Raw genomic sequence first — 57,466 nt, forward strand, 5'->3', positions numbered from 1 at the left:
GCCCGCCTCGCGCGCCGCGGAAGCCAGGCCAGGCGGCGGCTCCGCCGCAGCGCCGCCGGCGGCGGAGCGGCCTGCATCCGGCTCCGGCTGATGGAAGCGCAGCTGCTCCTGGCGGTACAACGGGCCGGAACGCTCGGAGCGGCCGGACTCCGGGCCTGGAATATGCCGTCTGCCGCCGAGCGCTTCCTTGACCGTCTCCTCCAGGAACGCCTTGAGCTCCGGCTCCTTGCTGAAGCGCACCTCCATCTTGGATGGATGCACGTTGACGTCGACGAGACCGGGATGCATCCCGATCTCAAGGACTGCGATCGGGAACCGGTTGATCGGCAGCAGCGTATGGTAGGCGATCAGGAGAGCCTGCTGCACGGTGAAGCTGCGGATATAACGTCCGTTGACGACGGTCGTGATCGCGCTCCGGCTCGCCCTCGTCATCTCCGGCTTGGAGATGTAGCCGTTCAGCTCGTAGTCGGGATGAGTTCCCCGCAGCGGCAGCATCGCCTTGGCCGTAGCGGTGCCGTATACCGCCGCGATTACCTGCAGCCGATCCCCGTTGCCGAGCGTCCGCAGCAGATTGCCGCCGTTGTGGGTCAGCGAGAAGGCGATCCCGGGATGCGCGAGCGCGATGCGGTAAATATAGTCCGATATATGTCCAAGCTCCGTCTGGATGCTCTTCATGTACTTGAGCCTGGCGGGCGTGTTGAAGAACAGATCGCGCACGAGCATATCGGTGCCTTGGGCGGCTCCGGCATGCTCGTCGGCGGTCATCCGGCCGCCTTCCATCACGATGCGCCGGCCGAGTCCGCTGTCGCTTCCGGCCGACGTACAGTCGACCTTGGCGACAGCCGCGATGCTCGGCAGCGCCTCGCCGCGGAAGCCGAGGCTCGCGATGCGGAACAAATCCCGGCTGTCCAGCAGCTTGCTCGTGGCATGCCGCTGGAACGCCGTCTCCATGTCCTCCGCTTCGATGCCGCCGCCATCGTCCTGGACACGGATCAGGCTGAGTCCTCCCTCTTCGATCGTGATGTCGATGGAGGTTGCTCCGGCATCGACCGCGTTCTCCACCAGCTCCTTCACGACCGACGCGGGCCGCTCGACGACTTCGCCCGCGGCGATCTGGTTCGCCAAATGCTCGTCCATCACTTGAATTCTGGCCATGGCCGGTCTCCTTTCCTGTGCCGCTGTTCTAGCCCAGCTTGGCTTTCATGTCGCTCAGCCACTGGATCGCCTGAAGCGGAGTCATGTTCAGCAGATCCAGCCTGCGAAGGCTGTCTGCAAAAGCATCGGCCGCCTCCTCGTGCTTGCCCGCCTTGCGCTTGGGCAGCGAATCCGGATGCGCGGCCTCCTCGCCGAAGATGGACAGCTGGACCGGATCTGCGTCGGCGATGCCGGCTGCCGCTTCGGCCCGGTAGGCTTCGGCGCCCTCCATCGCTTGCTCCGCCTTGTCTGTTCCTCCTGGATGACTCTTCGCCGCTCCAGCCGAGCCCGACGGAGCCGTCACAGAATCGGCTTGCCGGTCTGGTGCCGCCCTATTGCCCTCGCCCTGATCGCCCTTCTTCGGCGTACCCGGCGAATGGTGGCTCTCCGCTGACTCGAGAAGCTCATAGGCGCGTCCGATGATGCTCTCGGGCAGTCCGGCGAGACGGGCGCAGTAGATGCCGTAGCTGGTGCTGGCCGCTCCGGGCACGAGGCGGCGCAGGAAGGTGACGTCGCCGCCGCTTTCCTTGACCGCCATGGAGGCGTTGCTCAGATGCTCCAGAGACTCTTCCAGATGGGACAGCTCGTGGAAATGCGTCGATACGAGCGCCTTGCAGCCCGTCCTGTCGTGCAGGTACTCGATGACGGCCTGCGCGATCGACATTCCTTCCGCGGTCGAGGTTCCCCGTCCCAGCTCGTCGATGATGACGAGGCTGCGCTCCGTGGCCTTGTCGGTCATCTGCTGGATGTCGCGCATCTCCACCATGAATGTGCTCTGGCCGCCGACGAGGTCGTCGGCCGCTCCGATGCGGGTGAAGATCCGGTCGACCAGGGGCAGCCTGGCCGAGCGCGCCGGCACGAAGCAGCCGATCTGGGCCATGACGCAGATCAGAGCCGTCTGGCGCATGTAGGTGCTTTTGCCGGCCATGTTCGGTCCCGTTATAAGCAGGACGCGGGCGCCGTCCTGCGACAGGTCGGCTCCGTTGGCCATGAAGCTGACGTCCTCCATGACCGCCTCCACGACGGGATGGCGGCCGCCTTCAATAACCAGGTCGTACCCATCCGATACTGCGGGCCGGACATAGCGGCGCTCGGCGCTGACCGCGGCGAGCGACTGCAGCACATCGGCGCAGGCGATCGTTTCCGCGAGCCGCTGCAGCCGGTGCAGCTGAGCCGATACGGCGTCGCGGAGCTGCAGAAAGAGGCTGTACTCGAGATCCGTCATTTTCTCCTCGGCCTCGAGAATGAGCCTCTCCTTCTCCTTGAGCTCCGGCGTGACGTAGCGCTCGGCATTCGCCAGCGTCTGCTTTCTCTCGTAGCGCCCTTCCGGCAGCGCGGAAATATTGGCCTTGGACACTTCAAGGAAATAGCCGAACACTTTGTTATAGCCGATTTTCAGCGTCTTGATGCCCGTCGCCTCGCGCTCCCTGCGCTCCAGCTCGGCCAGCCACTTCTTGCCCCCCGTGCTGGCTTCGCGCAGCTGGTCGAGATAGGCGTCGTATCCGGCGCGGATCAGTCCGCCTTCGCGCACGGACACCGGAGGCTCGTCCACGAGCACGGTGTCGATCATCTCTCTCAGGTCGGCGCATTCGTCCACGCCGCCCGCGAGCTGCCGGAGCGTGTCCGACGGGGAAGCGGCAAGCAGCTCCAGCACAGCCGGCACGCGCTCCAGGGAAGCTCTCAGAGCCGCCAGATCGCGGCCGCCCGCCGTGCCGTAGGCGACCCGTCCGACAAGCCTTTCCAGATCATAGATTCCATCCAGCTCGCCGCGCAGATCCTCGCGCAGGATGAGATTTCCATGCAGCGCCTCCACCGCCTCCAGCCGTTCCTCGACCGCAGCAGCCGACAGCAGCGGCTTGTCGATCCACCGGCGCAGCAGCCTGCCGCCCATCGAGGTTTTCGTCCGGTCGAGCAGCCAGAGCAGCGATCCTTTGCGGCTGCGTCCCTGCACCGTCTCGATCAGCTCCAGGTTGCGGCGGGTGAACGGATCCAGAATCAGATACTGGTTCGGCTCGTAGCTGCGGATGCTGCGGACGTGGCCGAGCGACCTCTTCTGGGTTTCCACCAGATAGCCGGCGAGAGCGGCGACGGCGCGCAGCCTCGAAGAAGCAAGCCCGTCAAGCGCTCCGTCCGGAAACAGCGCCGCCAGCTCCGGTGCAGCCATAGGCTCGCGAGCGGTGTACAGAACCGGCCTCGCGCCTGCAGTCAGCTTTTGCTTCAGGCTGTCCAGCACGGAAGCGTCCCCGACGATTTCGGCCGGCACGTAGACGTTGATCTCGTCCTGGAGCAGCTCGAGCCCACCCGTGAACGAGGTGGCGTACAGCTCTCCCGTCGTCAAGTCGCAGGCTGCCAGCGCGAACTGGCCGCTCTCCTGAGCGACGGACACAATATAGTTGTTGGCTTTGTCGGCCAGCGATTTTGTCTCCATGACCGTTCCCGGCGTCACGACGCGGACGATCTCCCTGCGCACGACGCCCTTTGCCGCGGCCGGATCCTCCACCTGCTCGCAGATGGCGACCTTGTAGCCCTTCTCGATCAGGCGAGCTATGTACCCCTCTGCCGAATGATACGGAACCCCGCACATCGGTATCCGCTCCTCGCCGCCGCCTGCGCGGCCGGTCAGCGTTATTTCCAGTTCCCTCGAGGCCAGAACGGCATCGTCGAAGAACAGCTCGTAGAAATCTCCAAGACGGAAAAATAGGAAAGCGTCTTTCGCTTCCTGCTTGATGGACATGTACTGCTCCATCATCGGCGTAAGTGCAGCCATTGGGCCCTCCCGGTCAAACTCCAGTATTTTCTCTTCCCGCCGCAGCGGCCTTATGAACACAATCATCTCATTATAGCAGTTCAAGAATTGCCGTACAAAAGGAGAACGCCGGAAAAGGCCGGGCGCTGGCGCGCTTAGGCCGACAATTGAGACAAAGAGGATGCCTGTTCGTCCTCCTTGCCCCGTTTTGAATCCGAAAAACTTCCATAATAAGGGGTAAATATGTTCCTCCCCGCTTCAAGCGACGCGGACACAAGCTCGGCCCGATAAGGAAAGCACCTTTGCTCTTGGACAATGCCGACAGGCTGGCTGGATTCAAGCAGCGTCCTCTCATGTCGGCGAGGATGGTTCGGGGACTGGGATTCCCCAGCGGATTCGAATATCCCTGCTTTCATCCCAGCTCGCTCCGTTGCCGGCGGCATCCAGGAACGGCTCCAGCCAGGCCTGATGCTTGGAATACGAGGAAACCTTCTCCAGCGCCGTCCGAAGTCCCGGAAGGCATTCCCGGAGCGTCTCCTTGTCTCCTTCGTAATACGCCTTCACGTACCGCCCATCCATGGAAGGCAAAAAATCCAGGCGGCAGCCGTCCTCGGCCGCCAGCATGCTGACGGCCAGAGCGTAGCGCGCGGCGGCCGGCGAGACGAGCCAGCTCGGCAGCGTGCGGTATTCAAATCCTCCATGCGGCTGCGCCCGGCTGTCTCCAAGCGTGCCGTACCGCGGCCGCCGGGCTCGCCCGCGCGGATCTTCCGCCAGAGCCATCGGAAAGGCGGCATAGCTGTCCAGCACGCGGAGGAGGCGCGATGTCAGCGGCAGCCCGCTGAGATGGACATGGCCTCCCAGCGGAAGGCCGGGCAGCGGCATCGCTCCAGCAAGCAAGCGCATGCCGGGCTTCGATGCCCCCCGCCTCGAAGCCCGCAGCAGCAAGAGGCGAATGTTCTCGGCCAGACCTTGCGCCGTTGCCGACGGCTCCGGCCGCAGCTCTCCGACCGGCTGCCTGATCTGGCGCCCGGTCAGCAGCACGTCGCTTCCGACGGCGCTGCTCAGGCCGCCGAGATGGGAGGCGGAGTGGATCCTTCCGTCCGGCCTCATGATGACGAACTCCGGATCGGCGCCGATCCGGATGCCCGGTCCATCCTGCTGCGCTGAAGCGTCCAGCAAACCCTGGATTCGGCAGCACATGGGGCTCCACAAGCCCGCTGCCGCTTCCGGCACGGCATCCGCCTCCGCAAGCTTTCCTTCGCCGGCAAGCAGAAAGCGCCGGCAGCCGGGCAGACGAATGCCGGCGATGGACGCCCGGCCGCCGTCTGCCGCGCGGACAAGCACCTCGGCAGCATCAAGTCCGAGCTCGTATGCCGCTCTCAGCGCCGCGCGCACGGAACGCCGCATGGCCGGATCCTCGGCATAACGCCATATGCCTGCGGGACCGGCATTGGCGGCTGCATCGGTGCCGGGAATAGAGCCCGGCAAACCGCCGCTGCCCGTCGGCCCTGACGGTTGCAAGCTGGCGCCGCCATCCTCTATGCCGCCAGCCAGGCTCCCGGCGAGCATCCCCTTGCGCCAGAATTCGGAACGGACCCGATGCGCAAGCAAAGGCTCTCCCTCTCCGACCGCAACCCGGTACAGCCTGCCGGTCTCCGCAGCTCCTCCCGCATGCAGGCCCGACGCCTCCAATTCCCTTTGCAGCCGCTCCGGCCCCATGGCCGCTACGCGGGCGGCATTGGCATTGAGCAGCCATGGCAGGCAGGCCGCTTCGCCCGCTCCCGGCCCGTCGCCGCGCAAGAGCGCGATCCAACGCTCCGGAAGCCGCGAGCTTCCCCAGACAAAAACGGCATCCTGCCGGCCCGGTCCGGCTTCGCCGTTATGGCATAAAGGAATGCCTAGACGCGTGGACAACGCGGCGGCATCGTCTTCCTGGCCGTCGCACCATAGCCACACCTTGCCAGCCATGGCATCGCCTCCCCGAGTGATTTGCCGCAGCCTCATCAGTCTTGACGCTGCAATTCGCCTTGCAGGAACGAAGCAAGAAGAAATTATGCTCTTTCCCTACAAAAAAAGAGGGCTTTCGCCCTCGAATTCCTTCGTATGCCTGCATACCCTGAAGTAAGAACCTTGAGGCCCGGCTTTTACAGCTCGTCGTCGAGAAGATCGGGATCCAAGTCGTCGAAGCCGCTGTCCCCGTCGTCAAAACCATATTTGCCGTCTTTGCCGTCAAAGTCGTCGCAGCCGCCCGGAACGACTGCCACGCATACTTTGGTCTCGGCAATCATCTCGACCGCGAATTCGCGCTCGACCCGCACGACTACGGAAGAGCCGTTCGAAGAGATGTTCGCTTCGATGCAATTTGGCTCTTGCGTCGATTCAGCCGAAACTTCCTCCGTGACTGCCCGGTGCTTCGGGTCCACGTAGGAGAGCGGGATGTTTTCGACATAAGAGACCGTTTCCTTCGCTACGTCGGTTTGAGAGTTTTTGTTGTACGAATACCAGATGTTGATGTCGTAAGATCCGACGACCTCAATGCCGTCCCCCGACCGAACCGCTTCATACTGGTGGTTGATGACCCAAGCGCCCAATATGCTGGTGGGGCGGTGAGGGGGCGTGACGGTATGCGATACCGTCGAGAACTTGCGACCTTTACCGCAGACAGCTTTCGTGATGATTTCTCTAGTCTGAAGCTGTTTATCTGCAATCGTCATTTCTTAACCTCCTCCATACAATCATTCCTTACAAGTGTATGCAGGACATTCGTCTAGGGTGACTCCTTCTTTTCCGGGCGCCGCAACGAATTTTCCCTGATTCATTGTATGGGGCAGGCATGGAGAAGATGACACTGCGCGGCAAATTATTCCCGGGACGTCCCGCTGATGGGGCTGTCGCCGGCATTGCGGCGCTTTTTGTGCCGGCTTGCGGTATCCAGGAAGCGTTCAAGCTCCAGGCACAGCTGAAGCAATGCCGAGCGGGCTTCGAATTCGTCCCGCGTGCGGGGAAGCTCCATCGTCCGGTAGTGTCGCCGCAGCTCGGCCAGCGCGAGCCGGGTCCGGTCTTCATAATAATCCGACGAGATGTCGCCTTCGATCTTCTCGAGCAGATCGGCCAGCAGTTCGCCTTGGGGCAGTCGCCCGTATACATACGATAGAAGCTGCAGCATGGAGGCGAGGCTTTCCAGCTGCAGCCTCCTCATGGCAAAATAAACGGTCCAGTAAAAGTCCGGCTCCCATGGCCGGTTATGCTGTTCCCGCTGCGCCCTTTGCTCTCCCTCGGCGACGTCCGCCTCCAGCTCCAGCAGCTGCGAGCCGCTCCAGACACGGCCGGGATCGCGAAGGACCGCCGCCATTTCGGCGAATATTTCCCCGAACTTCCTCTCTGCGGAGGTCCGGAGCTTCTGCAGCCGCTTCGTCTCCCCGGGCATGTAGACATGGTTGAACAGCGCCGACCATCCGAGACCGACGAGCAGCAGCAGCAATTCGTTCAGCAGCAGGCCGGCCGTAACCTCTCCGGCGCCGTATACGTGGAAGACAAGCACGCTGCCCGGCACGATGCCGTCCCGAAGGCGGAGCCTCGACAGCAAGGGGAAGACGAGCAGGACATAGATGGCCGCCGTCCAGATCCGGTATCCGATCAGCTCGAACAGAGCCGAAGAAACCAGCAGCGCGATCATGCCTGCGGCCAGCCTTTCGAACAGGCTGCGGAAGCCTTTGCGCCGGGTCGTCTCGACTCCGAGTATGGCGAGCACCCCTGCGAACAGCGGTTCCGTCAAGTCCAGCAGCTGGGCGGTCCAGATGGCAGCCGCGACGGCAGCAGCCGTTTTCGCCACTCTAAGCCCGATTCCTTTCACGACCATTTCTCCCTGCCTTTCCGATTCCGTTTGACGCGCAAGCCGGCTTCTGCGGCTTGCGCGCGGCGATTCTGGGCATCCGCACCCGCGCTGATTCCCGCGAGATGCGGGCAAGAGGATGGCCAGCCGCATTCCTCGCTTCGGCGAGCGGCAAGTCCGCCTGTCCTCCTGCAGCCCATGAAAAAAAAACGCTTCGGCCAGCCGGGCCTCCGCCCGGATGCCGCCGAAGCGCCACGCCTGTCGTATCATCCTAGACCTTCCTGCCCGGCACGTCAATTGCGGGAGCGCATCCGGACCCGCCACTTTGGCTCCGGTCCGGATGCCAGCCCTCGATGCAGCTGCCGGGACGGATTCCCCTCTGCGCCTTCTGCCCGCGAGAGGGTTGCATCGTGCTCCCCGCTCCGTATTCCAAGGCTGCTTCGGGTCCAGACTTACGAAGGCTCTCTCCCGCCGGATATGAGCTTCTTCTCCAGCAGCGCGACTCCTTGGTACATCATGGTCGCCGCAGCCGCGATCACGACGAGCGTCGATAGGACGAGCGTGAAATTGAACACCTGGAAGCCGTAGATGATCAGGTAGCCCAGCCCTTCCTTGGCGACCAGGAACTCGCCGACGATGACGCCGACCCATGCCAAGCCGACATTGACCTTCAGCGTCGAGATGATGATCGGGAACGATGCAGGCAGGATGACGAGCCGGAACAGCTGCAGCCGCGTCCCTCCGAGCAGCCGCACGACCTTGACGAGGCCGGGCTCGATATCACGGAACCGGTTGTAGATGCCGATCGTCGTCACGATGACCGTCATCGACAGCGTCACGGACAGAATCGACAGGAAGCCCTGGCCCATGGCCACGATGAAGATCGGCCCGAGGGCGACTTTCGGAAGGCTGTTGAATACGACCAGATAGGGATCGAATACTTTCGATGCGAACGGGAACCACCATAACAGCGCGGCAAGCGCTGTCCCGATCAGCGTCCCGAGGACGAATCCCGCCGCCGTCTCCGCCACAGTGACGCCGACATGCGGCCACAGCGTGCCGTCCGCGCTCGAGGAGGCCAGCTGGGCGGCGATCTTGGACGGGTAGCTGAACAGGAGCGGGTCGATCCATTTCAAGCGTCCCGCCGCTTCCCATAGAAGGACGAATGCAGCCAGCAGAAGCAGCTGCACCGACAACACGGCAGCTCCGATGCCCCGCTCGCGGCGGCGGTAGGCGGCATGGAGCGCATTCAGCCATCCTTCCCGGTCCGCTCCGGCATGCGATCCGCCATTGTCTCCTGAAGAAACCGCCTCGTACTCTCCGCCTGCCGGATGACAGGCTTTATCATCACTCACGCGACCCACCTTCTCTTTCTCCGGCGTTCAGTTCTTCCCACAGCGCATCGAACAGCGCCTGAAAGGAAGGATGCTTGCGCGCCTCCGTCGGCGCCAGCCTCCTGATGGCCTCCGGCACGGCGATTTCCTTGCGGATCCGGCCCGGATTGCGGCCGAGCACGATCACCCGGTCGCTCATCGCCGCCGCTTCGGCCAAATCATGGGTGACGAGCACCGCTGTCTTGCCCAGCTTGCGCAGCGTCGCCTGCACGAGATCCTCAAGCTGCATCTTGATATGCATATCCAGAGCCGAAAACGGCTCGTCGAGCAGCAGCACATCGGGCTCCGGCGCCAGCGTCCTCGCCAGCGCCACCCGCTGCCTCATGCCGCCGGACAGCTCTCCCGGATACTTGCCCCCCGTTCCGGCAAGGCCGACTTCCTCGAGCAGCATTTCGACCCGATTCCGTTCCGCAGCCGCGCGCCTGCCTGCGATGTCCAGGCCGAGCCCGGCATTGTCCCGGATCGTGCGCCATGGCAGGAGGCAGTCCTGCTGAAGCATGTAGCCGACCTTGGCGGACGGCTCCGTTACCGGTCTGCCGCCGAGCAGCACCTGGCCCGCTGCCGGCGGAAACAAGCCCGCAAGCAGGCTGAGAACGGTCGTCTTGCCGCAGCCGCTCGGACCGACCAGGCTGATGAATTCTCCGTGTCCGACAGCCAGCTCCATCCGGTCGACAGCCAGGGAAGCTCCTTTCCTGCCTACATAGACATGCGAGACTCCCCTCAGCTCCAGCATCGGTGATTTGTCGTCCATGTCCTTGTCCTCCTTTCCAAGCGTCGCCCCGAAACGTAGCATGCAGGCCGGACGTGTCCGCCGGCCTGCCGTTCAATCGCCGGACAGCTACTTGCCGGCCTTTTCCGCAAACGAATTGTCTACCAGCTTGTCGTGATCGGGACGATCCTTGAGCTCGCCGGCGGTTGTCATGACGTCGAGCAGGTTGTTCCATTCCTCTTTGTCGATGACAGGATTATCCGCATAGGATCCTTGCTGCTTGTAGCGGTCGATGGAGCTTACGATGATGGCTTTGTCCGTGCTCGGGAAATAAGTGCCGACGGCATCGGCGATTTCCTGGGCGCTGTGTTCCTTTACCCAGGCTTGCGCCTTCTGGATCGCGTTCGTGAACTTCTGCACCGCATCCTCGTTTTTCTTGATGTAGCTTTGCTTGCTCATGAAGACGGTATAAGGCAGATGGCCTCCCTCTACGCCGAACGAAGCGACGACTTTGCCCTTGCCTTCCTTCTCCATCATCGAAGCCTGAGGCTCGAACAGCTGCACATAATCGCCGGTTCCGGACGCATATGCCGCGGTGATGTTGGCAAAGTCGATGTTCTGGATCAGCTTGAGGTCTTTCTGCGGATCGATGCCTTTTTTCTTGAGTGTGAATTCACCCGCCATCTGCGGCATGCCGCCTTTGCGCTGGCCGAGGAAGGTCGATCCCTTGAGGTTGTTCCAGTCGAAGGCGGCACCTGTGCGGGACATGAGGAACGTTCCGTCGGTCTGCGTCACCTGGGCAAAGTTGATGACGGGATCGTCGGAGCCCTGCTGATAGACATAGATGGACGTTTCGGAGCCGACGAGAGCGACGTCGATGGCGCCGGACAGCAATGCGGTCATCGTCTTGTCCCCGCCCGCGGTCGTCTGCAGCTCGACATCAAGCCCTTCGTCCTTGAAAAACCCTTTGGACAAGGCGACATACTCCGGAGCGTAGAAGAGCGAGCGCGTCACTTCGCCGATACGGATCTTCACCGGACCGTCGCTCTTGCTGCCGCAGCCGGACAGCGATGCCGTCAGAAGCAGCGAAGCAGCCAGCAGCAGGCCTGCGATAGATTGTTTTTTCATATGGATGTTTCCTCCCACGTGGACTTTTGTGTGCTACAGCCTATGCTTGCGGCAGCCAGGTGGTGAATGGCGGGAGATGATGGCAGGCGTTCGCCGGCAAGCGGAGCGGCATCTCCCAAGAGCGCTGTCCGGATCCGAGCCATCAAGGGGCATGACAAAAAAAGCCCCTCCTCCGCCATGTGAATGGCAGGTGGAGAGGCTTGGTTCCGGCTGGTTCCGGCTGGTTCCGGCTTGGTTCCGGCTTGGTTCCGGCTTGGTTCCAGCTCGGGCGGCCCATCGTATCGGAGCTTGGAATCTGCATGGCATCGTTGCCTCAAGGCCGCTGCAGCTCGGCGCCGCTCGACCTTTACAGCTTGTAGATATCCGTGTATTTGGCCCGCAGATACTTCACGAGGTAGCTCGGGTCCAGCGGCTTGCCCGTCGCTCCGAGAATGATTTCCTTCGGCGTCTTGAGCTTGCCGTATTTGTGGACGCGGTCTGTCAGCCAGGATTTGATCGGCGCCAGCTCGCCGCGCGCGACCAGCTCCCACAGCTCCGGAAGCTGGGCTTCCATCGTGTCGGCCATCTGCGCCGCGTACATGTTGCCGAGGGAATAGGACGGGAAGTAGCCGAACAGCCCGGCGCTCCAATGCACGTCCTGCATGACGCCCTGCGCGTCGTTCGGCGGCGTGATGCCGAGGTATTCCCGGTATTTGTCGTTCCAGATCGCCGGGAGGTCGGATGCTTTCGCTCCTTCGTTGAAGATCATCTTCTCGATCTCGTAACGGATGATGATATGCAGGTTGTAGGTCAGCTCGTCAGCCTCGATGCGGATGAGGGAAGGCTGGACGGTGTTCTGCGAACGGTAGAATTCCTCCGGACTGATGTTCAGCTGGCCGGGGAAGCGGCTCTGGAGGTCGCCGAAATACCGGTGCCAGAACGGGCGGCTGCGGCCGATCGTGTTCTCCCAGAAGCGCGACTGCGACTCGTGGATGCCCATCGACGTTCCGCCGAACAGGGAAGTTCCGGCAAGCTCCGGAGAGACGTTCTGCTCATACAGCGCATGGCCGCCCTCATGGATCGTGCCGAACAAAGCGCTCGTCACGTCATCGGCCAAAAAACGCGTCGTGATCCGCACATCGCCGAGATTGATTCCCGTAGCGAACGGATGCGCGGTCTCGTCCAGACGTCCGGCTTCGAAGTCGTAGCCCATCTGGCCGAGCATGAACAGGCTGAAGTCCTTCTGCGCGCCTTTGTCGAACAGCTGGTTCAGAAACTCGCGGGAAGGCTTGTTCGCCGATTCCGCGATGGCCGAAGACAGCGGGACGAGCTCGTCGCGCAGCGAGCTGAAGATCGAGTCCAGCTCGGCGACAGTCATGTCCGGCTCGTAATCGTCGATCAGCGTATCATACCGCGTAGCCTTCGGCCCCCATAGATCGATGAACTGGTTCGTATAGCCGATGACCTTGTCCAGGAACGGCTCGAACGAAGCGAAGTCGTTGTTGCCGCGGGCGACTTCCCAGGCGGATTCCGACTGCGAGATCAGAACGACGGCTTCCTCGTACAGCTTGGCCGGAATCTTGACGCTGCGGTCGTACTGGCGCCGGACTTCATGGACCAGCTTGAGGTCGATCTCGCCCAGGCTGTCCTGCGCTCCCTTCTGTTCGAGAGCCTGCAGCAGCTCTCCCATCTCGGAAGAGGTGGAGAGCTTGAACGCTTCGCCGGCCAGCTGGCCGAGCACCTCGGAGCGGGCGTCCATTCCTTTGCGGGGGGCGCCGGTGCGCAGATCCCAGGCGAGAATAGCCTGGGCTTCATGGTAATTCCGGATTTTCCGGTCCAGCGCGCGGAAATCGGCCAAAGTCTTTTCGTATGTAGATGTCGTCACAGGTCGTCACCCTTTCGTCTATACGTCCTATACTTGATCATAGCGGGGACAGACCTTATAATCAACGGTGATCAAACGGGGCCGCCGGCTGCACGGAAGCCTCGGACAAAGGAGTGGCGGAAGATGCGCATCACATTCAAGACAGCCGCCGTCGAGGCGCTGAAGCCTTATCTCGAAGACGGAAAGGGCATCCTTAAGCTTGTCTACGATACGGAGGGCTGCGGCTGCGTCGTCAACGGCGTGTCCGCCCTTCATATCGTCGGCCAAGCGAGTCCCGGCGACGTCATCGGCGAAGGCGACCCGTTTCCTTTCCTCTACGAGGAAAGATACGAGGTGTTTTTCGAGCCCGAGCTGAAGCTGGACTACAACCCGGCTCGACAAGCCTTCATCCTGGCGAGCGACAGCCAGATCTACAGCCATGACCTGCGGTTCTTCCCGCAAGGAACGGCCACCTTCTAAAACCAACTGCGCGAAAGAGAGGTCGGGAGCATCATGAACAATCTCCAGGAAATGCTTGCCTATAACGAAAAATTCGTCGAGGACAAGAAGTACGAGGAATATTTGACCGACAAATTCCCCGACAAGCGCATGGTCATCCTGACATGCATGGATGCGCGGCTGTCGGAGCTGCTGCCAAGGGCGCTCAATCTCCGCAACGGCGACGCCAAGATCCTCAAGAACGCCGGCGCCATCATCACGCAGCCATTCGGCAACATCATGCGCAGCATCCTGGTCGCGCTCTATGAGCTGAACGCGGATGAAGTGTTCATCATCGGCCATTACAACTGCGGCATGACGGGCATCAACCCGGACAGCATGATCGGCAAAATGGTGGATCGGGGAGTGCCTTCCCAGACGATCCGCACGCTGAAGCACTCCGGCGTCGATTTCACCCGCTGGCTGACCGGCTTCGACAATGTGCGCTCGAGCGTCGAGAAAAGCGTGAGCATCGTCCGCAACCACCCTCTGCTCCCTCCGGGCACGCCCGTGCACGGCATGATCATCCATCCTCAGACAGGCAAGCTTGATCTTGTGACGGAAGGGTACGAATTTTTGAACCATGCGGATCCTGCCGCAGAATAACCCGCAGACCAACAAAGGCTTATCCGAATCGGGCCGCAGCCCGATTCGGATAAGCCTTTTAGTTTCACAGCGAGGCGGTCAGCCTCCGCCTCGCGCCGCTTCTCTCTTGAGTCGGAGCGACTGCTCCCGCGCTTGTACGACTTCGCTGCGGTCGCGCGTCAGATGGCGGTGGATCAGCTCATCGCCCGCCACGATGTCGCCGCACCAATCCAGTCCTTCCGCAGCGCAGCGCTCCTTGCAGGCAGCCGCGAGCTCGAGGTCCCGGATCGGCAGCATCCAGCCGGAGTAAGGAATTCCCTCGCCCCGCTCCAGCAGCGAGGCGGCTTCGTCCAACTGTCTGCGGAGCAAGCCGCCGTCAAGGCCCGCCTGCTCCAGCAGCGGCAGCGACAGCCTTTCCCAGGCGGAGCGCAGCATTTTGCGGGCTCCTTCCCGGTTGCCCCGCCGCAGATGGTATTGGCCGACGGCAATCTGAATCAGCCCGTGCCAGAGCTGGGCTTGCTCATCCTCGGGATGCTCCTTCCAGTATTCCTCCAGAATTTCGTGGCATTCGAAGTAATCCCTTGTCCCGTGGAACTCTGCGAGATATCGGATATAGGCCTCGGGGTATTTGTGGGAGATCAACATCATGCTTGCCAGCCTTCCTACTATAAGTTCAGACCTGCCCGGCGGCAGATTGTGAAATAAAACTCAACTGCATCTACATAAAAATGAAACCTGACTATCATCATAGACGTATACACAATCAAACGCAATGGAGGTTCATGCCGAGAACCCGGCGTTCATACCATCACTTACCACTCGGAGGGGGACTTTCACGACATGAAAAAAGGATTTATTCTGATGCTGGCCTTTACGGTTCTGTTCGCCTTCACGGCGGCGGGAACGGTTGACGCCAAGCGCGGCGGCATGAAATCTCCGCGCCAGAGCTTTACGCAGACTCCAAAAAAATCGACCGAGAACGTACAGCGGGCGGACAACAATAAAACCCCGGCTGCAGGCGCGGCAGCCGGCACGACGGCGAACCGCGGCTTCTTCAGCGGCGGCAGCATGATGAAAGGCCTCATGATCGGCGGCCTGGCAGGACTGATGTTCGGCAGCATGTTCTCCGGCATGGGCTTCATGGGCGACTTCTTCGGCCTGATCATCAACCTGCTCGCGATCTACATCCTGTTCATGGTCATCCGGTCCATCGTCGTCCACTTCCGCAACAAGCGCAAGGCCGCGACCGACGATCGCCGCGGGCCTTACTGATCGCCGATGCGGATCCTGACGGACGAGATCATCAACGCCGTATGCCTCAGCGAATCCAGCCGGCGCGGGCTCCAGCCCTCGCAGGTCGAGGTGCAGCTCGGCTGGGACGAGGAATACGGCTTCTCCGCCGAAGTATTTATCGGCGACCGATCGCATTACCTCGTCGAGGCCAACCTCAAGGAAGCGATCGAGCAGTACATGTTCAAGGAGTACGGCATGCGCGTCTATCGTTCCCAGATTACGCTGGACGCCGACGAAGAGTTCTGGGCGGATATCGCCGAATAGAGCTCCAAGCCGAAAAGCTTCCCCTTCATCTCGAATGAGATGGTCAGGGGAAGCTTTTTTTCGTGTTCCGACGGAACTATCTGCTGCGGAAAGCGAGCGTCGCGTTGATGCCGCCGAAGCCGTAGGAATTGGAAAGCGCCGCATCCAGCCTTTTGTCCCGTCCATGCCGGTAGACGAGATCGAGATCGGTTTCCTCGTCGGGTTCCGTCAGGTTGGCCGTCGGCGGCAGCCATCCATGATGCAGCGACAGGCATGTAATGGCGGCTTCGATCGCTCCCGACGCTCCGAGCGGATGGCCGTACAGCCCTTTCGTGCCGCTGACCGCCACCGGACGGCTGCCGAATACGCTGCGGATGACTTTCGATTCGGTCACATCGTTGAGCAGCGTTGAAGAACCGTGGGCGTTGATGTAGCCCACCTCTTCCTGCAGCATGTCCGCATCGCTCAGCGCCAGCCTCATCGCCCGCTGGGCTTGCGTGCCGCAAGGGAGCGGAACGCTCATGTGGTGGGCGTCGTTCGTCACGCCGAAGCCGCTGATCTCCGCCAGGATGCGGGCTCCCCGGGCGCGGGCATGGCCTTCCTCCTCGATGACGAGCACGGCCGCCCCTTCCCCCATGACGAATCCGTCCCGCGTGCGGTCGAACGGACGGCTGGCCCTTCCCGGCTCGTCGTTGCGCGTCGACATCGCGCGCAGCAGGTCGAAGGCTCCGAACGACAGCGGAGAGAGCGGGGACTCCGCGCCCCCCGCGAGCATGACGTCGGCTTCGCCGCGGCGGATCGCCTGGAGCGCCCTGCCTATCGCCACAGCGCCCGAGGCGCAGCTCATCGCGTTGGTCTCGTTCGGGCCGTTGAAGCCGAATTCCATCGCCATGTTGCAGGAGGAAGCCCCTCCGAAGACGGAGAAGCCGAGCGTCGGCGATACGCTCCGGTAGCCCCCGGCCATGTACTGGCTGCACTGCTCCTCGGCGTAGGAGATGCCTCCCAGCGCGCTTCCCATGAAGATGCCCGTCCGCTCCGGATCCAGCGCTCCGGCATCGATGCCCGCATGCCGCAGCGCCATCCGGCCGGATGCGATCGACAGCTGCGAGTACCGGTCCGTGCGATGCGCCCGTTTGCGATCCATATAGTCTTCGGGCCGAAAGTCCTTGATCTGGGCTGCGATCCGGCTTTTCAAGCCTTCCGGAACGAAGCGGTCGATCGGCCCGACGGCGCTTTCTCCCCGACGCACCCCTTCCCAAAGAGCTTCGGCTCCAGTGCCGATCGGCGTCACGCATCCGATTCCCGTTATGACTGCCCTGCGATCACTCATGAACGATGCCCCATTCCGGCGGCTTCCGCCGCGAATTTGATTCCTGCCAAAGTCCGGTCCGCGATGACTTGCACGAAGGCCGGCCCTATGATTCCTCTCGCAGCCAGGCCGCCTACCGGCGGACGATCCCATTCATGCACGATGGACGCCCTCGTGCCTTCCCCGCTCGGTTCCAGCTTCCATTCCACGTCCATTCCCTTCGTCACCCCTTCGATATGCCGGTACAATACCCGGCGCTCGGCTTCCCTCGATTCCATCCTGCTCACCCACCATACCGGCCAGCGCAGCCTGCCGAAATGCCTCCATGCGGCCATCTCCACGATGCCGTACTCAGGAGCTCCGGTTCGAAACGACACGGAGCGGTAGTGGCGCAGATGAACCGGCCACTGATCGACGTCCCTAGCGTAAGGAAACACCTCGTCGGGCGCTCTGTCGATGTAAATCTCATTATACGTATGCATAGCTGCACTCCTCCTTCGGGATGGGCTGTCTGATCCGGTCAAGTAACGCCGCCGCAATCGCCGATCCATGCAGCGAGCCGGCTCCCGGCTCCGGGCGTCCGGCCCAATATCCGGATGGACGCTTCGAACAATCGGGGCCGCGCAGCCCCGAATTCGATCACCCGCTGCAGCGCCGCGGCAGCAGCGAATTCCTTCCGATAGAGCCGTCCGTACACGCTGAGCTGACGCTCGTCTCCGGTTTCGAGCGCCCGCAGCAGCAGCGGCGCGGCCAGCTCGGCGCTCCTGAGCGCCCGATAGATGCCCTGGCCGGTAAGCGGATCGTAATAACCGGCCGCATCCCCGACAAGCACGATGCGTCCGGAGGCTGGCTGCGGAATGGGCTGATGGAAAGGGCCGCATGCGATAGGCTCGTCCTCCAGGACGGCTTGACGGCAGCGCCCTTCCAGCTGGGGGTGCCTCGACAGCTCCCGCAGCATGGCGGCGCTCTTGTTCCTGCCTTCCTCCGCCCATGCCGAGCCTGCCGGCAGGACAAGCGTCACATTGGCGGCATCTCCTTTGAGCGGGGCGATTCCAAGCGTCGATCCATCATTCAGATGCAGCTCCACCCTGTCGCTAAGCTGTTCGATGCCGCTCATGCGCGCCGTCATGGCGATTTTGCGCAGCGCTCCCCATGGAGCTCCAAGTCCGGATGAACGGGCGACGGCGGAGCGGATGCCGTCCGCGCCGGCCACATAACGGGCTCGAATGCGGAAGGCGCCGCTGCCCGCCTCCCCCTCCACGAGGCAGCCGCCGTCATCGTCGCGCATCGCCCTCCGTACGCGATGCTCCTGCAGCACTTCGGCGCCGGCAAGCTCCGCCTGCTCCAGCAGCCAGCCGTCCAGCTGATCGCGGCGGCAGGAAAATCCGGCCGCGCCGCCTGGGAACTCCGCTTCCATGCTCGCGGACCCGCAGTGCAGCAGCCAGCCGCGCAGCGGATGTCCGAACTTCTGGGCCGGGCCTGCCGACCCGCCTTCGAGGCAGCGCTTCTTTCCGGCCAGCCTTTCCAAGGCGGCTGCCGCGCCGGGGTTCAGCGACTCTCCGCATGGCTTGCCTCTGGGATGCCGCCGCGCCTCCAGCAGAGCCGTTTTCAGCCCGGCTCTCGCGAGTGTCCATGCAAGCGCGCTTCCGGCCGGACCGGCTCCCGCCACGAGCACGTCATACACGGCTGAGCAGCGCCAGCCGGTAGGGAAAGTGGCGCTTGACCGTCGCTTCAAGCCCTGCAGCTGCAAGCAGCCTCCGCGCCTCCGCCGCCGTGAACGAACGCTGGACGGACAACGGGCCGTCATGCCGCGTCACCGGGCTCCGCCATACCAGCTTGGCGAGCAGCCTCGCGATGCCGTATGCCATACGGCTCCGTTCCAGATCCGTGACGATCCAGCCCGTCCTCGTCACGCGGTCCATCTCCCGCAGCATCGAGACGGCATCCTCGTCGCTCATATGGTGCAGGGCGAGGTTGCTGAAGGCAATATCAAAAGCTCCGTCGCCAAAAGGAAGCTTGCGGCCATCCCCTTCATGAATGGTAATGGAGGCGTGGCCTCCGACCCGCTTGCGGGCCAGCTTCGCGATGGACGGACTGATCTCGACTCCGGTCACTTCGAGCGGAATGCCCCGTTTCTCCGCCCATCGGCACAGAGCGAGCGGCTGATCGGCCATGCCGGTCGCCACATCGAGCACGCGGACGGGAGCGGCGCTTCCTCTCGAGCCCGTCAGCAGCCTGCCCAGATGCCGGAAGAGAGGCGGATTGCCCCCGAGCCAGCGATTGACCGCCCATACTTCCAGCAAGCTTGCCTCCAGCTCCTCCTGCGACAGAGCCTCCTCTTCATCCAGCCATTCCTTTCTCAGCTGACGTTTCACAGTCTGCTCCTCCTTGATCTTGTCGTCAGGCGTAGTATGCGCTTCATTGCCAAAACCATCCATCCGCAGCGGAAATGAAGAGGCCGATGCCGGTATCGACGAAATTTTGAAATTCAATACATGTCAACCGAGTCGTCGGCGATAAATCCATGTTATACTCATGGAATATAATGGAATGAAAGAAGGGATAAGCTTGCATGGGATCTATTCCGTGATGGACAAGTATTTCCAGGCCTGGAACGACGGCTTCGTCAGCAAAAACGCCGATGCGATCCGTGCCATGATGTCGCCGGGCTTTGCCGGTTATTGGGCGCATTCGGGACTGGAGCGGCCGGATCAGTACGGGTTCGGCTATGATCTCGAAGGCGTTCTCAGCCAATACGGAGAAGCTTCGAAGAGCTATCAAATCTCGGATATCCAGGAGCGCAGGAACGGCCAGGAAGTTATCGTCCTCGGCAGGGAGATCAATCTGGTGGAGGGCGCTCCGCATCCGGCGCGGTTCATGTTCGTATGGAGGCTGGAGGACGGACAGTGGAAGCTGGCGAGGGAATATATCGAACTGGAGAAATAAAAAAAGATCCTGCTCCCCATCCCTTGGCCGGGATTGAGCGGGATCTTGATTCGCGCGGAACACGCCGTCGATCAGGCCGACGGTCGGGAAGTTCTGCACGCCTGCGAACCCTTGCTCCTTGAGCTGCTTCAGGAAGCGGTCCATCATGCGGAACGGGTCCGTCCCGCATACCCCGGCGAGCACCGGCGTGCCCCGGGTCAGGACGGGCAGCACTTCATCCCCCATCTCCACGACGATGCGGTTGGCGTCTCCGTAAGGCATCAGGCCGGCCAGCGAGCCACGGCCTGCCATCCGGTATCAGCCGGAATTGTAGATGATGATGAGATCCGCGCCTCCGGCTTCGGCGCTTTTGGCCGAAATCCCCGTTCCCGCTCCGGCTCCGAGCAGAGCTCTTCCCGTCGATGCTTCTGCTTTGAGGCGGCTTACAGCCTCTTTGCGGCTGTTCACGATGCATTCCCCCTATCGGTTATCCTTGCGCCTGAGCGGCATGAGCTCGCCAAGTCTGCATCGGATTCAGAGCGAATTCGAACCGCTGCTGCCGGACATATTCAACGAGCTTTTAAAAGCGAGGATGAAGGCAGCCGGATCGTCTTCCACGTTGAACGGGTAGACTCCGGAGCTCGTATGCAGGTACAGGATGCCGAGCTGTCCGCCGACGATCCGGTACGAAATGTCGTATACATCCTTCAAGGGGAAGCTTCTGCCTTCCGCCGTTATCGCTTCCTGGTCCAGCCGCAAATGCAGCTCGAGGACGACGGTGTCCATCCTGGAGCCATTCAAGACCCGCTCCATTCTGACGTAGCGCTGTTTGGCCAGCATTTCCTGCAAGCCTCCTTTCTCATAACCGCTGCGGCTTCTTGCAGCCGCCATCCAAGCCTGTCCAAGCCAAAAAAGGGAGCGGCGGCCGCACCCTTCATTTCCCTCTTTATCTTGACATCAGAACGCGACGCCGATTCCGCCTTCGCCGGCATAAGTTCCCATGACAGGTCCCATGCTGGAGAACAGCACCTTTTTGAACGGATGCTTCTCCAGCACTCGATCCTTGAACTCGAGAGCGAGCTTCTCGCAGTTGCTGTGGACGATCGCGACAAAACCGTTCTCGTAGTCATGCTGCTTGTCATCGAGCCTTGCAAGCAGAGAGTTCAGCGCTTTGCGGAAGCCGCGCGTCTTCTCTTCGACCTCGACGACGCCGTCTTCATTGATTTTGAGCAGCAGCTTGATGTTGAGCACCGACGCCACGCCGCCGGCAAGCCTGCTCAGCCTTCCGCCCTTGATGACGTTCTCGAGGCTGTCGAGCGTGAAGAAGGCGCTTGTCTCAAGCGCCAGCCTGCTGACCTTGTCCTTGAGCTCGTCGAGGCTGGAGCCAGCGCGCGCCCATTCGGCCGCCTGGGACACCACCAGGGACAAGCCGCCGGAAAAGGTTTTGGAGTCGATGATTTCGATCCGGTTCGGCAGGCCCTCGTCCTCATACAGCCCCTTGGCGATCAAGGCGGACTGATAGGTGCTGCTGATGTTCGAGGACATGCTGACAACAAGAATGTCGCGGCCGGCTTCTACGTCCTTATACGCTTCCAAAAACGTGTTCGGACTTGGGCTCGCGGTCCGCGGAAGCTCCGGGCATTCCCTCATGCGGGCATAAAAGCTTGCGGCATCCGTCTCATCCGGCATAAGCTCGTCCTGGAACGAGACGGGAAGATGAACGATTTTTATGGAATGAGCTGCAATCAAGTCGGTCGGGAGATCAGAACCGCTGTCTGTGATGATTTGAATAGGCATGGTGTAAGCGCTCCTTTCGTTGCTTTCATTATACCGAAACCGTTCCCCTCAAAAATAGTAACAAATATAACTTGTCAAAAGGATCATTGTATGCATTGGCCAAGCCCGGACGATGGCGAGCCTTACCAGGCACGGATCACTTCAACGCTATCGTCCGAAGGATAATAGTGCTTGTCCTCGCTTTTCTCGCCGACCGCGAATACCGAGAAGCCCATGAATCCCGGTTTGCCGGAGAAGGCTTCCCGGTAAGCCTCGAACAGCCTGGCCTGCTCGGCTCCGTCCTCAACGTCCGAAGGCGATGGATTCCAAGGCTCTTTCGCCGCATATTCGCGGGCAGGGAACCCGAGCTCGCCGAAGTAAACCGGCTTGCCCCATTTGCCGGACAACGCCATCACTTCGCTCACGACATCCTGGCCGCGGCCGTTCACTTCGGTGGAGCTCAATGCCGACATCAGCTGCCCGGCCGTATTGGCCGGGCGCTCCGCCAGCTCGAAATAGGCTGCAACCGTGATGAAGTCGGTATCCGCCCAGAGCGGATTGTCGCGCTTGGCTTCGTAAGCGGCCGTGCTGGCCACGTCCCAGGCAGCCGTATACCACCAATTGGTTTTATACGTCAGAAGTCCGCTGTATTCGCCTCTCAGCTGCTGGAGCATGGCGCTCCATTCGCCGCCGAACCGCTCCAGATGCACGAGATTGGAGCCGGCGATCATCGCATCGGCGTGATAAGGCTCGGCAACCCGGCGTGCGAGCGGAACAAGCACTCTGCTCAGCCAATGGTCGAAAAAGGCATCCGGCTGATCCGGATTCCAGTCGGTCTCGACTTCGCTGCCTCGATCGATCCATGGATAAGGCTCGACGATGATCCGCAGGCCTCGGCTCTGGAGCCGGGGAATGAGCTCAATGGCCTTGTCCAGGCTGGCTTCGTCAAGCTTCATGTCGCTCGAGCGCACATCGCTTACTTCGACGACGATCGGAACATTGACCGTGTTCAGGCCAAGCCTGCCGACATCCTCCAGCACTTGTCCCGGATCGTAATCGACCGACAGGTTGGCGGATTTGACCTTCAGGCTCAGGAAATCCGTCTTATCCATCGGATGGGATGACGTCCACATCCATACAGCGGCGGCAAAAGCCGCTGCAGCCAGACCCGCTGCAAGCAGCATCTTCACTAGGCGTCCGATCGGGAACACAGGCGCTACCTCCTCCGGTATTTGCGCAGATAGAAGACGATTCCCATGATCAGGAGAAGCAGCACCGTGCCGAATAGAATCGTGAACAGCCGGGCTTGCCCGGTGCTCAGGTTCACTTTCTCGCTCAGGCTGTAGCTGTCGTCGCCGCTGAAGGCATGGTTGGTCGCTTCTCCCCAGCGGTCGATCAGGACGGCGTTGCCGATCAGGCCGGTGGCATTTTTATCCTGTGCGAGAAATTTGCCTGCCAGCGCCAAGTTCCGCTCGTCCGGAGCCGTGACGGCCAGCACGGCCGTTGCCGGGTCCGCCGGAGACGGCACAAGCTGCAAGGAAACGAGCTGCTTCGCGAAATCGGGCAACAGCCTGCGTTTTTCATTGGACATGAAATAGCTGAAGGAAGAATCGTAGCGGAACCATAAGTTGCCGTTCATCGCTTTGAGCGCCGGGAGGCTGGCAGGCGTGCCGGCCGCGATGACATTGACGCCCTTGTCGCGGGAAGGATTCCACTTTCCTTCGGACAGCACCTTCAGGGAAGCGCTGTTGTCGGTCAGGGAACGGCCCAGATAAGAAGCCGCTCCAGCCAGAAGCGAGTAGGCGTCCCCATCCGGATCGGATGGAAGCGCGAAAGCCGCGTCGTTCCACTTGCCGTTCTTGATGAAGGGCCAAGGATAATAATCCAGAAGCATCGAGCGCTCATCCTTGGCCGGGAGGCTGACGGAGGAGGACGGATCGATATACGCCCACGGAGTCTGCTCTCCCATCGGCTCGCAGCTCAAATCGTTCACCTGCAAGTCGAACGCGACCGAGAACTCCAGATAGGACAGCTTGGCCGCGCGGCTCGGAATGTTGACTTCCCACTCATCGCCGTCCGCCTTGGAGGCATCCAGCTTTTTGCTGCCGGCCGGAATCCCGTTCACATACAGCGTAACGAGGGACTGGCCGAAATTCAGGTTCCGGGCATACCGGAGCTGGAACTTGGCTTTCGCTCCCGGAACGACGAGCTTGTTGGAAGGAAGCTTGATGTCGAACGTCGTCTGCTGGCGCAGCGGCCCTTTTACTTCCAGCCCGTTGTCGTAGCCGAGCTGCTCCAGCGTCCATGTGTCGCCGGTCAATCGGCCGGAAGCCGGATTGATGTCCGTGCCGGCCGGAATGAGCGCGGACGAATCGCGCAGCTGCGAAGTCATGTCCTTGTTCTGCAGCAGCCGGGCCGCCGTATCGAGAACGGAGGAATCGTCTCCGCTTGCGATGACCATCAGGATGCGGTTCGGGTTATAGGGTGATACGGTCCTGAATAGCACCGGACCTTCTCCAATGCGGGACACCGCCTCCTGCGGTGCCGCGGAACGGATAGCCGCGGGCATTCCGGACAACCGGCCGACATAGATGAGATGGTCGTTCCGATGATCTCCGGCAACGATTGCCGCGTGCTTGTCCATATGGAGTCCGACGAGGCCGTCCGGCGCATAGGAGCCCAAGGAAGCGGCGGCCTGGAGGGCGGCGGCCGTCTCCGCGTCGTCCGGCTGATCCGGTAGCACGATGGAGGTGCCGCTGCCGGACGTATCGCCTGCATCCTTCAGAAAGGGATAAGGAAATTGCGACAGCTCCAGGGAAGGCAGCTCGGTGCGGTAGCCGATTTCCAGCCAGGAGCTCTTCTGGACGGTCAGCCAGTTGTCCTTGTCCCGCTCGTCGACACAGAATCCGATTTCTCCGTATTCCTTATTGCCGAGCCATAAGCGGATCTCATTGCTGCCTGAACGCCAGGCATCGGCCGGCACGGCTACATCTAGCCTCTTGCCGGTCTCGCCGTAACCGCTCAGAGCGGCCGAATGCACCGGCTTGCCGTTGATCTCGACGGTCAAGGAGCTGAGCGAGGCTTTGCGGCTTGCCCGGATATCGAGATGCAGCACGGACTGCTGCACCGACCATCGGGTGCCGAGATTGAAATAGGATGCCTGGGATGCGTAAATGCCCTGAAGCCGCAGCTCCTGCAGGTATGGAAGCTTGGCAGAGAGCGTCCCGTCCGCATAATGACGCGGCTGGCCGGCAGCCGGCGTCCCTGCCGCGTTAGCCGCCGGCTCCATCACGGACGGCGTCCCGGCCGCGTTGGCCGCCGGCTCCGTCGCAGCCGGCGTCTCTGCCGCGTTGGCCGCCGGCTCCGCTCCGACGCTGCGCGCGCCGGGAAATGACGCAAGCAGGATGGATGCCAGCAGCAAGGCGGCGATCGCTTTTATTTGCATTTCATTATCCTCCTAGAATCGTTCCGTTTTGTACCATCCGGCTTCCTTGCGCAGCACAGCGTCGCGGACATACTGGCAGAATCCGATCACCGCCACGACGAGCCACAGCTGGCAGTAAGTGAAGTACATGACGGCGATGAGTCCGATGTTGCGCGGCCGGCTCTGTCCCTTCTCCATGCTGAGCGCGATCGCCATCTCCAGGATGAAGACCAGATAAGCCATGAACCAGAGAAGCGCCGTATTTCCAGCTACATTGTATTCGATCAGCCCCATCATCCCGAGCACGAAAATGATGTCGGACAACAGAGCCGAGCTCAGGAACAGGAAATAGACCGTGCAGAAATAAAGCAGATCGAACCGGATCCTGCGCGAATCGCGGGAGAAGAGAAGGCCCAGGTTTTTGAGCAGCACGTAGATATTGCCCTTCACCCACCGGCTCCGCTGCTTGATCCACACCGGGATCGTCTCCGGCTCCTGCTCCCAGGTCACCGACAGCGGCATGTACTGGATCCGGTAGCCGAGCCGGTAGATCCGGAAGCTGATCTCGGTGTCTTCGGCGATCGCTCTCGTGTCCCATCCGCCCATCTCTTCGATGATGGAGCGCCTCACGACGAAGTTCGTTCCCGGAATCGTGCTCAGTCCGAACAGCTGCCATCTCCCCGCCTGCACCATCCATTGGAATCCGAGCGTCTCGATGTTGATGAATCGGGTGAGCCAGTTTTTGGATACGTTGCGGGTGCGGAATTTGCCGATGACGGCTCCGAGCCGCTTATCCCGCTCCAGAGCGTGGACCAGAATTTTGAGCGCAGAGCGCTCCGGCGTATTGTCCGCGTCATATACGGCCAGAACCTCCCCGGTGCTGGCGAGATAGCCGTTGTTGAGCGCTCCGGATTTCCCCCTCCCTCCGGTGACGGCATCGGTCGTCAGCACGCGCAGATTCACCTCGGGATGGTCGGCCTGCATTTGCGCCAGAATCTCCCCGGTACGGTCCGAGGAGTTGTCGTTGACAACGATGATTTCCAGCTTGTCCCGGGGATAATCCAGTTGGATGAGAGCCGATACGGTCTGGCCGATCACCCGCTCTTCGTTATGGGCGGGAATCAGCACGGATACGGAGGGATAGCTCTGCAGCGGCTCGTCCACCCGCATCCTCAGCGTTTTGAGATAATAAATATAGCCGCCGATCGTGAGCACGATATTGATGAGCAGCATGACCCAGATGCATATCATGCAATATAGGAAAAGATAGTCGACAACCCCAAGCTGCCAGTTCATGGCCTCACCTCAAAAACTTTCTGCGGTTGATCTGCCTGCCGACGACGAAAAAGGTGGCGAACGCCGCGGCGACGAGGATGGAAACGACAAGCAGCACGACCATGGCCGATTTGATGCCTTTGTTGACCAGCGTGAGCGAGGTCTCGGCTTCCGGCTGGGCAGGGACAGCAGGATCGCCGGCGGGAGGAATATACTCGGCGGGCGGATTGCCGTCGACCAGCAGCTTCCCTCCGGTCCGCCGGACGTCGCGGTCCCATTGGATCCGGCCGTCTACAAGGGAAGCCTCGGCGAACACGGTGCCGCCGCTGGCCGCTTCTTCCAGCATCGACGACATTGCTGCAGCATCGGCGCCGGCTTCGAGCCCGATGACGCGGGAAGCCGCCGAGGGGAGCTCCCCTTCGGAAGCAGCCGGCTCCAATCCTTCCCGATAAGGAAGATAGATTCCGTTCCAGGCATCCTCTCCGCCGATATCGCGGGAAAACCCTTGCCAAGCCCCATCCTCGACGAACAGGCTGGAGCGTTGCAGAATCGGCTGCCAGGACGGATCGAACAGCAGATCGAGCGGCCCGGACATCCCGGCGATGAGAATTCCTTGCTGCGCGTAGGCATCCCATGCCTGCTTCATAAGCCGTTCGGGCTCCAATGAATCGGTCACTCCCGCGAGCATGGAGCCTTCCACGTAGGACTGCCACTCATCCGGAGGCGACCAGCCCTTGAGCGGGGCGAGCAGCGGTATGCCGCCTCGTTCCAGCAGGCTTCTGACCTCTGCGAAATAAGCTTTTATTCCTTCCGATTCCGTGTTCACGAATACGGGACGAAGCTCCACGAAAAAGGAGATGTTCCTCTCCTGCAGCCATTCCCCTTTGCGCTCCAGCTCGCCCAGATCCAGAAAGGGATTGACATCCTTCAGCATGAAATAAGAAAGGCCTGTCTTCGTCTCCTGCACAGCCGGTTTCGGCTCTCCCGGCTCATCCAGCGTTTCCAGTCCGATTCCTTCTTCCGCGAAACGCTTGCGCCAGGCAGAGGCGGCCGCTTCTGCCTGATCGCCGGTCACGTAAGCTTGCGCCAAGCCGGCTCGTTCTCCAGGCATCTCCTGGCCGGCCAGCTGAAGCGCGACGGAGTCATGGGTCGACCTCAGCATCCGGTACTGGGCCATAAGCCTGTCTCTAGGAACATCGTTCCCGTAGAGCAGCATGGCCTTATCCGAACGCTCCGCGACTGAAGGAACTGCATGGCTGCTGCCGTTGCCCGCGATCGCCAGCGCGGAGGCCGGAGCGGCGATCCATCCGGCGGCTATAAGCCCCGCTGCCGTCAAAGCAAGCAGCCGCATCCTACACGTCATATTCCATTTCCTTCTCCGCCAAGCGCCGCAGCATGATGGCATCCTGGTTTTGAGCGGAGTCGTATTCCGCCACCCCTATTCTCAGCTCGAGCCGGACAGAGACGGTTTTGGCCGAGCGCTCCAGCTCGTAGGAGTAGATCGTTTCCTTGATTCTCCGCTTCACGATGTGGGCGCCGTCGGCATTGCCCAGCAGCAGCAGAGCGAACGTCCTGCCGTCTTCCAGCATATAGGCGGAATCCTCCGTTCGGGTGCTGCCGACCAGCTGCTTGCCGATCCAGCGGACGACATCGCTCATCGCTTCGTTCCCGACAATGCTGCGGATATCGTCATAATAATCAAGCCGGACGAGCATGACCGACAAGGGAAGCTTGTAGCGTCTGGAGAGGCCCATATACTGATTCAGGACGGCGTGGAACACTTTGGCGTTGTCCAATCCCGTTTTCTCGTCGATCGTCACGTATTCCGAATAGCGTTCCCGCAGGCGCCCGTTCTCCCGCTGGATGGAACGGATGGACTGTCCCGCGGACGCCGTCATGATCGCGGCAGCCGGCAGCAGCACCAGCCAGTAGTAGACATGGGATTCGATGCCGCTTCCGAGGACGACGGCGCCGTACATGACATAGCTGCCGTAGAAGAAAATGGCGATCGCCGATACGCAGAGAGCGACGACCAGGCTGCTTACATAAGAGACAAGAACGATGGCGAACAGCACGCTCATCAGAATGGCGTTCTCCAGATAGGTTTCCTTTGGCAGCAGCGCGAACCAGTTGACGATTCCGTACGCAAGGATGATGAGCGCCATCATCCAGATATCGAGTTTCTTGATTTCCACCGATGCATTCCTGCCTTCCATCGAATAGTCAGCCAAGCGGCCAAGAGGCGGACGACATGAACGAGCATGACGCCGAACATGAGATCGAAACAGACGTTGAACAAAAAGAGATGTTTGGCGAGGTCCGCGTCTCCCGCCCCGAGAAAGGCGATCGCCAGCTGCGACAAGCCGATGACGCCGGGGAGCGCCATGACTTCCAGGCGGAACATGTCCTCATGATGGCGCCGCCGCCATGCGCGGGCGTAATAGAAGGCAAGCCCGCCATAATAAACGCCGTAATAAAGCAGAATGAAGCGGAATCCGTCCGGGAACTTTTTCAGCGAGCTCCAGCCGGAAAAGAAATAGGTCTTGGCTCCATAAGGCTTGCCGGCGCTCTTCTCGTAGTTGCCCATCGCATCCGGACGGATGGAGTAAGCCTGGGATGCGGCCATGTCCAGCTTCTCGAAAGCCCGGTCCGCATGGCGGAGATAATAACCGATGATCGTTCCGTATCCAAACTTGGAGTAGAACTCTTTTTCCATCAGCGGAGACTCGACCGGCTCCAGCTGATACTTGTCATAGTAGGTCGTCCCTGCAAGAACCGCGAACTTGGGGTCGAGGCCGAGCTCCTTCAGGTCGCGTTCCGGATTCAGGGAGCCCTCCAGTATTCCGCGGGTGACGGCATGATACTGGTTGATATGCTTGATATCGTCCGTCATGAACAGATAGACGCCGACGGACGCGGCCGCGATCGCGGCCGTTCCGGACAGCGCGGCGCGCCGCCATTTGCCCTTGTCCATCCGGAAGGAGAGTCTAAGCCCCATCAAGGCGAGCAGGATTCCAGCCGGAGCGTTCTGCTGCTTCGCCGCGGCGAACAGCACCGCGCATGCCGTCCAAGCGATGAACCACGCCGTCCATCCCGCCTTGCGCTCCGGCAGCCTCATCATCAGCACCAGCGACAGAAGAAGAAAAATATAGGAGGCCGGCTCGCCGTAGAAGGAGTTGAAATAGACCGTATAGCCGGTATCGGATAGAATGAAAACCGCCGCAGCCGCGGCAAATGCCGCCATGCCCGGCTTCAGCCTGCTGGCCGCCTCCTTTACGATCAAGTACACGGCGGCCATAAACAGGACGGAATACAAAGCACCAAGAAAGCGAAGGTCGAATCGGTTGTCTCCCGTAATCGCGAGATCGATTCCGAGCGCCGCCCGGATCATCAGCGACAGCGAGGAAATGAAGCGGGAATTCTGGTCATACGGGTACTCCCGAATGCCGAATTCGCGGTTGAAGTAGCCGAAATGCCGGTCGTCGAAGCTGTCCGTCAAATAATACAGACCCGGATTATGGATCTCCCGGAAGTAATCTCCGTTGTCCGCAATGCCCGCGTAAGGCTTGGTGAAGAGAAGGACGATCAACAGCATCCCGACCGCAGCGGCCGCGGCCGCTGCGGCTCCCGGTTTTGGAAATTTTCTCATGCCTGCCTGCCCACCCTCGCTCTGTTCATGGAGCCATTTCATTACGGTCATGATGAACTTGCCGAAATGCGTCTATCTGTAACACGTTATGTATTGTTACCCGGTTCACTATGAGACTTATCTTATTTCTTTTAATATAATTCGACAATAATCTACATTTTTCTATTTTTGTCCTTCCGGGGACGATTCCCGCACCATGATGCCGTGCAACGCAAAAAGCCCCTATGAAAGGGGCTCTCGTCTAATTCCTCGACATTCTCATCAAGCTCTTTCCGCAATTGCCGTAAGCCAGCACTATTCCAGCTCTTTGAACGCCTCCGTCGTCATCAGCCGCTCGAAAAATGCATTCTTCCCAGCCCGATACTCGTCCATGCCGCAGCCTTCATATCTCCGCTTCAAGGAATCATATTCCTCGAGATAAGACTCGTTCCTGGCCAGAACCTCCCTGAGCTTCCAGAAAAAATCGGTCTCCGAGCCTGCGGCGGTGAGCTGGATGCCAAGCGGCGGCACGACGCCGTCGTCCTTGAACGCCCTGAATTGATCCGTGCTTGAGCTGCCTTCGTTACGCTCGTAAAGGGATGAGAGCGACCGGACTGCTTCCGCGAAGCGGTCAGCCTGCACGCGTACTTGAATGTCCAGGTCGCCTTTGGTCAGTCCCCGGGGAAGGGAAGTGCTGCCTACATGCTGGATATCCGCCTCCGGAAGAACGGCGAGCAGCTTGGCTTTCTCCGCCAGGAACAATGATTCAGCAGCCTCCCTGAAGGCGCTGCTGTCCTGAAACCGGACTTTTTCCATCCTATCGCCCTCTCACGAAACCGCTTTGCGCCGGCAGCTCTTCCTGCCGCAGTGCAGATAGGTGCCGGTGAAATCCAGCCTGTGGTCGGTCACGGCAAAGCCGTATTCCCTCGCCACTCTGGCTTCAAGCTCAGCCAGCCAGTCGTCCTGGATCTCCTTGACGAGGCCGCATCGGCTGCAGATGAGATGATGATGCATATGTGCCTGGCCCGACGCCCGAAGATCATAGCGGACAACCCCATCGCCGAAATGCATCTTCTCCACGACGGCGAGCTCGCTCAGCAGCTCCAGCGTCCGATAAACCGTCGCGAGGCCGATTTCCGGATGAAGCTTTTTGACTTTCAAATAGATGTCCTCTGCGCTGAGATGGTCGCTCTCGTTCCCGATCAGCACTTCCAGCGTCGCCCGCCTTTGCGGGGTCAGCCTGTACCCTTTTCCGACGACCATGCTGTTGACAGCATCCATGAGTGCAATCGCATGCTGGGACATGAATCTGATCCCCCTTTGTCCTGCGCTATTGTTTAGAATCATTCTTATTTGATTGTACCTCAATCGCCAAAAAAGATCAAAACGCCTCGTTCTAAGACAAGCCGGACAAGAGTACTTCTTGTAATACCCTTCGATGCGAGGTGAGCTTTTATGACTATACCCGTATTTATATTGACTGGATTTCTGGGCAGCGGCAAGACGACTCTGCTGCTGAACCTGCTCGTTGAGACGGATCGGCGAGGCTTGAAGCCGGGAATTCTGATGAACGAGCTGGGACGCGAGGATGTGGACGGCGCGATCGTGCAGGAGAAGATCAGCCTGCCGGTCCAAAAGCTGCTGGACGGCTGCATCTGCTGCACTAAAAGAAGCGAGGTGGAGGCAAGCCTGAAGCAGCTTGCAGCCGGAGAACCGGATCTGATATTCATGGAATTGACCGGAGTCGCGGACCCTGCCGAGCTTGTCGCCATGTTCTCCCCGTGTAATGATGAGCTGCCTCCCGGACTCGAGCTCGAACGCGTCCTGACTGTCGTAGACGCATCCCGGTTCCAGGAGCACAACAGCCGCTTCTCCGCGGAGAGGCAGCTGGTGCGCCTGCTCCGAAGCCAGGTAAGCGAGGCCGATATCGTGCTGATGAACAAATCCGATCTGGCTCCGGCCGGAGAGCTCGACAAAGTACAGAAATCCCTGCGCAAGCTGAACGGGAAAGCGGCTCTTTTGCCGTCCGTCCGCTGTTCCATGGACGTCGCTTCGCTGCTCCACTCCGTTCATCCTCGTCCTCAGGCGCCGGATCCCCGGCAGGCGGCTGCCGGGGCGGGGGTGCGGCCGGCGGGTGGGCTGCATCCTTCCCGCGCAGCGACGCTCACTCCTTTTCGAATGGCGTCCCCCGCCGCTGCCCATCAAGGGCATCCCGAAGGGAATCCAGCCGCAGCGATTCGTTCGTTGACCCTTCCAATGCCCGAGAGCATGCAGCTGGACGCTGAAGCTGTCGAAACCTTCCTAGCCCGCCATGAAGCCTGTCTTCTCCGCGCCAAAGGGCATCTCGTTGTCGGCGGCCGGATGCTGCTGCTGCAATTCAGCAGCGGGAGAGCGGAGTGGAGCCCGTCCAATTATCCCGGCAAGCCTTATCTGGTGCTGATCGGCACCGATCTTCCCGAACTGAGGCTGGCCGAGGAATGGAAGCTGCTGAAGCCGTCTTGATACGAAGGAAAGGGGCTGTCCCAAAAGCCAATGGCTTTGGGGCAGCCCTTTTCTTTATCCGCACTTATAGATTCCTTGGTTCAAACGGTGGAAGCTTCTTCCTTGCAGCCTTGATCAGGATGCTCCCGGCAAACTGTCTTCCAGCCGGCTCCAATCCTCCGCCATTTCCTCATCCGTAAGCAGGCAGCCGTCCAGCGAAGACGCAACCTTATCCGCTTCGAGTCCGATTCCGATGAAGACGACCCGGTTGATCCTGTCTCCGTAGAGCGGATGCCAGTCCTGCTTCAGATCCGGCTGCTCGCTCATGAGCATGTCAAGCTCCTCGTCCGGAAGCGCCGCTGCCCAGTATCCCATTGGCCCGAAGGTGATGGACGGTCCCGCCTGGCTGATGGACTGCGCCGTTTCCATCCGGCTCGCCAGCCACATGAAGCCTTTTGCGCGGACGATCTGCTCCGGCCAATCCGCCATCCATTCCTCCAGCCTGTGCGGATGGAAGGGGCGCGCGCGTTCGTAGACGAAGCTGGAAATGCCGTACTCGTCTGTTTCCGGGACATGGACCGGCTGCTCCAGCTCTCTCAGCCACCCCGCCGACGAGCTCGCCTCCTCGAAATCGAAACGTCCGGTGTTCAACAGCTCCGCAGGCGCGACCTTGCCATGCTCGGCGCGGATCAGCTTCGCCCGGGGCTGGAGACGGCGCAGCGCCGCTTCCAGCTTCGCCAGCTCCTGCTCTGGAACCAGATCGCATTTGTTCAGAATCAGCACATCGCAAAACTCGATCTGGTCGATCAGCAAGTCTGCCACATCCCGGCTGTCGCCGTCGTCGACAGCCTGTTTCCTCGCCAGCAGCGAATCTCCGGAACCGAGATCATGCCAGAACCGGCTCGCATCCACGACCGTCGCCATCGTATCCAGCCGGCAGAAGCGGGACAGATCGATGCCCGATTCCCCGTCGGCATACGAGAACGTCTGGGCAACCGGCACCGGCTCGCCTACCCCGGTCGATTCGATCAGGATATAATCAAAGCGGTTCTCCTGAGCGAGCCGCTCGACTTCCCGCAACAGATCCTCGCGGAGCGTACAGCAGATGCAGCCATTCGACATTTCCACGAGCTTTTCATCCACACGGGAAAGCCCTCCTCCATCTCTAATCAGGGTGGCGTCGATATTGACTTCACTGAGGTCGTTGACGATGACCGCTACCCGCATTCCATCCCGGTTGGCCAGAATATGGTTCAGCAGCGTCGTCTTGCCCGAGCCCAGGTAGCCGCTCAGCACGGTGACAGGCAAGATCCTTCCGGAATTACTCTCCGCTTTACCTTCAATATTCGCATAGCTGCTGACGTCTTTCGTCTCACGGGGTTCCATAGTCAAAACATTCCACTCACCTTTTTGTAATTTTTACGATTTAATGGGAAGAATAGAGCCGGACGAATCCGGCAAATGGTTATATTTACGATTATTCAGCAGAAAGAAAGCAAGAGTCACTCGTTCAAGGCTTTCTTCAATGCAGCCAAGTTCTTCTTCATGATGGAGACATAGTCTTCCTGCGCAGCCGTCTCTTCCTGAGTCAAGCCTTCGAGCGGATTGAGGACATCCGTGCCCGCGCCCGTCTCGGCCGCGATCGTATCGGCGATTTTGGAGTCGGCCAGCTCTTCGAAGAAAATGGTGCGGACGTTGTTGTCCTTGACGAACTTGACGACCTGAGCCATCTGCTCCGGCGAAGGCTCCTGCTCCGGCGACAATCCCGATATCGGAACCTGCTTCAAGCCGTATTCCTTGGCCAGATAAGCGAAGGCCGCATGAGAGGTGATGAAGTCCTTGCGCTTGACATCGGATAGCTGGGATTTGAATTCTCCATCCAAGTCCTGGAGCTTGGAGGCGTAAGCATCCGCGTTCTGCTTGTACTGCTCCGCATGTTCGGGATCGGCCTGGCTGAATGCCGCTTCAATGCTGCGCACTTCCTTCACCGCCAGAGCCGGGCTCAGCCACACATGGGGATCGACGGGATGGCCATGGCTCTCTTCGGCGCTGTCGCCTTCATGATCTTCTCCATGCCCTTCCTCGACGCCTTCCAGCAGCTCGATGCCGCTGCTCGCTTCGACGGCTACCCGCTTGTTGCTTCCGGCGCTCTCCAGCGTGCGCTCGGCCCATTCCTCCACGATGCCATTGTAGACGAATACATCCGCTTCGCTGATCTTGGACATGTCCTTTGCGCTCGGCTCCCAGTCATGGGGCTCCGTGCCGACCGGGACGAGAGCGGTGACATCGACGAGATCCCCGCCGACTTGACGGCTGAATTCCGCCATCGGATAAAAGGTGGCGACGACCTTGAGCTTGCCTTCTGCGCTTTCGGGGGAAGCGGCGTTCCCGTCCGTCTTGGCGCCGCAGCCCGCAAGGACCAGCGTCAGCGCGGCGGCGGCAGCCGTGCTTCGAATCCATCTGCTGTTGTTCATGAGGGTACATTCCTTCTTTCCGCTTGATTAATGGCTATGTGAATCCTCGCTCAGCCTTGGAATGGGGCCGTAGGTATGCATCTCTGTATCGGCAGCCGCCACATGGCTGCTCTTGGAGCGTACGAACCGAATCCCATTTTTGAGTCCGACGCCGATCAGCAGCAGAGCGAGGAGAACCAACGCGATTGTGCCGCCCGGAGGCAGGCTCAGCTGGTAAGAGGCCGTGAGGCCGGTGAACACGCCCGTCAGGCCGATGCCGACAGCGAGCAGAAGCGCGGCGCTGAAGCGGCTGGCGATCCGGATCGCCAGCGATGCCGGCAGGACGATCAGCGAGGAGACGAGCAGCACGCCGACGACCGGCATCGCGGCGGCGACGATCATGCCGGTCAGCACGCTGAACGTCATCGAGATGAGCCCGACGGGAAGGCCGCTGACGCGGGCCGTCTCCTCGTCGAACGTCATCTGGTACAGCGGACGCCGCAGCAGGAAGAAGAACAAGCCGCCGATGACCGTCACGGCCGCCATCAGGATGAGCTGGGTCTGATCGACCGCGACGACGGATCCGAACAGATACGACGTGAAGCTTTTGCTGATGCTCTTGTTCAGGCTCATGAGGACGACCGCCGTCGAGAGCCCTCCGACCATGATGATCGCGACCGATATCTCGCTGTACGTCTTGTAGGAACGGCGAACATATTCGACGGCTACCGCCCCGACGATGGCAGTCAGGAAGCCCGACAAGGTCGGGTTCCAATTGAGGTATGCCCCGGCGGCGACCCCGGCCAGAGATACATGGGAAAGCATGTCCGCCATGAGCGCCTGCCGTCTGAGCATGAGGTACACGCCAAGCACGGAAGCGATGATCGCGATCAGCCCGCCGGCACAAAATGCCCGTTGCATAAAGTCGTACTGCAGCATTTCCATCCGCCCTCCCCCTTTCTCTCCAGCTCGATGATCCGGTCCAGGTAAGGGCGGCATTCATCCAGACCATGCGTCACCATGACGACGGTCATGCCGTGGACTTCGACCATATGGCGCATCAGCTCGTAAAATCCGGCCCGGCTTTCCTGATCCATGCCCGTCGTCGGCTCGTCCATGATGAGCAGATCCGGCCGCTGGGTCAGCGCCCTCGCAATAATGATGCGCTGCTTCTGCCCGCCGGACAGCTCGCCGATGCGGCGGCTGCGCAGCTGCCACATTCCGACCTGGCGAAGCGATTTTTCCGCCGCTGCCCGATCCTTCTCCGTCACCTTGCGGAACCAGGAGCCGCGGCTGTGGACGCCGGAGAGGACGAACTCCTGCACGTTGCTCGGAAAGCCTCCGTTGAAGGCGGCGATCTGCTGCGGCACGTAGCTGACGGTAAGCCTGCGGCCGTCATCCCGTCTCCGCGCCAGCTGCACCTTTCCTTTCCACGGCTTCAGCAAGCCGAGCATGAGCTTGAGCAGCGTCGTCTTGGACGCTCCGTTCGGTCCCGTCACGGCGACGAACTCGGCGCTGTGCACCTCGAGGGAGGCGTTATTTAGCGTCGGCACATCGCTGTATCCGAAGTCAACGTCTTTCAAGGATGCCAGAAGCATGGCCATCCCTCCTTCTATCGTAAATATTACATATTTGGTAGATTGATAGTCGCCATTCCCGCCTAGCGGAAGGAATACGAGCTTAATAGTAATCATTACACCTCGACAATTCTATCAGGGTCGGTTCTCAAAGTCAATGACCGAAACGGGCTCCCATCCGAAGGCATCGCACGGAAGCGATCTGGAGCCGGATCCGGTAAAATGCCCGGCAGCCACCTGCAAGGCGGCCGTCATACAGCAGCTTCATCGCCGCAAAAAAGAACAAGCCGGCATTCAGCTCCCCGCTTGCTCCTTTTGGCAATGCTCGCAAATGCCGTAGACCTCGAATCGGTGGTTCATGATCTTGAAGTTGCCCGGCAGCCGCATTTCCTGCTCCATCGGACAGTAGTCGAGGGTAAGCGTCTTTTCGCAGTTCGTGCAGATCAGATGATGATGATGGTGATGGAAGCAGGCGGCTTTGAACTTAAGGCCGGCATCCATGGAATAGAACTGTTCGAGCACGCCCATCTCGCTCATGAGCCGCAAATTGCGGTAGACTGTATCGAAGCTTACGCCGGGGTAAGAGACCGCCATCGCCTCGTACACATCCTTGGGAGACAAATAGCCTTCGGTCGCAGAGAAAATATCCGCCAGCTTGCGGCGCTGATCGGTAATTCTCCATCCGCTCCTGGACATCGCATCAAGCATCACTTTGGCTGTTCCGTTCGTCATCGTTCCCGCCATCGCCAGTCTTCCTTTCCGCGTAACAATCATAGGATATCCCAAGTATACCATAGAAATGCCTTTCCTCGAAATGTGTCCAATCCAGGCCTCGCCTGACAGAGGCGCCCCTCGTCCGCGCCAAAAAAACGGGCAGGGAACCTGAAATGTTCCCTGCCCGCCTGCGGTGCAGCCGTTACAGCTTGCCGTTGCGCCCGGCCAACTGGATGATCGATACAACCAGCGCCAGCAGCGCAATCAAAGTGTCCGTGCCCATAAGTGCCGCCTCCCGATGATATGCTTCCGTCGGCCGGCATCCTCTCCCATGAACTAGCGGATCAAGCTTGGCTCCCCATACATTCCTATGCGGCAGCGGCCGGCGATATTCCGATTTCCCGCAATAAAAACCATTCCCACATCCTGGAATGCCGACGTATAATAAAGAATACAGCGCGCTTTCCGGCCGCCTGATCCAGCTCATCAACAAGGGGATACAGCCACCATGAATGTGTATCTGCTGCTGCTCGCTCTCATCATTTATGCCGTCGCCTATTTCACCGGTGTCAGACGCAGCCCATGGCTGCTCGCCGCATTCGCGCCCGGCCGCATCCGGGACCGCGACAAGCTGTACCGGACGATCGCCATGTACAATCTCATCGCCAGCGTCGTCGTCTTTTTTGTCGGCGTCATCAACCTTCCCGAATTGTCCTACCTTCTCGTCTGCATCGGGGCCGGTTATGTCATTCTGCTGCTGTACTGCAACCGCAAGATGTAAGGGATAATCAAGGAAGAATATAAAAAGCCCGGAGATGCCATGGCATCTCCGGGCTTGTCTATTTCCGGGACGATATCAGCCTTCGAGAAGAAGGGATTCCGGATCTTCCAGCAGTTCCTTGACGGTCACGAGGAAGCGGACCGCTTCGGCGCCGTCCACGATGCGGTGGTCGTAAGACAGGGCGATGTACATCATCGGACGGTTCTCCATGCGCACGTCGTCGATGGCTACAGGACGGATCTGGATCTTGTGCATGCCCAGGATGCCGACCTGCGGAGCGTTCAGGATCGGGGTCGACAGCAGGGAGCCGAAGACGCCGCCGTTCGTGATCGTGAACGTGCCTCCTTGAAGATCGGAGAGCGCCAGCGTATTTTTGCGGGCTTTGCCTGCAAGCTCGGAGATCGATTTCTCGATGCCGGCGAAGCCGAGGCGGTCGGCGTCGCGCACGACCGGAACGACGAGGCCGTCCGGAGCGGCGACGGCGATGCCGATATCATAGTATTTCTTGAGGATCAGATCGTCGCCGTCGATTTCCGCGTTGAGCAGCGGGTATTTCTTCAGCGCGCCGACGACAGCCTTCGTGAAGAAGGACATGAAGCCGAGGCCGACTTCGTTCTTCTCCTTGAAAGCGTCCTTGCGGCGCTTGCGCACGTCGAGGATCGCCGTCATGTCGACTTCGTTGAACGTCGTCAGCATGGCAGCCGTGTGCTGGGCTTCCACCAGGCGCTTTGCGATCGTCTGGCGGCGGCGGGACATTTTCGTACGCTCGACCGGCTTGCCCGGCTGTTCCGTGAAGCTAGGCTTCGCCGGAGCGGCTGGAGCTTTGGCTGGCGCGGCGGCAGGAGCAGCAGGAGCGGTACCATGGTTCGCCACGTCCTGATTGTAGATGCGGCCGTTGGGATCGGTACCTTTGACTTGGTTCAGATCGATGCCGCGCTCGCGGGCAAGCTTGCGTGCGGACGGCGATGCGATGGCGGAGCCTTCGCTGCTCGCGTTCGCAGGCACCGGCGCCGGTGCGGCAGCGGCTGCCGGAGCGGAAGCTGGCGCGACCGGAGCTTCCGTTTGGACCGGCTGCGCAGGAGCGGCGGCCGGAGCGGATGCGGCCGCGCCGCCCTCTCCGATGACGCCGATCGTCTCGCCGACGAGGACGGTGTCGCCCTCGCCTTTGACGATGCTGTTCAGCACGCCGCTGGAATCGGCGCTGATTTCCAGGTTGACTTTATCGGTTTCAAGCTCCAGAAGAAGGTCGCCCTGGGCTACGGCTTCCCCTTCTTTCTTGAGCCATTTGGTGATCGTTGCTTCCGAGATGGATTCGCCTAAGTCAGGCACTTTGATATCAGACACTTGCTTCTACCTCCCAAGTAAAATCGTGTTCAACGCTTTTTGCTGCAGCGAGAGCGAGATGATGGATTGTTGTTCGGCGGCGTGAACGTCTTGGTGGCCGCTTGCCGGGCTCGAACGGTCCGGGCGTCCGATATAGTGGACAGCTTTGTCGCCCGCCACTTCGCGGATGCGGGATTCCATGAAGGTCCAGGCGCCCATGTTTTTCGGCTCTTCCTGTACCCATACGATTTCTTCCAGCTTGCCGTAACGGGCGATGATCTCGGCGATTTCCTTTTGAGGGAACGGATACAGCTGCTCCACGCGCACGATATGCAGCCAGCTCATATCCTGATCGCCGGCGGATTCCAGAGCTTCCTCGAGATCGACGGCGACCTTGCCCGAGCACAGGATCAGGCGGCGGACCGCAGCCGGCTTCGCGCCAAGGCCATTCTGCTCCAGAACGAGCTTGAAGCTGCCATTCGCAAGATCCTCGCCCGGCGACAGGACGCGCGGGTTGCGGATCAGGCTTTTCGGCGACATCATGACGAGCGGACGCGCTCCCTCATGCTCGGTCCAGGCAGCCTGGCGGCGGAGCAGATGGAAGTACTGGGCCGCCGTGGACAGGTTCGCCACCGTCCAGTTGTTCTCTGCGCACAGCTGCAGATAACGTTCGAGGCGGGCGCTGGAATGCTCCGGACCTTGGCCTTCGTAGCCGTGAGGCAGCAGCATGACGAGGCTGGAGCGCTGCTTCCATTTCGTGCGGCCCGCCGAGATGAACTGGTCGAAGATGACTTGCGCGGAGTTCGCGAAGTCGCCATATTGGGCTTCCCAGATCGTGAACGTCTCTGGCGAGAATACGTTGTAGCCGTACTCGAAGCCGAGCACCGCGCCTTCGGTCAGCGGACTGTTGTGGATCGCGAACGATGCCTTTGCCTGCGGGAAGCGGTGCATCGGAGAGAACTTCTCGCCCGTCTTATGGTCGTTGAGCACGATATGGCGATGCGAGAACGTCGCGCGCTCGACATCCTGGCCGCTCATGCGGATCGGCTTGCCGTCGGCAAGGATCGTCGCGAACGCCAGCGTCTCGGCGAGCGCCCAGTCGACCTTTTCGCCTTGGTCGAGCATGGAGCCGCGGCGCTGCAAGATGCGCTGCAGCTTCGGATAGACGGTGAAGCCTTCCGGATATTTAAGCAGCTCGGCGTTGATCTCGCGCAGCTTGTCGAGCGGAACAGCCGTCTCGGTATTTTCCGGAGCAACCGGAATCGGACCCGTATCGGCATGCTTGCCGTTGGCCGCATTTTCCTTCATGACGTCGTAGGCGTCTTGAAGCTCCTGCAGCGTATTCTGGATCAGCTTGTCGATCTCGTCCCCGGAGAGGGCTCCCTCCGCCTTGAGACGCTCGGCGTACAGGTTCGCAACCGTCAAGTGCTTGCGCACCTTCTCGTACACGAGCGGCTGGGTGCCTTCCGGATCGTCCATTTCGTTGTGGCCGTAGCGGCGGTAGCCGACAAGATCGATCAGGAAGTCCTTCTTGAACTTGTTGCGGTACTCGCAAGCAAGGCGCACGGCCGCGATGCAAGCCTCCGGATCGTCCGCGTTGACATGCACGATCGGAATTTCGTAGCCTTTGGCGAGGTCGCTCGCATAATGCGTGGAGCGGGAATCCTTGCTGTCGGTCGTGAAGCCGATGCGGTTGTTCGCGATGATATGGATGGATCCGCCATTGCGGTAGCCGTCGAGACCGGTGAAGTTAAGCGTTTCCGCAACGATGCCTTCTCCCGGGAACGCGGCGTCGCCATGGACTTGGATCGCGATGGACTTGTCGAGCTCCTGCACCGGGTAGCCCGCTTTGCTGCGGTCTTCCTGAGCGGCGCGGGAGAAGCCCTCGACGACGGAGTTGACGTACTCCAGATGGCTCGGATTGTTGGCCAGCAGGATGCGGGCGCCGGTCTCGATGGAGCGGTCCGCGCCCAGATGGTACTTCACGTCGCCGGCCCAGCCGGAATTGATTCCCATGGAGCCTTCGGAAGGAACGAGCTCCTTGTTCGGCGCATGATGGAATTCCGAGAAGATCTTCGCGTACGGCTTGCGCAGGACATGGGCAAGCACGTTCAGGCGGCCGCGGTGCGCCATGCCCATCAGGACATGCTCGGCTCCGTTCTGAACGGATTGGCGGACGATCTCGTCGATGACCGGAATGAGCATGTCGACGCCTTCGACGGAGAACCTTTTTTGGCCGACGAACGTGCGGTGCAAGTACGCTTCGAATTGTTCCACATGAATAAGCAGGTCAAGGAGAGCTTTCCGCTCTTCCGGGTTCAGGGAGGAGTTGGCAATGCCGGATTCAGCCTTGGCGCTGAGCCAGTCCCGTTCCGTCTCGGTATGGACGTGGCTGAATTCGAATCCGATGGATTGGGTGTAAGACTTGCGAAGCTGCTGGATCGCTTGCCAGCCGTTCGTGACGCTGGCTGGAGCATGATCCCAGAGGATGGAAGCCGGGAACCGGCTGAGGTCCGACTCGGTGAGATCGAAAGTCGCGGGCTCGACAAGACGCGTATCCGAGGAAGCGCGGAGTCCGAGCGGATCGGTGTTTGCGGCCAGATGGCCGTAGGTACGGATGTTGCCTACCAGTTTTTCCGCGGCCGCAAGCTTTTTCAGAAGCGAGACGTCGACGGAAACCTGGCCGGACGGAGCAGCACTTTGAACCGCTGCAGGAGCAAAGTCAGCCGGCGGTTCGCCCAGCTCCGCGAACAGGTCGCGGAAAGAGGGATCGACGGATTCGGGATCGCTGCTGTAGCGCTCGTACTGTTCCTGGACGTAGCCCAGGTTGGGTCCGAAGTAATCATTCCATTGCCGTTTAGTGTTTGATTCGTCGGTCATTTGCCAACTACCTCCGTTAAGTAAAAAAGGTTGGTACGGATGATAACAATGAAGCCGCCTCGCAAGCATCAGCCCGGCAAAAAGCCGCCGGCTTGGTAACCGGCGGCCTGACAATGGCAGGTTGAAAGTCAAGGAGGCCCGGGAAAGATCCCGGCTCCTTGGAGTCATTGAACAGGATCGGCTTCGTTTGTGCTTCTATTATAAAGAAAACGCGGCGCTTATTCAATGTTTGTCGACAACCTTTCGTAAAATGCGACGAACGCAGCTGCAAAGGCTTCCATGCACGGCATGTCAGCCCTCGAAGAATCCGCTGCGGAAGCTGACGAGCTTCGGCTCCGTCATCTCCTCCATGGCGTACCGGACGCCTTCCCGGCCGCTGCCGCTGTCCTTGACCCCTCCGTAAGGCATATGGTCCAGGCGGAAGGTCGGGACGTCGTTGATCATGACGCCGCCGCAATGCAGACGGTCGGCGGCTTGCAGGGCATGCTCCATGTTTTTCGTGAATACGCCTGCCTGCAGTCCGAACTTGGACCGGTTGGCCGCCGCGATGGCTTCCTCCCAGCTGACGAAAGGCGCCACCACCGCAACGGGACCGAATGCCTCCTCGCAGCTGAGCTCCGCGTTCTCCGGCACATCGGTGAGCACGGCGGGCATCATCAGCGAGCCGTCGAAGCTCCCGCCGCAGCGCACGCGGGCTCCTCCTTCCTTGGCCCGCTGGAGCCAAGACTTGAGTCGGTCCGCGGCTCGCTCATTGATGAGCGGGGTGATATCCGTCCGCTCGTCGAGCGGATCTCCTGCGGTCAGCTTCCGCGCGCGCTCCGCGAGCAGCTCCGTGAAGACTTCGAAATGCTCTTCATGCACGAGCACCCTCTGCACCGATATGCACACCTGTCCATTGTAGGCGAAAGCTCCTGCAGCCGCTTCATCGGCGATGCGCGCAAGTTCCTCCGGGGAAAAGCCGCGGTCGACCAGCAGCGGGGAATTGCTGCCAAGCTCCAGCGTGACCTTGCGCAGACCCGCCTGCGCCCGGATCTGCTTGCCCACCTCCGGACTTCCGGTGAAGGTGACGAAGGCGATATCGGGATGCGAGGATAGCGTCTCCCCGAGCTCCTTGCCGCTGCCCGGGATGATGTTCAGCACGCCATCCGGCAGGCCGGCTTCCTCGAACAGCTCAGCCAGGAACAGCGCCGACAGAGGCGTCTGCTCGGCGGGCTTGAGCACGATCGCGTTGCCCGCCGCGATGGCCGGACCGACCTTGTGGGCGACGAGGTTGAACGGGAAGTTGAACGGAGTAATCGCGCTTACGACGCCGACAGGCTCCCGCCCCAGCATCGCCCTTCGTCCTTCGCCGCGGGGAGCCGCGTCCATCGGAATCGTCTCTCCTCTCAGGTTTCTCGCCGCCTCCGCGGCAAACAGATAGGTCTGCACCGTACGCGCGATCTCGGCCCGGGCAGCCTTGATCGGCTTGCCCGCTTCCAAGGCGACGATCTCGGCCGCCTCGGCGCTGCGGCGCTCCAGCAGATCGGCAGCCTGATACAGGATCGAGCTTCTGCGATGGGCTGGCTCGGCACGGAAATCGCGGAAAGCGTCTCTTGCGGCGATGACGGCTTGCGCGGCCTGCTCCTTCGAAGCATAGCCGATTTCCGCCAGGCGCTCTCCCCCATACGGCGCATGAAGCGGCTCGGTGCGGCTTCCTTCCACCCATTTACCGCCTATCCACAGCTTCGTTGTTTGAATCAATCATTCCCTCTCCTTTCGAAGTGACCCGCATGGTTCCGGGCTTTAAATTAATGTTTGCGATTCGCGTTATCATACAGGATCTCCGTGCGTACGCTTGACAATGATACATATTGTATCATAAAGTTTGATTGAGGCCGTGCCACTGCATGCCCGCAATCTTCAACCGGCACTGCCGCTTAGAATGAAGTAAGGAGCAGCCCGACATGACCCTGACGATGGGAGATCGATTGCGTGAACTCCGGCTTAACAAGAACATGTCCCAGGAGGAAGTCTCGAAAAAGATCGGCATTACCCGCTCCGCCTACAGTCATTATGAAATCAATAACCGCCAGCCCGTCTATGAAACCCTGATCAAGCTTGCCACGTTTTTTGAAGTCTCCCTGGATTATATGATCGGCGGAGAGCAAAATCAAAGCGAAGCCCAGGTCGCTCCGGAAACGTTCGAAATTCTGAGAATTCTGAGCGGAATGGATGCCGAGAAGCGTCAGCGTTCCATAGACCGGATGATGGATGTGCTCAAGCAAGCCGAATAAGCGCCTGCCTTCATGCCGCGGAAGGGGCAGGCGCTTCGGCGCTTCCCTGATCGGCTTCGATACCGGGTCTATTTTTTTTCCTTCGTTTTCCGCGACTCTCCTTATTCTTTTCAACTTTCTCGGATTGTCCTCCCTCCTTGCCGCTTTCATTGCTTCCCCAACGGCCACCCGATATAATAAGTGGACGATTGTTGAAGCAAAGGGGCCAAGCAGACCACTATGTACATTGCAGACCTATGGAAAGACTACGAACTTATCGATACAGGCGACGGAGACAAGCTGGAGCGCTGGGGGGATGTCACCCTGCGCCGGCCGGATCCGCAGATCATATGGCCTTACCGGGGCGACCGCCGCAGCTGGTCGAACGCAGACGGCCATTACCACCGCAGCTCGGCGGGCGGCGGACAATGGGATTTCCGCAAGCAGCTTCCGGACAAATGGACCGTATCCTACGGAGAATTGAAGTTCAACATCAAGCCGACCAACTTCAAGCATACGGGACTGTTTCCCGAGCAGGCGGTCAACTGGAGCTGGATGATGGACAAGATCCGCGGCGCAGGGCGACCTGTACGCGTTCTCAATCTGTTCGCGTATACCGGCGGAGCCACCGTTGCAGCCGGAGCGGCCGGAGCCGACGTCTGCCATGTCGACGCAGCCAAGGGCATGGTCCAATGGGCCAAGGAGAATGCCCAGCTGTCCGGCCTCGCCGACCGGCCGATCCGCTATATTACGGATGATGTGTTCAAATTCGTGCAGCGCGAGCAGCGCCGCGGCAGCAAATACGATGCCATCATCATGGATCCTCCGTCCTATGGACGAGGTCCGGGCGGAGAAATGTGGAAGCTGGAGTCGAGCCTGTTCCCCTTCCTGGAATCCTGCATGGAAATACTGACCGACAACCCGCTCTTCCTGCTGATCAACTCCTATACGACGGGCTTGTCGCCGCAGGTGCTCCACAACCTGCTCCATATGACCGCAGGCAAGCGCTTCGGCGGCAGCATCAACTGCGGCGAGATCGGCCTGCCGATCAGCGCCTCCGGTCTCGTGCTGCCCTGCGGCATCCTGGGCCGCTGGGAGGCCTGAGAGCATGGCGGCCTCTCCGGGCATTCCCGTGCTTTACGAGGACAACCATCTGCTCGCGGTCGTGAAGCCGCCAGGCATTCCGTCTCAGGCGGACGAGAGCGGCGACGCGGATATGCTGACGCTTCTCAAGCAGGACCTGAAATTGCGGCATGACAAGCCCGGCAACGTGTTTCTCGGGCTCGTCCACCGCTTGGACCGGCCGGTAGGAGGCGTCATGCTGTTCGCCAAGACGTCCAAGGCCGCCGGGCGGCTGTCCGATTCCGTACGGACGAGGACCTTCAGCAAGACGTATGTGGCCGTTCTGAACGGCAAGCCGCCCCAGTCCAAGGGACAGCTGAAGCATTACTTGGACAAGGACTCGAAGCGCAACGTCGTCGCGGCTTACGACAAGCCTCGGGGAGAAGCCAAGGAAGCAAGGCTTTCCTATGCCGTGCTCGGCGAGGCGGAAGGCTTGACGTTGGCGGCCGTCCGCCTTCATACCGGCCGGCCTCACCAGATCCGCGTCCAAATGGCTGCCATCGGCTGTCCGCTCTATGCCGACCTGAAATACGGAGCCCCCGTCCCGCGCGGAGACAAGTCCAAGAGCGGCCATGCGGACATCGCGCTCTGGTCGGCGGCAGCAGGCATTCCGCATCCGGTCAGTAAGGAGTGGATGATCTTCTCCTCCCGACCGCCAAGCTCCTTTCCGTGGAACCTCTGGAAGGACAGCCTTCTCGACGGAGCGGCCTTGCATCTGGAGACGGAATTCGGAGCGGAAGCAGGGAACACAGAACCCCGATAATGGCAGAGACGACAGGAAAACAGCGGCAGCCCAAGGAGAGCAAGCTTCTCCAAGGCTGCCGCTGTTGTTCGTTTCCGGAACGCCTCCGCCCTTTTCGCAGCTGGGCATAACGCAGCAGCTGGGCACGGGCAGCCATGCAACTTTATTGCAAAACCTTTACGCTGCAATACCGAGCTGCTACCGTCGAAATCATCATCCTGAAGCTAGACAGCAGAAGCCCCCCATGTGGGCCAAAAGAAAACGAACGCCGGCAATCAGCCGGCGTTCGCCACTTTTCCGAGCAAATAAACGAGAAGCTGCTGGTTATGGGATGAGATCCTGTCCAGAGCTCCGCGGATGAAGGCTTCCCTGACTTCCGTGCCGCGCGCGGCTTCCTTCTCCCCATGCTCCGTAACGGTCACCCAGACGATCCGGCGATCGGCCAGATCCCGGCCCCGCTCGATCAAGCCGCCGCGCTCCATCCGGTCGAGCAGCGTCGTGATGGCAGCCGGCGTCGTATGAAGATGCTGCAGCAGCTCGGACGGCTTCATCGGCTGATGCTTGATCAGCAGCTCAAGCGCGTTGAGCTGGCCTTCCGTCAAGTTCGGCAGCAGGCTGTCTTCCAGATGGGTTTTCCATTCCCTTGAAAGCTTCATCCACAATTTGGCGAAATCCTCCGTAATCATAACCGACAACGACTTCAACCCCAATCTGTTCAGTTGGCCAGGCTCGTCCGCAGGAAGCCCGGGCAAGATCCTGCTCCTGATTCCTATCCTAAATTATACCATCTGAAAATGTCGAAAGAAAGGTTAATCGGATTAATAATTGCAGACCTTAATCGATACCATTCCGAACCATTAGACACACTCTGACATAGACTGCAGAGAAGAAATTCGAGCGAAGGCGAAAGGGTGGTAACCGTGGAAGAGCATAAGGAATCCGTGATCCGCAAAATACGCGCATACGGAATCATCAAAGACTCGGTCTGGCTGGAGAAGCCGGATGAGCCCGTTCCGATGTGGGTTCTGCTGGATGCGCTTTTACAGGTTATCGACCGACTTGAGCCTTCCGAGGACCGGCCGTTCGACTGAGCGCAGGCAGAGAAATGGCCTGGCCGACAAGCAAAAAAGCCCGACCGGCTTGGATCAGCCGGTCGGGCTTCGCTATTCTCATCCCGTCATGCCGTTGAATCAGCCTTGTCCAAGCTCTGGACGGGCATACAGCTGCTGCACGGAGTCGCTCTTCTCGACCTGAGCGAGCTGCCGCCCGATCGATCTGCGGTCTTCGATCGGCGTCTTCTCCGTCAGGAAGCGCTGCACGGCGCCGCTCGCGAGCTGCACGTTCAGCTCGCGAGGCTGACGGCAGTACCAAGCGCCGGCAATACGGCTGCCGTTCGGCTTGACCCGCTTGCCTTCCTTGAATTCGAAGGACTGCACGCCCTTGCCGCCTCGCCCTTGCACCGGATAGTCGGCGAGCAAGCTGCGCTTGCCGTAGCCGAGGTCGCTGATGACGAGAATCTCGCCCTCGTCTTCCCGGCTCACCTCAAGCGCCGCGGCCAGCTCGTCGCCTTCCTTGAACTGCATGCCGCGCACGCCTCCGGAGACGCGTCCCATCGGACTGACTTCTTCCGCCGGGAAGCGGATGGCCGAGCCCAGCTTGCTGACGAGCAGCAGATGACTCTCGCCACGGGATGGAACGACTGCTACGATCTCGTCCCCGTCCGCGACCTTGCACGCGGCTATGGCCGTGGAACGGTTGGTTGCGTATTCTTTGAGCTCCGTCCGCTTCACCTGTCCTCTCCGGGTGAAGAAGAACAGCGATTCGCCCGGCTTCTGGATGTCTTTGACCGGAATGACCGCCACGATGCCGTCATCCTTCGGAATCGGAATGACGTTGACGATCGCGGTGCCCGCATCCTTCCATTTGAATTCAGGTATCGCATGGACAGGAAGCATGTAATAGCTTCCCTTGCGGGTGAAGACGAGCAGGCTGTCGATCGTGCTCGCCTCCAGCAGGTAGCGGATGGAATCTCCGTCCTTGACGCCGGAGGCATCGATCTCGCCTCCGGAGCGGGTGAAGCCGACCATGCCGGTGCGCTTCACATAACCCTCGCGGCTGATCGCCACGAGCACGTCCTCCGCGCTCACGAGCACTTCCAGTCCGACCTTGAGCTCCTCCACCTCGCCGCGGAGCTCCGAGCGGCGATCGATGCCGTATTTCTCCCGGATTTCCGTCAGCTCATCCTGGATGACCTTGATCAGCTTGCGCTCGCTCTCCAGAATGGAGCGAAGATACTGGATCTTCTTGGCCAGCTCGCGCAGCTCCTTCTCCAGCGAGGTAATCTCCAGATTCGTCAGCCTGTAGAGCTGGAGAGTCAGGATCGCGTCCGCCTGGCGCTCGCTGAAGCCGAACTGCTGCATCAGGTTGTTCTGGGCGTCCGAACGGTTTTTGGAAGCTTTGATGCTGGCGATGACTTCGTCGAGGATGTTGAGCGCCTTGACGAGCCCTTCCAGCACATGGGCGCGGTCTTCCGCCTTCTCCAGCTCGAAGCGCGTCCGGAAGGTGACGACTTCCTTCTGATGTCCGATATAGGCGGACAGAATCTCCTTGATCCCCATTTGGCGCGGAGCCTTGTTGACGATCGCGACCATGTTGAAGTTGTAGGTCACCTGCAGGTCGGTCTTTTTGAGCAGATAAGCCAGAATGCCTTCGGCGTCGGCGTCTTTCTTCAGCTCGATGACGATGCGCATGCCTTCGCGGCCGCTCTCGTCCCGCACCTCGGCGATGCCGTCGACCTTCTTCTCCAGGCGGATGTTCTCCATCGCGGTCACAAGACGCGACTTGACGACCTGGTAGGGGATTTCCGTGACGACGATCTGCTTCTTGCCGCCCCGCAGCTCCTCCACTTCGGTCCGGGAGCGCAAATGGATGCGGCCCTTGCCGTTCGTATACGCCTCGCGGATGCCGTCCTCGCCCATGATGATGCCGCCTGTCGGGAAATCCGGGCCTTTCATGATGCCCATGAGGTCGGCGACCTCGAGGCTGCCGTCCAGCATGAGCGCGATGCAGGCATCGATCACCTCGCGGAGGTTATGGGGCGGAATTTCCGTCGCGAAGCCCGAGCTGATCCCGCTGACTCCGTTGACAAGAAGATTCGGGTAGCGGGCCGGAAGCACGACCGGCTCCTTGGCGGTGTTGTCGAAGTTGTCCTTGAAGAGGACGGTGCGCTTCTCGATATCGCGCAGCAGCTCCATCGCGATGTTTGACAGGCGAGCTTCCGTATAACGCATCGCCGCCGCGGGATCATCGTCGATCGAGCCCCAGTTGCCGTGGCCGTCGACGAGCGTATGCCCCATCTTCCACGGCTGCGCCATCCGCACCATGCCCTCGTAGATCGAGGAGTCGCCGTGCGGATGATAGTTGCCCATCACGTCGCCGACGGTTTTGGCGGATTTGCGGTAAGGCTTGTCCGGCGTATTGCCGGAATCGTACATGGCGTACAGGATGCGCCTCTGCACCGGCTTCAGGCCGTCCCTGACATCCGGAATGGCGCGGTCCTGGATAATATATTTGGAATAGCGACCGAATCGGTCGCCGACGACTTCCTCGAGGAAAGCCGGCAAAAACTGCTCGCTCGTGCTCATGGGTATATCCCCCTATTCCTCGTATTCCCTGAAGTCTACATTGTCGATGATCCAGCGCTTGCGCGGGTCGACCTTGTCGCCCATAAGCGTCGATACGCGCCTTTCGGCCTTGGCCGCGTCCTCGATCCGGACCTGCAGCAGCGTGCGCGAGTCCGGGTTCATCGTCGTTTCCCACAGCTGGTCGGGGTTCATCTCGCCGAGTCCCTTGTACCGCTGCAGCTCGTAGTTCTTGCCCATTTCCTTGCTGTAATTCTGCAGCTGCTCGTCGGTCCAAGCGTACCGGACCGTCTCCAGCTTGCCGGATTTGCGGCTCATCTTGTAGAGCGGGGGCTGCGCGATGTAGATCTTGCCGGCGTCGATGAGCGGCTTCATGTAGCGGTAGAAGAACGTCAGCAGCAGCACCTGGATGTGGGCGCCGTCGGTATCGGCATCCGTCATGATGATGATCTTGCTGTAATTGCACTCGGATGCATCGAACTCAGGTCCGACCCCTGCGCCGATCGCAGCGATGATCGCCTTGTACTCGTCGTTCTTGAGGATGTCGGCCAAGCGGGCCTTCTCCGGATTCATCGGCTTGCCCTTGAGCGGCAGAATCGCCTGGATCTTGGAATCTCGTCCCTGCTTGGCGGAGCCGCCGGCGGAATCGCCCTCGACGATGAACAGCTCGTTGCGCGTGGAGTCCTTGGACTGGGCCGGCGTCAGCTTGCCGCCGAGGTTGGAGCTCTCGCTGCGCTTCTTGCCGCTGCGGATCTCGTCCCTCGCCTTGCGCGCCGCCTCGCGGGCCTTCGAAGCCTGGATCGCCTTTTTCAGGAGCATCTGGCCGACCTGCGGGTTCTCTTCCAGGAATACGGCCATCTTGTCCGCGACGACCGCGTCGACGGCGCTTCTCGCGGAGGAGCTGCCGAGCTGGTCTTTCGTCTGGCCGACGAACTCGACCTCGGACATCTTGATGTTGATGACGGCCATCATGCCTTCGCGCAGGTCGCCGCCCTCGAGGTTCTTGTCCTTCTCCTTGATCATCGCCGTGCGCCGGGCATAATCGTTCAGGACGCGGGTATACGCGGTCTTGAAGCCGGTCTCGTGCGTGCCGCCCCCGCGGGTAGGGATCGAGTTCACGAAGCTGACGATCGTCTCCGTATAGCCGTCGTTGTACTGCAGCGCGACTTCGACCTCGATGTCGTCCTTCTCCGCGCTGAAATGCACCGTTTCGTGAAGCACCGACTTCTCCTCGTTCAGGAACTCGACGAACTGCTTGGCGCCGCCTTCGTAGTGGAAGACGTTCTCGCTGCCCGTGCGCTCGTCCTTGAGCACGACCTTGAGGCCGGAGTTGAGGAAGGCGATCTCCTGCAGCCGGTCGGAAAGCGTGTCGAAGCTCAGCGAGGTGTTGCCGTGAAACACTCGGGAATCCGGCTTGAACGTGACCTTCGTGCCCGTCTGGCGCGTCGTCCCCGTCACCTCGAGTCCCGTGACCGGTTCGCCGACATGCTCCTTGCCGTCCTTGTCCACCCAGTACTCGAAGCGCTGTTTATGTACCTTGCCGTCGCGGAAGATCTCCACTTCGAGCCATTCCGAAAGCGCGTTCGTAACCGAGGCTCCGACGCCGTGAAGGCCGCCGGACTTCTTGTACCCGCCGCCGCCGAACTTGCCTCCGGCGTGGAGGATCGTGAAGACGACCTGAGGCGTAGGAATGCCCGTCTTGTGCATGCCGGTCGGAATTCCCCGGCCGTTATCGTGAACCGTCACCGATCCGTTCTTGTGCAGCGTGACGTTGATATCCGTGCAGTATTTGGCCAAATGCTCGTCGACGGCGTTGTCCACGATCTCCCAGACGAGATGATGCAGACCTGAATTCGTCGTGCTGCCGATGTACATGCCGGGGCGCTTGCGCACCGCGGTCAGCCCTTCCAGGATCTGAATGTCGTCCGCGTCATAGGAAGGGCTGCCTGTCGCCGTATTCGCCGCTTCGGTTGCGTAGAGGTCCAGTTGTTCGGCCATACGCGTCCCCCTTTTCGTTGTGAAGCCTGTGCCCGGAGCGTCCCGCCGGGCGGGAAACGATGCGCATCCGAGAATCTTAGCTATTTTAATTCAAGATGTCCTGTTTCGTAAAGATGCCGAAAGATACGGCCAAAGCCGCCGCGGACCATGCCGCGAGCACGCCTAGCGAAAAAACGAGATTCATGCCGTCGATCGGCGCCGGCACGCCTTCGAGGTAATCGGTCAGGTCGATGTTCACCGAAAATAAATATTTCGCGCTCTCCCAGGAGGAAGTCATGCCCGAGAGGATCGTGCCGGAAATGACGGCCGCCATCATCGTCACGATGCTGGCGGCGGTGCTTCTCAGCAGCACGGAAACCATGAGCGACAAGACGGCGACGGTCATGCAGGACACCCAGATCAGCCCGCTCTGCATGAACAGGTACAGCCACTGCGGCACGGCATGCACGCCGCTGGCGTCGATCGTGCCGCCCTGGACGCCGAAGCCCGTGAACACCGGCATGCTCCAGCCTCCGTAGCCGAATACGGCGCCCGATATCAGGTAGGAGACCGCTCCTGTCGCTACGATCGCGAGCGATACGTACAGCGTCAGCGCGACAAGCTTGCTCATGAGGATCTTCCAGCGCTTCACCGGCCGAGTCAGCAGCATCTTGATCGTGCCGCTCGAGCGCTCTCCCGATACTAGATCGGAGGCGATCGCCAAAATCATTAGAGGGAAGAAAAGCGAGACGGAGCTCGCCATGAACTGCCTGGTGAACGAGACGGCGTCCGGACTGCTTGGATTCACGTCATGATCGAGATAATACTGCAGGCGGAGAATCTCGATGCGGTCGTATTTCTTCCACTCCTCGGGCACTCTGTCGCTGGCCAGCGTATTCTGCAGATCCGTGATCTGCTGCTGGATCTGGTTGCGCCAATCCTTGAAGTGGACGGCGTTGGTCTGCGACACCCTCATCTGCGCATAAGTAAAGATCGGAATCAGCACCAGTAGAATAAGAAGGATAACATAGAACCGTTTCTTTTTCCAAATTTTCAAGGTTTCATTCTGGATCAGCGGCAGCAGGTCTCTCACGATTCAGTCTCCTCCGTCAGCGTCAGGAACATCTCTTCGAGCGTAGGCGCGACGCGCTGCACCGCATGGATGGCGATGCCCGCTCCCGCCAGACGGGCTACGAGTCCGGGCAGCACAGCCTCCGGGACGGTCGTGACGACCGCACCCTCCAGATGGGCGAGCGCGCTCTCGTCCATCCGGTATTCGCCCTCCCTCAGAATACGGAGCTGCGGCTCCTGGAGCAGGAGCTTCTCCGCCTCCGCAGGCCGGTCGGTCTTCCACAGCACATAGGAGCCGGCTTGCGCCACCAGCTCGTCCACTCGTCCGACCGACAGGACGCGTCCGCCGGCGATGATCGCGACCCGGTCGCACATCAGCTGGATCTCGCTCAGCAGATGGCTGGAGATGAACAGGCTGATGCCGCTGTCCGCCAGCATCCGGATGAATTCGCGCAGCTCCTTGATGCCCTTCGGATCCAAGCCGTTCGTCGGCTCGTCGAGAATGAGCAGCTTGGGACGTCCCAGCAGCGCCTGCGCGATGCCGAGCCTTTGGCGCATGCCGAGCGAGTAGGTTTTCACCTTGTCATGGATGCGGTCGTCGAGCCGGACGATCTCCGCCACCTCGCGGATGCGGTTTTTGTCGATCCCTCTCTGCATGCGCGCAAAATGCTCCAAATTCTCCCATCCGCTCATGAACGGATACATCTCCGGATTTTCGACGATGGAGCCGACCTCGGCGAGCGCCCGCTCGGGATTCCGCTGCACGCTGTGCCCTCCGATCAGCACTTCCCCTTCCGTCGGCTTGATGAGATCGACGAGCATGCGGATCGTCGTCGTCTTGCCGGAGCCGTTCGGCCCGAGAAAGCCGAAAATTTCGCCGGCCTTCACATCGAAATCCACTTGATGGATGATCCATGTTCCCCGGATCTTCTTCTTCAGTCCGCGCACGGACAGAACGGTCGCCGCTTCGGACAGGCGCTTGTCCCTTCCGTCCGGTTCCGGCTCCGACTTCTGCGGCAAGACCTCCTTTTCCTGATCAAGCTTCCTGATTTTGTACTCTATCGTCACTATGGCCGCCTCCTGCCCTGATCCTTGTCCCTATATCTTGATCCATTGCCTATTTCTGAATCATCCAGCGATACTCTTGACTCAGCTCAGCGACTGGATGATGCGGTCCGAAATTCTCACATAGCCTTCATGGTTGGGATGAAAATGGTCGGATGACAAGTAGCCGGAGCCATGCAGCTGGAACAGATCCAGCACCGGAACCAGAACTGCGTGCGGGTCCTTGCCGAGTACGGCGAATGCCTCGTCGTTCCATTTCTGTACAGGAACGATTCCTTCTTTCAATTCCGGAATGTCGTAGAATGGATTATATAGGCCGATATAAGCTATGGTCGCGTCCGGATTGATGGCACGGATCCGGCCGATCACGCTCTTGAACGATGCAATGGCGTCCGGAATGCGCGACGCGACGCTTTCCACCGAAATATCGGCTGCATTGCCGTCCTCCGCTTGCGCCAATGCAGTCCGGAACAGGTCGTTGCCTCCGATCGTCAGCAGAATCAGGTTCGCTTGCCGAATCGGGTAGGCCATCCCTTGGTCCTTTTCCAGCATTTCGTCCAGCTCGCTGGCCGTCAGGCCGGCGACAGCCAGATTGTTGATTTGCTGAACCGGTTTTCCTGTCGCCTCGCCGAGACCTTTGAGCACCTGCTTCACATACCCTTCACCGGTGTTGTCCCCGATGCCTTTCGTCAAGGAATCCCCCAGCGCGGTCACATAAATGGTTGAAGCATCCGCGAAGGAGCCGCCCGTCTCCGCGAGGACGGGTTTTTTTGCCGGAGCCGACAGGCCGCTTCCGCTGCCGAGCATATCCTGGACGGCATAAACAAAGCCTCCGCCGAGCAGCAGCGTGGCTGCAAGCGAGCCCGTGCCAAGAATCCGCCATAACCGGCTGGAATCCATTCTCTTATCCCCCTTGACTCATTTACCGTTTTTTAATTTTCGACGCTTTGTACTTAAAAATAAGGCTTTCGACAAGAATTTGCAAATAAAGCCAGCACAATGTTTTTCGGCTTTTCGCACACTGCCCGGCTTCAGGCGCCGCAATAAAAAACCGCTCCGGGACTCTCCTGAAGCAGGAGAACCGGAACGGCTATATATGCGCCGGACAACCAGCGGCGCCGGCAAATCAATCGTTGTAGGACACGGACAAAGCTTCTGCGGCGGATCTGGCGAGAGCTCTCGCTTCCTCGGCATCCGAGGCGGTGCTGAGCGCGACCGCCATGCGGCGGCCCTTTCTCGTGTCGGGCTTGCCGAATACCCGAACCTGAGTCGATGGAACCGCAAGCGCCTCCTCCAGACCTTCGATCGTGAAATCGCGGTGGTCCCGGGCCGCCTTGAGCGTATGGCTCGCTCCCGGCGACAGCAGGCGGACAGAAGGAACCGGGAAGCCGAGAATCGCCCTCACATGCAGCGCGAATTCGGACAGATCCTGCGTGGCCATCGTGACCATGCCCGTATCATGCGGCCGCGGCGACACTTCGCTGAACAGGACGCCCTGTTCCGTCAGGAACAGCTCGACTCCGTACAAGCCCCAGCCGCCGAGAGCGTCCGTAATCTGTCTGGCGATATGCTCCGACTGCTCCAGCTGGGCGGCGCTCATGCCATGCGGCTGCCACGATTCGATATAATCGCCGTCCTTCTGCACATGCCCGATCGGCTCGCAGAAGACGGTTCCCGATACGGAACGGACCGTGAGCAGCGTGATTTCGGATTGGAAATGGACGAAGCCTTCCACGATGACGCGTTTCTTCTTGGCGCGTCCGCCTTCCATGGCGTAATTCCAGCAGCTGGCGATCTCCGCTTCGGAGCGGCAGACGCTCTGGCCTTTGCCCGACGAGCTCATGATCGGCTTGATGACGCAAGGCAGTCCGAGCTCCAGCACGGCGTCGCGCATCTCCTCGTAGGAATCGGCGAACCGGTAGGGCGCGGTCGGCAGGCGCAGCGTCTCGGCCGCGAGCCTGCGGATGCCCTCCCGGTCCATCGTCAGCCGGGCGGCGCGCGCCGTCGGAACGACCTTGAAGCCCTCCTGCTCCAGCTCGACCAGAGTGGAGGTGGCGATCGCTTCGATCTCCGGCACGATGAGATCGGGCTTCTCCAGCTTGATCAGATTCCGGAGCTGCTCCGGATCAAGCATATCGATGACATGGGAGCGATGGGCGACGCCCATGGCGGGAGCGTCTGCGTACCGGTCGACGGCGACCGTCTCGACTCCCAGACGCTGCGCTTCGATAATCACTTCCTTGCCGAGCTCGCCTGAACCGAGCAGAAGCATTTTGCGGGCCCGCGAAGAGAGCGGAGAACCGTAGGACATGATGATACCCCCTATATAATGGCGTTGATGGCATCTGCCTCCATGGCAATGAATACCGAGACGAATGTCATCTTATTGTGGATGCTGTCTATCGAAAAATCAAGCTTGCCTTATGGAGAACCTTATCCTGGCGAGCCTTGTGCGCCTCCGGAACGATAGCGTCGATGCCGGCGATTGCTATGCTTCGCATGACCTTCCCACGAATGAAGTCCTTCCGGCAGGATAAAAAAAGCCGGATCCCGAAAGGGAACCGGCTTCCCGCTCCGCTTCCCGCAAGCTCAGGCGGAAAGGAATCGGTATTGGGCGTCGATGAGGCCGCGGTACACGCCCCCGTGCTGCATCAGCCGGGCATGGTCGCCCTGCTCGACGATGCGTCCGTGATCCAGCACGATGATATTGTCGCAGTGGCGGATCGTCGAGAGACGATGGGCGATGATGAAGCTCGTGCGGCCGGCGAGCAGCGTCTTGAGCGCCTCCTGGATCTTGAGCTCCGTCTCCGTGTCGATGCTGGCCGTCGCCTCGTCGAGAATGAGGATGGACGGATCGGCGAGCAGCGCCCGCGCGAAGCTGAGCAGCTGCCGCTCGCCCATCGACAGCACGCTGCCGCGCTCCTGGACCTCGGTGTCGTAGCCGTCGGGAAGGCTGGCGATGAAATCATGGGCATGCACGGCGCGCGCAGCCATCTCCACTTCCTCGTCGGTCGCGTTCAGCCGCCCGAAGCGGATGTTGTCGCGGATCGTGCCGGAGAAGATGAACGTGTCCTGAAGCACGATGCCGACCTGAGTGCGCAGGCTTTCGAGGGTGACGTCGCGGATGTCGGTGCCGTCGATCGTCACCCTACCTTCCACCGGATCGTAGAAGCGGCAGAGCAGATTGATGATCGTGCTTTTGCCTGAGCCCGTATGGCCGACGAGGGCGATCGACTGGCCCGCGCGCGCCTCCAGCGAGATGCCTTTCAAGGCCGGGCGGCCCTTTTCATATTCAAAGACAATATTCTCGAAGCTCACATCGCCCTTGACGCCGGTCAGCATGCGGGCGCGGCCGCTTTCCTTGACGGTCGGGTCCTCGTCGATGAACTCGAAGATCCGCTCCGAGCTCGCCATCGCGACGAGCAGCTGGGAGTACATCTGGCCGAGCCGGTTGATGGGATCCCAGAAGTTGCCGACATAGTTGGCGAAGCCGACGAGCACGCCGATCGTGATCGCTCCGACCTGGATGAGATGGGAGCCGTACCAGAACAGGATCAGCGTGCCGATCGCCGAGGTGATCTCGAT

52 protein-coding genes and 1 pseudogene (1 of these 53 cut by a window edge) are annotated in these 57,466 nt (G+C 60.4%); 11 read left to right on the forward strand and 42 right to left on the reverse strand.

Annotated elements, in window-relative coordinates:
- From mutL to ACLBWT_RS22085, 9 genes are all read right to left on the reverse strand, one after another.
- Positions 1–1,155, reverse strand: a 1,155-nt coding sequence (gene mutL, locus ACLBWT_RS22045) for a DNA mismatch repair endonuclease MutL (protein ID WP_447665231.1), incomplete at its 3' end; no start/stop codon positions are given.
- Between the two features lie 28 nt (positions 1,156–1,183).
- Positions 1,184–3,961, reverse strand: coding sequence for a DNA mismatch repair protein MutS (mutS, locus tag ACLBWT_RS22050; protein WP_447665232.1), 2,778 nt, complete (start codon positions 3,959–3,961; stop codon positions 1,184–1,186).
- Between the two features lie 330 nt (positions 3,962–4,291).
- On the reverse strand, positions 4,292–5,908 hold the full coding sequence (locus tag ACLBWT_RS22055) for a putative amidoligase domain-containing protein (RefSeq protein ID WP_447665233.1): 1,617 nt from the start codon (positions 5,906–5,908) through the stop codon (positions 4,292–4,294).
- 176 nt (positions 5,909–6,084) lie between these two features.
- A complete protein-coding gene (locus tag ACLBWT_RS22060; protein WP_447665234.1) occupies positions 6,085–6,654 on the reverse strand; it encodes an outer spore coat protein CotE in 570 nt (189 codons plus the stop codon).
- Between the two features lie 146 nt (positions 6,655–6,800).
- The gene (locus tag ACLBWT_RS22065; protein WP_447665235.1) at positions 6,801–7,793 is read right to left on the reverse strand and encodes an aromatic acid exporter family protein; all 993 of its coding nucleotides are present in this window, start codon (positions 7,791–7,793) and stop codon (positions 6,801–6,803) included.
- Positions 7,794–8,224: 431 nt separating this feature from the next.
- Entirely contained in the window at positions 8,225–9,025 is an 801-nt protein-coding gene (locus ACLBWT_RS22070; RefSeq protein WP_447665275.1) for an ABC transporter permease, read from the reverse strand.
- A 94-nt stretch (positions 9,026–9,119) separates the two neighbouring features.
- On the reverse strand, positions 9,120–9,917 hold the full coding sequence (locus ACLBWT_RS22075) for an ABC transporter ATP-binding protein (protein ID WP_447665236.1): 798 nt from the start codon (positions 9,915–9,917) through the stop codon (positions 9,120–9,122).
- Between the two features lie 87 nt (positions 9,918–10,004).
- A complete protein-coding gene (locus tag ACLBWT_RS22080) occupies positions 10,005–11,003 on the reverse strand; it encodes an ABC transporter substrate-binding protein (RefSeq protein WP_447665237.1) in 999 nt (332 codons plus the stop codon).
- 346 nt (positions 11,004–11,349) lie between these two features.
- Positions 11,350–12,867 carry a carboxypeptidase M32 gene (locus ACLBWT_RS22085; RefSeq protein ID WP_447665238.1) on the reverse strand — a complete coding sequence of 506 codons (1,518 nt, stop codon included), beginning with the start codon at positions 12,865–12,867 and terminating at the stop codon, positions 11,350–11,352.
- Between the two features lie 123 nt (positions 12,868–12,990).
- Between ACLBWT_RS22085 and ACLBWT_RS22090 the strand changes: the two genes are divergently transcribed.
- Both ACLBWT_RS22090 and ACLBWT_RS22095 read left to right on the forward strand, forming a co-directional pair.
- Positions 12,991–13,326: an iron-sulfur cluster biosynthesis family protein gene (locus ACLBWT_RS22090; RefSeq protein ID WP_021880760.1), complete on the forward strand. Its 336-nt coding sequence runs from the start codon at positions 12,991–12,993 to the stop codon at positions 13,324–13,326.
- 33 nt (positions 13,327–13,359) lie between these two features.
- Positions 13,360–13,950, forward strand: coding sequence for a beta-class carbonic anhydrase (locus tag ACLBWT_RS22095; protein ID WP_447665239.1), 591 nt, complete (start codon positions 13,360–13,362; stop codon positions 13,948–13,950).
- 78 nt (positions 13,951–14,028) lie between these two features.
- On the opposite strand, the gene ACLBWT_RS22100 is transcribed toward ACLBWT_RS22095, so the two are convergent.
- On the reverse strand, positions 14,029–14,577 hold the full coding sequence (locus ACLBWT_RS22100) for a DUF309 domain-containing protein (protein WP_447665240.1): 549 nt from the start codon (positions 14,575–14,577) through the stop codon (positions 14,029–14,031).
- Between the two features lie 192 nt (positions 14,578–14,769).
- On the opposite strand from ACLBWT_RS22100, the gene ACLBWT_RS22105 reads away from it, so the two are divergent.
- A complete protein-coding gene (locus tag ACLBWT_RS22105; protein WP_447665241.1) occupies positions 14,770–15,201 on the forward strand; it encodes a hypothetical protein in 432 nt (143 codons plus the stop codon).
- A 6-nt stretch (positions 15,202–15,207) separates the two neighbouring features.
- On the forward strand, positions 15,208–15,486 hold the full coding sequence (locus ACLBWT_RS22110) for a DUF2653 family protein (protein ID WP_048749306.1): 279 nt from the start codon (positions 15,208–15,210) through the stop codon (positions 15,484–15,486).
- A gap of 76 nt (positions 15,487–15,562) precedes the next feature.
- On the opposite strand, the gene ACLBWT_RS22115 is transcribed toward ACLBWT_RS22110, so the two are convergent.
- The 4 genes from ACLBWT_RS22115 to ACLBWT_RS22130 are packed head-to-tail and all read right to left on the reverse strand — an operon-like array spanning position 15,563 to position 19,149.
- A complete protein-coding gene (locus tag ACLBWT_RS22115; RefSeq protein ID WP_447665242.1) occupies positions 15,563–16,795 on the reverse strand; it encodes a beta-ketoacyl-[acyl-carrier-protein] synthase family protein in 1,233 nt (410 codons plus the stop codon).
- Positions 16,792–17,256 carry an SRPBCC family protein gene (locus ACLBWT_RS22120; protein WP_447665243.1) on the reverse strand — a complete coding sequence of 155 codons (465 nt, stop codon included), beginning with the start codon at positions 17,254–17,256 and terminating at the stop codon, positions 16,792–16,794. Before ACLBWT_RS22120 ends, ACLBWT_RS22115 begins: the two co-directional genes overlap by 4 nt.
- A 38-nt stretch (positions 17,257–17,294) precedes the next feature.
- Positions 17,295–18,509 carry an NAD(P)/FAD-dependent oxidoreductase gene (locus tag ACLBWT_RS22125; RefSeq protein WP_447665244.1) on the reverse strand — a complete coding sequence of 405 codons (1,215 nt, stop codon included), beginning with the start codon at positions 18,507–18,509 and terminating at the stop codon, positions 17,295–17,297.
- The gene (locus ACLBWT_RS22130) at positions 18,451–19,149 is read right to left on the reverse strand and encodes a methyltransferase domain-containing protein (RefSeq protein ID WP_447665245.1); all 699 of its coding nucleotides are present in this window, start codon (positions 19,147–19,149) and stop codon (positions 18,451–18,453) included. Before ACLBWT_RS22130 ends, ACLBWT_RS22125 begins: the two co-directional genes overlap by 59 nt.
- A 193-nt stretch (positions 19,150–19,342) precedes the next feature.
- Between ACLBWT_RS22130 and ACLBWT_RS22135 the strand changes: the two genes are divergently transcribed.
- Positions 19,343–19,720, forward strand: a complete 378-nt coding sequence (locus tag ACLBWT_RS22135; protein WP_447665276.1) for a nuclear transport factor 2 family protein — start codon at positions 19,343–19,345, stop codon at positions 19,718–19,720.
- Between the two features lie 48 nt (positions 19,721–19,768).
- Here the strand turns inward: ACLBWT_RS22135 and ACLBWT_RS22140 are convergent.
- The 11 genes and pseudogenes from ACLBWT_RS22140 to ACLBWT_RS22190 form a co-directional block, all read right to left on the reverse strand.
- Positions 19,769–20,167, reverse strand: a pseudogene (locus tag ACLBWT_RS22140) (phosphoenolpyruvate hydrolase family protein); the annotation flags it as partial.
- 66 nt (positions 20,168–20,233) lie between these two features.
- Entirely contained in the window at positions 20,234–20,539 is a 306-nt protein-coding gene (locus ACLBWT_RS22145; RefSeq protein WP_447665246.1) for a hypothetical protein, read from the reverse strand.
- 117 nt (positions 20,540–20,656) lie between these two features.
- The gene (locus ACLBWT_RS22150) at positions 20,657–21,496 is read right to left on the reverse strand and encodes a DegV family protein (protein WP_447665247.1); all 840 of its coding nucleotides are present in this window, start codon (positions 21,494–21,496) and stop codon (positions 20,657–20,659) included.
- Positions 21,497–21,618: 122 nt separating this feature from the next.
- Positions 21,619–22,686: a glycoside hydrolase family 113 gene (locus tag ACLBWT_RS22155; RefSeq protein WP_447665248.1), complete on the reverse strand. Its 1,068-nt coding sequence runs from the start codon at positions 22,684–22,686 to the stop codon at positions 21,619–21,621.
- A 5-nt stretch (positions 22,687–22,691) separates the two neighbouring features.
- Complete coding sequence (locus ACLBWT_RS22160; protein ID WP_447665249.1) at positions 22,692–24,920, reverse strand: cellulose biosynthesis cyclic di-GMP-binding regulatory protein BcsB; 2,229 nt, start codon at positions 24,918–24,920, stop codon at positions 22,692–22,694.
- A 12-nt stretch (positions 24,921–24,932) separates the two neighbouring features.
- Positions 24,933–26,195 carry a glycosyltransferase family 2 protein gene (locus tag ACLBWT_RS22165; protein ID WP_447665250.1) on the reverse strand — a complete coding sequence of 421 codons (1,263 nt, stop codon included), beginning with the start codon at positions 26,193–26,195 and terminating at the stop codon, positions 24,933–24,935.
- Between the two features lie 4 nt (positions 26,196–26,199).
- Complete coding sequence (locus ACLBWT_RS22170) at positions 26,200–27,537, reverse strand: hypothetical protein (RefSeq protein ID WP_447665251.1); 1,338 nt, start codon at positions 27,535–27,537, stop codon at positions 26,200–26,202.
- Positions 27,527–28,369, reverse strand: coding sequence for a GGDEF domain-containing protein (locus ACLBWT_RS22175; protein WP_447665252.1), 843 nt, complete (start codon positions 28,367–28,369; stop codon positions 27,527–27,529). The genes ACLBWT_RS22170 and ACLBWT_RS22175 overlap by 11 nt, the downstream gene beginning before the upstream one ends.
- The gene (gene wsfD, locus ACLBWT_RS22180) at positions 28,339–29,823 is read right to left on the reverse strand and encodes a glycan biosynthesis hexose transferase WsfD (protein ID WP_447665253.1); all 1,485 of its coding nucleotides are present in this window, start codon (positions 29,821–29,823) and stop codon (positions 28,339–28,341) included. Before wsfD ends, ACLBWT_RS22175 begins: the two co-directional genes overlap by 31 nt.
- 294 nt (positions 29,824–30,117) lie before the next feature.
- On the reverse strand, positions 30,118–30,618 hold the full coding sequence (locus tag ACLBWT_RS22185) for a GrpB family protein (RefSeq protein ID WP_447665254.1): 501 nt from the start codon (positions 30,616–30,618) through the stop codon (positions 30,118–30,120).
- Positions 30,619–30,630: 12 nt separating this feature from the next.
- A complete protein-coding gene (locus ACLBWT_RS22190) occupies positions 30,631–31,107 on the reverse strand; it encodes a Fur family transcriptional regulator (RefSeq protein WP_447665255.1) in 477 nt (158 codons plus the stop codon).
- 150 nt (positions 31,108–31,257) lie between these two features.
- Between ACLBWT_RS22190 and ACLBWT_RS22195 the strand changes: the two genes are divergently transcribed.
- Positions 31,258–32,304, forward strand: coding sequence for a CobW family GTP-binding protein (locus tag ACLBWT_RS22195; protein WP_447665256.1), 1,047 nt, complete (start codon positions 31,258–31,260; stop codon positions 32,302–32,304).
- Between the two features lie 114 nt (positions 32,305–32,418).
- Here the strand turns inward: ACLBWT_RS22195 and ACLBWT_RS22200 are convergent, their stop codons facing one another.
- The 6 genes from ACLBWT_RS22200 to ACLBWT_RS22225 all read right to left on the reverse strand — a co-directional run bounded on the left by ACLBWT_RS22200 (position 32,419) and on the right by ACLBWT_RS22225 (position 37,520).
- Positions 32,419–33,669: a GTP-binding protein gene (locus ACLBWT_RS22200; protein WP_447665277.1), complete on the reverse strand. Its 1,251-nt coding sequence runs from the start codon at positions 33,667–33,669 to the stop codon at positions 32,419–32,421.
- 116 nt (positions 33,670–33,785) lie between these two features.
- Positions 33,786–34,757 carry a metal ABC transporter substrate-binding protein gene (locus ACLBWT_RS22205; RefSeq protein ID WP_447665257.1) on the reverse strand — a complete coding sequence of 324 codons (972 nt, stop codon included), beginning with the start codon at positions 34,755–34,757 and terminating at the stop codon, positions 33,786–33,788.
- 27 nt (positions 34,758–34,784) lie between these two features.
- Positions 34,785–35,681, reverse strand: coding sequence for a metal ABC transporter permease (locus ACLBWT_RS22210; RefSeq protein ID WP_447665258.1), 897 nt, complete (start codon positions 35,679–35,681; stop codon positions 34,785–34,787).
- A complete protein-coding gene (locus ACLBWT_RS22215; RefSeq protein WP_447665259.1) occupies positions 35,627–36,334 on the reverse strand; it encodes a metal ABC transporter ATP-binding protein in 708 nt (235 codons plus the stop codon). Before ACLBWT_RS22215 ends, ACLBWT_RS22210 begins: the two co-directional genes overlap by 55 nt.
- 273 nt (positions 36,335–36,607) lie before the next feature.
- A complete protein-coding gene (locus ACLBWT_RS22220) occupies positions 36,608–37,057 on the reverse strand; it encodes a Fur family transcriptional regulator (RefSeq protein WP_447665260.1) in 450 nt (149 codons plus the stop codon).
- 172 nt (positions 37,058–37,229) lie between these two features.
- A complete protein-coding gene (locus ACLBWT_RS22225) occupies positions 37,230–37,520 on the reverse strand; it encodes a hypothetical protein (RefSeq protein ID WP_447665261.1) in 291 nt (96 codons plus the stop codon).
- Between the two features lie 15 nt (positions 37,521–37,535).
- Between ACLBWT_RS22225 and ACLBWT_RS22230 the strand changes: the two genes are divergently transcribed.
- A complete protein-coding gene (locus ACLBWT_RS22230) occupies positions 37,536–37,808 on the forward strand; it encodes a DUF3784 domain-containing protein (protein WP_447665262.1) in 273 nt (90 codons plus the stop codon).
- A 75-nt stretch (positions 37,809–37,883) separates the two neighbouring features.
- Here the strand turns inward: ACLBWT_RS22230 and odhB are convergent, their stop codons facing one another.
- From odhB to ACLBWT_RS22245, 3 genes are all read right to left on the reverse strand, one after another.
- The gene (gene odhB / locus ACLBWT_RS22235) at positions 37,884–39,152 is read right to left on the reverse strand and encodes a 2-oxoglutarate dehydrogenase complex dihydrolipoyllysine-residue succinyltransferase (protein WP_447665263.1); all 1,269 of its coding nucleotides are present in this window, start codon (positions 39,150–39,152) and stop codon (positions 37,884–37,886) included.
- Positions 39,153–39,158: 6 nt separating this feature from the next.
- On the reverse strand, positions 39,159–42,011 hold the full coding sequence (locus ACLBWT_RS22240; RefSeq protein WP_447665264.1) for a 2-oxoglutarate dehydrogenase E1 component: 2,853 nt from the start codon (positions 42,009–42,011) through the stop codon (positions 39,159–39,161).
- A 291-nt stretch (positions 42,012–42,302) separates the two neighbouring features.
- Positions 42,303–43,751 (reverse strand): aldehyde dehydrogenase family protein, encoded by a 1,449-nt coding sequence (locus ACLBWT_RS22245; protein WP_447665265.1) that lies wholly within the window; start codon positions 43,749–43,751, stop codon positions 42,303–42,305.
- A gap of 203 nt (positions 43,752–43,954) precedes the next feature.
- Here ACLBWT_RS22245 and ACLBWT_RS22250 point away from each other — a divergent pair, with 203 nt between their 5' ends.
- From ACLBWT_RS22250 to ACLBWT_RS22260, 3 genes are all read left to right on the forward strand, one after another.
- Complete coding sequence (locus ACLBWT_RS22250) at positions 43,955–44,284, forward strand: helix-turn-helix domain-containing protein (RefSeq protein WP_447665266.1); 330 nt, start codon at positions 43,955–43,957, stop codon at positions 44,282–44,284.
- Between the two features lie 219 nt (positions 44,285–44,503).
- A complete protein-coding gene (locus tag ACLBWT_RS22255; protein WP_447665267.1) occupies positions 44,504–45,367 on the forward strand; it encodes a class I SAM-dependent methyltransferase in 864 nt (287 codons plus the stop codon).
- A 4-nt stretch (positions 45,368–45,371) separates the two neighbouring features.
- Positions 45,372–46,148, forward strand: coding sequence for an RluA family pseudouridine synthase (locus ACLBWT_RS22260; RefSeq protein WP_447665268.1), 777 nt, complete (start codon positions 45,372–45,374; stop codon positions 46,146–46,148).
- A 254-nt stretch (positions 46,149–46,402) separates the two neighbouring features.
- Here the strand turns inward: ACLBWT_RS22260 and ACLBWT_RS22265 are convergent, their stop codons facing one another.
- Positions 46,403–46,813 carry a MarR family winged helix-turn-helix transcriptional regulator gene (locus tag ACLBWT_RS22265; RefSeq protein WP_076356242.1) on the reverse strand — a complete coding sequence of 137 codons (411 nt, stop codon included), beginning with the start codon at positions 46,811–46,813 and terminating at the stop codon, positions 46,403–46,405.
- Between the two features lie 234 nt (positions 46,814–47,047).
- Between ACLBWT_RS22265 and ACLBWT_RS22270 the strand changes: the two genes are divergently transcribed.
- On the forward strand, positions 47,048–47,218 hold the full coding sequence (locus tag ACLBWT_RS22270; protein WP_021879808.1) for a hypothetical protein: 171 nt from the start codon (positions 47,048–47,050) through the stop codon (positions 47,216–47,218).
- Positions 47,219–47,317: 99 nt separating this feature from the next.
- On the opposite strand, the gene gyrA is transcribed toward ACLBWT_RS22270, so the two are convergent.
- From gyrA to ACLBWT_RS22305, 7 genes are all read right to left on the reverse strand, one after another.
- Complete coding sequence (gyrA, locus tag ACLBWT_RS22275) at positions 47,318–49,771, reverse strand: DNA gyrase subunit A (protein ID WP_447665269.1); 2,454 nt, start codon at positions 49,769–49,771, stop codon at positions 47,318–47,320.
- 12 nt (positions 49,772–49,783) lie between these two features.
- Positions 49,784–51,766: a DNA topoisomerase IV subunit B gene (parE, locus tag ACLBWT_RS22280; protein ID WP_447665270.1), complete on the reverse strand. Its 1,983-nt coding sequence runs from the start codon at positions 51,764–51,766 to the stop codon at positions 49,784–49,786.
- 85 nt (positions 51,767–51,851) lie between these two features.
- The gene (locus tag ACLBWT_RS22285) at positions 51,852–52,838 is read right to left on the reverse strand and encodes an ABC transporter permease (protein ID WP_076356250.1); all 987 of its coding nucleotides are present in this window, start codon (positions 52,836–52,838) and stop codon (positions 51,852–51,854) included.
- Positions 52,835–53,791, reverse strand: coding sequence for an ABC transporter ATP-binding protein (locus tag ACLBWT_RS22290; RefSeq protein WP_447665278.1), 957 nt, complete (start codon positions 53,789–53,791; stop codon positions 52,835–52,837). The genes ACLBWT_RS22285 and ACLBWT_RS22290 overlap by 4 nt, the downstream gene beginning before the upstream one ends.
- A 174-nt stretch (positions 53,792–53,965) precedes the next feature.
- The gene (locus ACLBWT_RS22295) at positions 53,966–54,781 is read right to left on the reverse strand and encodes a GDSL-type esterase/lipase family protein (protein ID WP_447665271.1); all 816 of its coding nucleotides are present in this window, start codon (positions 54,779–54,781) and stop codon (positions 53,966–53,968) included.
- A gap of 226 nt (positions 54,782–55,007) precedes the next feature.
- Positions 55,008–56,192, reverse strand: a complete 1,185-nt coding sequence (gene purT, locus ACLBWT_RS22300; protein ID WP_447665272.1) for a formate-dependent phosphoribosylglycinamide formyltransferase — start codon at positions 56,190–56,192, stop codon at positions 55,008–55,010.
- A gap of 278 nt (positions 56,193–56,470) precedes the next feature.
- A protein-coding gene (locus ACLBWT_RS22305) for an ABC transporter ATP-binding protein (protein ID WP_447665279.1) crosses the window boundary here: on the reverse strand, positions 56,471–57,466 show its 3' portion. It continues 810 nt past the right edge of the window; only the last 996 of its 1,806 coding nucleotides appear in the window; its start codon lies off the right edge, out of view; the stop codon is at positions 56,471–56,473.

This window comes from Paenibacillus sp. D51F (genome assembly GCF_053345695.1).

What these genes read in the sequence shown, in the direction of transcription:
- parE (WP_447665270.1), bottom strand. Translation starts at nt 51,766, where the DNA reads ATGGCCGAACAACTGGACCTCTACGCAACCGAAGCGGCGAATACGGCG.
- ACLBWT_RS22115 (WP_447665242.1), bottom strand. Translation starts at nt 16,795, where the DNA reads ATGAGTGATCGCAGGGCAGTCATAACGGGAATCGGATGCGTGACGCCG.
- ACLBWT_RS22240 (WP_447665264.1), bottom strand. Translation starts at nt 42,011, where the DNA reads ATGACCGACGAATCAAACACTAAACGGCAATGGAATGATTACTTCGGA.
- ACLBWT_RS22295 (WP_447665271.1), bottom strand. Translation starts at nt 54,781, where the DNA reads ATGGATTCCAGCCGGTTATGGCGGATTCTTGGCACGGGCTCGCTTGCA.
- purT (WP_447665272.1), bottom strand. Translation starts at nt 56,192, where the DNA reads ATGTCCTACGGTTCTCCGCTCTCTTCGCGGGCCCGCAAAATGCTTCTG.
- ACLBWT_RS22215 (WP_447665259.1), bottom strand. Translation starts at nt 36,334, where the DNA reads ATGCTTCTGGCATCCTTGAAAGACGTTGACTTCGGATACAGCGATGTG.
- ACLBWT_RS22160 (WP_447665249.1), bottom strand. Translation starts at nt 24,920, where the DNA reads ATGCAAATAAAAGCGATCGCCGCCTTGCTGCTGGCATCCATCCTGCTT.
- ACLBWT_RS22195 (WP_447665256.1), top strand. Translation starts at nt 31,258, where the DNA reads ATGACTATACCCGTATTTATATTGACTGGATTTCTGGGCAGCGGCAAG.
- ACLBWT_RS22120 (WP_447665243.1), bottom strand. Translation starts at nt 17,256, where the DNA reads ATGCATACGTATAATGAGATTTACATCGACAGAGCGCCCGACGAGGTG.
- ACLBWT_RS22190 (WP_447665255.1), bottom strand. Translation starts at nt 31,107, where the DNA reads ATGTCCCAGCATGCGATTGCACTCATGGATGCTGTCAACAGCATGGTC.
- ACLBWT_RS22095 (WP_447665239.1), top strand. Translation starts at nt 13,360, where the DNA reads ATGAACAATCTCCAGGAAATGCTTGCCTATAACGAAAAATTCGTCGAG.
- ACLBWT_RS22220 (WP_447665260.1), bottom strand. Translation starts at nt 37,057, where the DNA reads ATGGCGGGAACGATGACGAACGGAACAGCCAAAGTGATGCTTGATGCG.
- ACLBWT_RS22165 (WP_447665250.1), bottom strand. Translation starts at nt 26,195, where the DNA reads ATGAACTGGCAGCTTGGGGTTGTCGACTATCTTTTCCTATATTGCATG.
- ACLBWT_RS22200 (WP_447665277.1), bottom strand. Translation starts at nt 33,669, where the DNA reads ATGGAACCCCGTGAGACGAAAGACGTCAGCAGCTATGCGAATATTGAA.
- ACLBWT_RS22205 (WP_447665257.1), bottom strand. Translation starts at nt 34,757, where the DNA reads ATGAACAACAGCAGATGGATTCGAAGCACGGCTGCCGCCGCCGCGCTG.
- ACLBWT_RS22250 (WP_447665266.1), top strand. Translation starts at nt 43,955, where the DNA reads ATGACCCTGACGATGGGAGATCGATTGCGTGAACTCCGGCTTAACAAG.
- ACLBWT_RS22260 (WP_447665268.1), top strand. Translation starts at nt 45,372, where the DNA reads ATGGCGGCCTCTCCGGGCATTCCCGTGCTTTACGAGGACAACCATCTG.
- ACLBWT_RS22170 (WP_447665251.1), bottom strand. Translation starts at nt 27,537, where the DNA reads ATGACGTGTAGGATGCGGCTGCTTGCTTTGACGGCAGCGGGGCTTATA.
- ACLBWT_RS22080 (WP_447665237.1), bottom strand. Translation starts at nt 11,003, where the DNA reads ATGAAAAAACAATCTATCGCAGGCCTGCTGCTGGCTGCTTCGCTGCTT.
- ACLBWT_RS22075 (WP_447665236.1), bottom strand. Translation starts at nt 9,917, where the DNA reads ATGGACGACAAATCACCGATGCTGGAGCTGAGGGGAGTCTCGCATGTC.
- ACLBWT_RS22255 (WP_447665267.1), top strand. Translation starts at nt 44,504, where the DNA reads ATGTACATTGCAGACCTATGGAAAGACTACGAACTTATCGATACAGGC.
- ACLBWT_RS22090 (WP_021880760.1), top strand. Translation starts at nt 12,991, where the DNA reads ATGCGCATCACATTCAAGACAGCCGCCGTCGAGGCGCTGAAGCCTTAT.
- ACLBWT_RS22230 (WP_447665262.1), top strand. Translation starts at nt 37,536, where the DNA reads ATGAATGTGTATCTGCTGCTGCTCGCTCTCATCATTTATGCCGTCGCC.
- ACLBWT_RS22060 (WP_447665234.1), bottom strand. Translation starts at nt 6,654, where the DNA reads ATGACGATTGCAGATAAACAGCTTCAGACTAGAGAAATCATCACGAAA.
- ACLBWT_RS22145 (WP_447665246.1), bottom strand. Translation starts at nt 20,539, where the DNA reads ATGCTGGCCAAACAGCGCTACGTCAGAATGGAGCGGGTCTTGAATGGC.
- ACLBWT_RS22100 (WP_447665240.1), bottom strand. Translation starts at nt 14,577, where the DNA reads ATGATGTTGATCTCCCACAAATACCCCGAGGCCTATATCCGATATCTC.
- ACLBWT_RS22265 (WP_076356242.1), bottom strand. Translation starts at nt 46,813, where the DNA reads ATGATTACGGAGGATTTCGCCAAATTGTGGATGAAGCTTTCAAGGGAA.
- ACLBWT_RS22150 (WP_447665247.1), bottom strand. Translation starts at nt 21,496, where the DNA reads ATGCCTATTCAAATCATCACAGACAGCGGTTCTGATCTCCCGACCGAC.
- wsfD (WP_447665253.1), bottom strand. Translation starts at nt 29,823, where the DNA reads ATGAGAAAATTTCCAAAACCGGGAGCCGCAGCGGCCGCGGCCGCTGCG.
- ACLBWT_RS22055 (WP_447665233.1), bottom strand. Translation starts at nt 5,908, where the DNA reads ATGGCTGGCAAGGTGTGGCTATGGTGCGACGGCCAGGAAGACGATGCC.
- mutS (WP_447665232.1), bottom strand. Translation starts at nt 3,961, where the DNA reads ATGGCTGCACTTACGCCGATGATGGAGCAGTACATGTCCATCAAGCAG.
- ACLBWT_RS22110 (WP_048749306.1), top strand. Translation starts at nt 15,208, where the DNA reads ATGCGGATCCTGACGGACGAGATCATCAACGCCGTATGCCTCAGCGAA.
- gyrA (WP_447665269.1), bottom strand. Translation starts at nt 49,771, where the DNA reads ATGAGCACGAGCGAGCAGTTTTTGCCGGCTTTCCTCGAGGAAGTCGTC.
- ACLBWT_RS22185 (WP_447665254.1), bottom strand. Translation starts at nt 30,618, where the DNA reads ATGGAAAAAGTCCGGTTTCAGGACAGCAGCGCCTTCAGGGAGGCTGCT.
- ACLBWT_RS22210 (WP_447665258.1), bottom strand. Translation starts at nt 35,681, where the DNA reads ATGGAAATGCTGCAGTACGACTTTATGCAACGGGCATTTTGTGCCGGC.
- ACLBWT_RS22105 (WP_447665241.1), top strand. Translation starts at nt 14,770, where the DNA reads ATGAAAAAAGGATTTATTCTGATGCTGGCCTTTACGGTTCTGTTCGCC.